This window comes from Alphaproteobacteria bacterium (assembly GCA_020638555.1).
GTDB lineage: Bacteria > Pseudomonadota > Alphaproteobacteria > Bin95 > Bin95 > JACKII01.
Map to the genome: position 1 here is coordinate 1150613 of JACKII010000002.1, position 57052 is coordinate 1207664.

The window sequence follows — 57052 nt, forward strand, 5'->3', positions numbered from 1 at the left end:
GGCGGCGAGGTCTCGGCGCGGGCGCGGGCGGCCAATCTGGGCCGGGCCTTTATGCGCCTGAACACCGACGGCCGCCACCGCTTCCTGACGCTGATGGCCGATGAGTTCAACACCGACCCGGAGCAGGTGAACGCCGCCATGGATGCGGTGCGCGAGGCGACGGACGACCGGGAGCGGCACGCGGCCGAGGTGGCCCTGCGCGACGTGCTGCGGCCGCCGCGGGTGCGCCTGCTGACCCAGTTCACCGGCCTGCCCGAGGGCGTCAAATTCCTGGTCGATCTGCGCGCCGAACTGATGACCTGGGCCCGCAAGGAGCCGATCCTGGAGGAACTCTCGCAGGACATGCGGCGCCTGCTCAGCACCTGGTTCGACGTCGGCTTTCTGGAAATGCGCCGCATGACCTGGGACGCCCCGGCCTCGCTGCTGGAAAAGCTGATCTCTTACGAGGCCGTGCACGAAATCCAGAGCTGGGACGACCTGAAGAACCGGCTCGACTCGGACCGGCGCTGCTATGCGTTCTTCCACCCCAGCATGCCGGACGAACCGTTGATTTTCGTCGAGATCGCGCTGGTCAGCGGCATTGCCGGCAATGTGCAGGAACTGCTGGACGAAGAGCAGGAGCGGCTGGACCCGCAGGTGGCCGACACGGCCATTTTCTATTCCATCTCGAACGCGCAGCGCGGGCTGGATGGCATCAGCTTCGGCGATTTCCTCATCAAGCGGGTGGTCGCGGCGCTGTCGGACGAGTTCAAGAACCTGAAGACCTTTGCCACGCTCTCGCCCATTCCCGGCTTCGGCCGCTGGTACGAGCGCGAACTGGAAACGCTGGGCGACACCATCCTGCTGGACGACGAAGCCAAGGCCCTGGCGGAGGCGCTGCCCGAAGGCACCGAGCCGGAGGCGATGCTGCACCAGGTGCTGGTTCGCAGCGATTGGGCCGAGAACGAGGCGCTGGCGGAGGCGCTGAAGCCGGTGATGTCCCGGCTGGTCGCGACCTATCTCTACACCGCCAAGCGCCGGGGCACCCGCACGGCGGACCCGGTGGCGCATTTCCACCTCTCGAACGGCGCCCGCATGGAGCGGCTGAACTGGCTGGCCGATACCTCGCCGCGCGGCATGCGCCAGTCGGCAGGGATGATGATCAACTATCTCTACAAGCTGGACGAGATCGACTCGAACCACGAAGGGTATAAGGGCGAGGGCACGATTGCCGTCTCCTCCACCATCCGCAATCTGGCGCGCAAGACCGGGAACAGCTAGAGCGCTTTCGGCACTGGTTGACCCACTGTCCCGCCCCATCTCCCGCGCAAGCGGGAGCCCATGCCTGAGAGCGTCTCACAGGACACGGACTCTGTCTTGGTCTCTCAGGCATGGGTCCCCGCATTCGCGAGGACGGGGAAGATTGGGTCGTGAGCCAGCGGGAAAAGAACTTGCTCTAGCCGGAGGTTCCGGCCCTTCCGGTTCGGCCCAGTGCCGGACCGGGTGCGCGATTGCCGCAGGGCGGGCGGCGGTGCTATGCTGGTCCCGACCAACCAGAATGGAGGAATCCCATGCCCGACAGCGTCATGAATGGCCCGATTCCCGGCCAGAAAATCGCCCATTCCAACATGGAAATCGCGCCGAGCGTCGCCGGCCGTCGCTCGTTCTTCACCTATCACGACCTGGGCGTGACGGAGGGCTCGAACGGCGCCCTGCGCGCGCAGATCATGAAGACCAAGCAGGGGCTCTCCGAGCCGACGGGCTGGCACTACCATGCCTGCGAGGGCCAGTTCATCTACATCATCAAGGGCTGGGTCGACCTGGAATTCGAAAACGGCGAGAAAAAGCGCTGCAACGAAGGGGACAGCCTGTTCATCCCCGGCGGCATGCGCCACAACGAAACCGCCACCTCGGCCGAGCTGGAAATCCTGGAATTGTCGCTGCCGGCCGACATGGGCACGGTGCCGACCGATCCGCCGGCCGGCACGAAAGCCTGACGGTTTAATCCCGGCCTGCATTTTATTCAGGCCCGAATTGAAACGCCATCGGGCGCTGCCGTCGGGCGGTGGCAACCGGTGGCGTTGTCGCGTCGTCCTCATGCTCTCCGAAGGTTGCGGGCGGCGCGCTCTCTGCTGGACGCGGCCCGGCGCCCTGCTAAGTTGGGCGCCACGCGATCCATTTCCGACAGGACCAAGCGAACCCATGATCGACAAACGCGTTGCCAGCATCGCGGAAGCGCTGGCAGGCCTCGGCGACGGCATGACCATCATGTTCGGCGGCTTCGGCGGTGCCGGCGTGCCCATCAACCTGATGCGCGCGCTGCCGGGCATTCCGGCCAAGGACCTGACCGTCATCTCCAACAGCGTCCGGTTTCTGGAGGATTATGCCCACGCCCTGTTCGAGGACAAGCGGGTGAAGCATGCGGTGGCGTCGGCGGCGCGCAGCCGCGGCGCGGCTTCCGGCATTTCGGAATTGCAACTGGCCGACGGCACGATGACGCTCGACATCTCGCCCCAGGGGTCGTTTGCGGAGCGCATCCGCGCCGGCGGCGCCGGCATTCCGGCCTTCTACACGCCGACGGGCGTCGGCACCCCGGTGGTCGAGGGCAAGGAACACCGCGAGTTCGACGGCCGCATGTGCGTGCTTGAGCACGCGCTGACGGCGGATTTCACCCTGCTGCGCGCCGACCGCGCCGACCGCTATGGCAATCTCTCGTTCCGCGGCACCCAGGGCAATTTCGGCCGCGACATGGCCGCCGCCGCGAAATGCACGGTGGTCGAGGTGCGAGAGATCGTCGACGGCCTGCTGCCGACCCCGGAAATCCACGTGCCGGGCGTTTATGTCAAACGCGTGATCCAACTGCCCGATGCCCGCGACGCCTGACGGAGAGCCAGACCCCATGACCCACAAAGCGCTTTCCCGCAACCAGATCGCCTGGCGCGCGGCCCAGGACCTGGAAGACGGCATGCTGGTCAATCTCGGCCTCGGCATGCCGGTGCTCTGCGCCAACTACCGGCCCGAGGGCCGCGAGGTGCTGTTGCAGTCCGAGAACGGCATTGTCGGCGTCGGTCCCGTCGCCACGCCGGAGGAGGCGGACCGCGACCTGACCGATGCGGGCAGCCAGCTCATCACCCTGATCCCCGGCGCCTCGGTGTTTTCGTCGTCCGACAGTTTCGCGATGATCCGCGGCGGCCATATCGACGTGACCCTGCTGGGCGGGTTCGAGGTGTCGGAGACCGGCGACCTCGCCAACTGGGACGCGGAAATGCCGGGCAAGGGGCCGCTGATCGGCGGCGCCATGGACCTGGCCGTCGGCGCGAAAGAGGTGCGCATCATGATGCAGCACACGACCCGCAATGGCGAGCCGCGCCTGCTGGAGACCTGCCGCTACAAGCTGACGGCGCCGAATTGCGTCAAGCGCGTCTACACCGACCTGGCGGTGGTGGACGTGACGCCGGAAGGCTTCCTCGTGCGCGAGATCGTCGACGGCCTTGCCCGCGAGGAATTGCAGGCGAAGTCCGGTGCGACGCTGCGCTTTGCCGACGATTGCAAAGTGCTGTCGACGCCGGAGGTTTGAGGGGCCGCGCCACTCCTTCTCCTGTCCCGGGCTTGACCCGGGAGCGGCGGGGAGAGGAAGCGTGTGGGAGTGGATGTTCCCTGGACGGTGCAGCGCGCCGATCCGGGGCCGGTTGCTCTCGCGAACTCAGCCGGTGATGGTGTTCGAATGAAGCGGCCGGTCCCGGCTCGCGCCTCCGGCACGGCCGGGAAACACCTCGCCTTTGGGCGTTGAGCCTTTCGCCTCGATCCGACGCCCCTACCGCAGGCCGCGGGTGTCGACCGGCCAGATGTCGACCAGGGTGTCGCCGCGGACCACGTGGTAGACGCTGTAGAGGTTGACCGTCGGGTCGCAGTGGGGCGAGAGGCACTCGACCACGGCGCCGAGGCCGATGCGCTCGCTGCCGGCAAAGGTGATGCGGCCGTGCTCGTCGCCGGAGAAGCCGTAGCTGGCGCCGGCGGGCGCGCCGCGGCGCAGTTCCGGCAGGCCGCAGTCGGTGGCAAACGCCTTCAGGCCGGCATCGGTGGTGACGCAATCCTCCTGCGCCGCGCTGACGACGCTCGCCTGCACGAACAGGGCCTCGCGGAAGCGGTTCGCGGCGGCGCCGGCGTGCTTCACCGCCTGGTAGTCCGTGTCGAGGAAGACGTAGGAGCCGGCCTGCAACTCGTTCAGCACGCCCTGGGCGCAGTCGATGGCATGGGTGCCCGTGCCGCCGCCGGAGAAGACCGGCGGGGCGAGACCGGCCCCCTCCAACTGGCGCTTCACCTCTGCGAGAAAGTCGGCGACCTCCTGGCCGCGGCGGACGCGCTCGTCCCAGTCGTAGATGTGTTGCAGGAAGCCGGCATAGCCCTGGACGCCGGTCAGGCTCAGATGGCTGGCGGCATCCACCTGCTGCGCCAGCGCCACCGCCTGCTGCGCCGACGGGACGCCGGTGCGGCGCGAGCCGACGTCGATATCCACCATGATCTGCAATGTCTTGCCGGCGGCTGCGGCGGCTCCTGCCAGCGCTGCGACATTGTCCGGATGGTCGACGACGACCGAGAGGTCGGTGGCGACGGCGTTCAGGTCCATCAATCGCTGCACCCGGTGCGGACGCACGACGGGGGAGGTGACATGCACGCCGGGAATGCCGGCCTGTCCCATGACCTCGGCCTCGCCCAGGGTGGCGCAGCAGACGCCGACGGCGCCGGCAGCCACCTGACGGCGGGCGATTTCCACCGACTTGTGGGTCTTGGTATGCGGGCGCAGGCGCTGGCCGACGGCCTTGGTGTGGTCGGCCATGGCCTGGATGTTGGCCTCCAGCGCCTCCAGGTCGATCAGCAGCGCCGGCGTATCCAGCAGGTCGCGCGAGCCGGGCTGGCCGACGAGATAAGCGTTCGGGCCGGGGTTAATGCCGGCAGCGGCGGCGAGAGTCATGGGGCGGGCTCCGGGCGGGGGGATGCGTTGCGGCTGCATCCTAGAGCGATCCGCGACGGGGAGGAAGGGATGGCCCCTTGCTGCATTTCCATTTCTCCCGCGGAGGCGGGAGCCCATGCCTGAGAGTGTCTGACCGTGTGGTCGCGTCTCGGGCATGGACCCCGTGTCGAGCACGGGGCGGCGGGAGGGAGGGTGGGGTGCCTTGCTCTTGCCAATGCCGTCTGTGCGGACCACCGGCTTATGGTCGGTCGGTCAGGAACAGCAGGTTCAAACCGTTGAGCAGCCGGTAGAGGGCGTCGAATGCCTCCGCCGCCTTTTCTTCGGTGAGGTTCGGGTCGGCCGCGCGCAGGTCGGCCAGGATGGCGGCGATGCTACGCTGGCCGTCCAGGCGTTGGGCGATGGCGGCGGCGCGTGGCGGGGCCGGGAATTTGGCGGGAAAGCCCTCCAGGTCGACGCTGAGGCTGCCGGCGCGCAGGGCCTTGGCGATCGCCTCCGGCGCGTGCCGGCGCAGGACGGGAACAAGAGCACGGTCGGTGGGCGAGGCGGTGCGGGTTTCGGCCCCCGCCGCCGGGGCGACATAGACCGTGTGCTTGCGCAGATTGCCGACCAGGGCCTCGGCCGCGGCGGCCTGGTCCACCGACGGCAGCGCGGCCAGGGGGGCGAGCAAGCGCGGGTCGCGAAGATAGGTGGCGGGGGCGTAGCGGGCGGGCTCGATGAAACCGACAATGGCGAGGCCGGCGCTTGCCACGAGGTCCGCCAGTTGCGGCACGGTATAGGCGCGGTCGCGGGCGTGCAGCAGCAGGTCGTAGAGGCCGGCATCGCCGGCGGCCTTGTGGTCCTGCACGAACGGGTTGCGCGTCAGGCCGTTGGTGCGCGGCAGCGCCGCCAGCAGGCGGCGGGTCTGGGCGAGGCGCTCCTTGCCCGGCTGGTTCGGCGGCGCCAGATGGCGCAGCAGCGCCTGGGTCTCGTAGACACCGCGCCGGCCGTATTCGCCATAGACCATGAGGCCCATACCGCCATTGGGCTTAAGCTGTTTAGCGAGTGCTTGCAGCCCGTCCTCGGGTGATTCCAGATGGTGCAGCACGCCGCAACAGTCGATGTAGTCATAGGGGCCGGGGGCGACGGCCGCCACTTCCAACAGCGAGCCGGTGACGAAGCGCAGGTTCGTGAGGCCTCGCGCGGCGGCCCGCGCCTCCACAATGCTCCGGGCGGCCGAGGACATATCGAGATAGACGATTTCCGCGTCCAGCCCGGCCGTCGCGCAGTGCTGGGCCAGCATGATCGCGGCGTCCCCCGTGCCGCCGCCGGCGATCAGGGCGCGGAACGGATTGGGCGCGCGGCCGCGGAACAGATAATGCGCCAGTTCTGGCAGGTCCGAGGGCGACCCTTCGATCAGGCGCTTGGCCTCGTCGGCCGGATTGCGCTCCGGATAGGGGTAGGCCTCGTACTGGCCGGCAACGAGCGGGTCGCGCGGGTCGGCCATTGCCCTACCACGCCGGCGTCAGGTTCTGGGCCGCCAGCACGGGGGTCACACGGGCGGCCTCGTGGCTGCGGATCAGGTTGGCCTTGGAGAGCAGGCAGAGCACGGCATAGGCGGTCTCCGCCACCCGCGCCTCCTCGCGGAACCAGTAGACCGGCGAGGCCAGCGTCAGGCAGATCGGCCAGCCGAGCACGCGGAAGCGGAACGCCTCCAGCGCGTTCTCGATCTGGAAGGCGACGCGGCCCGGCCCGTCCGGCAGGTTGTTGTAGAAGCCCAGGCCCGGATCGACCCAGATCGCCTCGACGCCGGCGGCGGTGGCCCTGGCCAGTTGCTCGCGGAAGAAGTCCATCTGCACGTCGACCAGGGCCTCGCGGCTGGGCAGGGCGGCGTTGTCGCGCACATTGCGGCCGGCCATGTAGCAGAGGATCAGGCCGGCCCGGTGCCTGGCGCAGAGCTTGTAGATCTCGCCGTCTTCGTCGCGACCGGTGAGGTTGATGATGGCCGCCCCGGCCTCCAGGGCCGCGGCGGCGACCTCCGGATAATAGGTCTCGACCGAGACGGGCACGCCCCTGGCCGCCATGCGCCGCACCGTGGGCAGCAGCATATCGGTCTGGCGCTCGGCGCTGACGCGGGAGGCGAAGTCGCCGACGGACTCGGCGCCCAGGTCGAGAATGTCAGCGCCTTCCAGCAGCAGCCGGTCGCAGCGATAGTCCGCCTGCTCCTGGCTGAAGACGACGCTCTCGCGATAGGAGCTGTCGCGGCTGAAATTGACCACGGCCATCTGGTAGGCGCGGTCTTCGAACGTCTTGTCGAATTTCGGCAGGGAAATGCGCCGCACGGGCGCGTGCAGGGCGTCGGCGTGCTGCTGCCAGCGGGCGAAAATCTGGTCGGCGTTGATCATCGGGCCTCAGGTCCAGGTGTCGGCGACGGGGTAGACATCGCCGGGCTCCACGGCCAAGCGCGCCAGCAGATGTTTAACGGATTCGTGCAGAACGGGGTGGATGGCGTTTGGCGCGACATCGGCCAGCGGCACCATCACGAACCGGCGCAGGTGCATGCGCGGGTGCGGCACCTCCAGGTCGGGCGTGGCGATGACGGCGTCGCCGTAGAGCAGGATGTCCAGGTCGAGCGTGCGCGCATCCCAGCGGATTTTGCGCTCGCGCCGGAATTCCGTCTCGACCGCCATGCAGCGGGCGAGCAGGGCGTGCGGCTCCAGGTCGGTCTCCACCGCCAGCACGGTGTTGAGGAAGCGGCCCTGGCCATTCGGCCCGCCCACGGGCGCGGTCTCGAACAGGCGCGAGGCACGCAGCGGGCGGATCGCCGGGTCGGCGGTGAGGGATTTGTAGGCGCCGGCCAGCGTCGCATGGCGGTCGCCGAGATTGCTGCCGAAGGCGATGCAGGCGGTGGTCATGGCGCTCAATCGCCCACGCCCAGGCGCGCGGCCTCTTCATTCACCGCCAGCACGACACGGCCGATGGACTGGCGGGCCAGGACGCGGGCGAGGGCCTCACGGAATTGGGCGAGGGGAAAGACCGTGTCGATGGGCGGCTTCAACTGCCCGGCCTCGAACCAGCGGAACACCTGGCCGATCAGGCCGCGGGTCAGGTCTTCGTACCGGTAGCGGACATCGTCCGGCGACCAGCCGAAATAATAGCCGAGATTGAGGCCGCAGACCGTCAGGTTCTTCACCAGCAGGAGGTTGGCCGGGATTTGCGGGAACGCGCCGCTGGCAAAGCCGATCGGGCAGATCCGCCCTTCCGGCGCCATGCAGCGCAGCGACTGGGCGAACACGTCGCCACCGACCGGGTCGTAGACCTTGTCGACGCCGCGGCCATCGGTGATCTCCAGCACGGCGGCGCGGAAATCGTGCTCGCGATAGTTGATGGCGTGATCGGCGCCGCGCTCGCGGGCGAGCCGCAGCTTTTCCTCGGAGCCCGCGGTGGCGATGACCGTGGCGCCCAAAATCTTGCCGATCTCGACGGCGGCCATGCCGACGCCGCCGGTCGCGCCGTGCACCAGCACCCGGTCGCCGGCCCGCACGTCCAGAAGCTTCGGCCAGGTGAAGGCCGCGGCGGTGGTTGCATAGGAACTGGCGATGGTCGTGCCCTCGGCAAAGGACATGGCGTCGGGCATTCGGTGCAGGCTGACCTCCGGTGCGACGGCTTCCTCCGCCATGGCGCCCCAGTCGATCAGGCCGCAGACCCGGTCGCCGGGCCGGAAGCGGGTCGCGCCTTCGCCGCATTCGGTGACGATGCCGGCCACCTCGCAGCCGGCGACGAAGGGCAGGGGCGGGCGGCGCTGGTACTGGCCGGAGACTAGCAGGCTCTCGGCAAAGCTGATGCCGATGGCCTGGGTGCGGATCTTGACCTGACGCGGCCCGACCTGCGGGGAGGGCCAGTCGTGCAGTTCGAGCTGGTCGAAGGGGTTGAATTCGTCAACGACGACGGCGCGCATGGCGAGCCCTCCTAGGCGAAGCCGTGGCGCCGGGCTTCCTCGCCCATCACCAGGGCGACGCGGCCGAGGGATTTGCGGCCCAGCACGTCGGCCATGGCCTCCTGGAAGCGCTCCAGCGGGTAGACGCCGCCGGAGACCGGCTTGATCCGGCCGGCCTCGTACCAGGCGAACAACCGGTCCATCAGGGCGCGGATGCGGTCCTCGTACTCGTAGCGCACGTCGGTCGGCGACCAGCCGGCGTAATAGCCCATGTTCAGGCCGCAAACCGTGAGATTCTTGACCAGCAACAGATTCGCAGGGATTTGCGGGATGGTGCCGCTGGCAAAACCCACCGGCATGATGCGGCCTTCCGGCGCCATGCAGCGCAGCGATTGCAGGAACACGTCGCCGCCCACCGGGTCGTAGACCACATCCACGCCGCGGCCGCCGGTGATCGCCAGAACGGCCTCGCGGAAATTCTGGTCGCGATAGTTGATGGCGTGGTCGGCGCCATGGGCTTTGACCAGGTCCAGCTTCTCCTGGCTGCTGGCGGTGGCGATGACGGTGGCGCCCAGAATCTTCCCGATCTCGACCGCGGCAATGCCGACGCCGCCGGCGGCACCGTGCACCAGCAGCCAGTCGCCCGCCTGCACGTTCAGCAGGTGCGGCCAGGTGAGCGCGGCGGCGGAGGTGCCGTAGGAGTTGGTGAAGCTGATCGCCTCCGGAAACGGCAGGGAATCGGGGATTTTGTAGGTGTTGACCTCCAGCGAGGCCGCTTCCTCGGCCAGCCCGCCCCAGTCGAGCATGGCGCAGACCCGGTCGCCCGGCCGGAACCGCGTCACGGCGTCACCGACCGCGGTGACGATGCCGGCAACCTCCGTTCCGGGGGCGAAGGGCAGGGGGGGCTTGCGCTGGTACCGGCCCTGCACCACCAGGCTGGTGGCAAAGCTGACGCCGGCCGCCTGCACCGCAATCCGCAGGTTCCGCGGCCCGACGTCCGGGCGCGGTACATCCTGCAATTGCAATTCTTCGAACGGCTTCCAATCTTCCACCCATACGGCGCGCATCCGTGCGGTTCCTCCTGCTGCGTGGTCGCAAGAGAAAGCACAGGCGGGAGAGGCTGGCAATGTGCTGTGCGCCGGCGTCTCATGGCGCGGGCCTTGGCCTGCATTCGCAAGTTCACTATGGTCCCGCAAACCATCTTCCCCTCGACGATGGTGCAATTCGAACGACGGTTTAGCTGAGGGAAATTGATGCGATTGAGAGCGATGATGTTGGCGACGGCCGTTGTGGCCTTGCCTGGGGCGGTCCTGGCTGCCGATCCGGTACAGGTCGGCAAGTTTACCGACTGGACCGCCTACACGTTCGACGATCCGGGTGGCAAAATCTGCTATGTCGTCAGCGAGCCGAAAAAGGCCGAAGGCAATTACAGCCGGCGCGGCGATGTCTATTTCCTCATCACCCATCGCCCGAGCGGCAATGTGTTCGACGAGGTCAGCATCATCACCGGCTATACCTACAAGGACGGTGACGAGCCGGTCGCGACCGTCGACGGGAACAAGAAGTTCAGCTTCTACACCGAAGGCGATGCCGCCTGGGCGTTCCAGGACAAGGAAGCCGCGCTGGTCGACGCCATGAAGGCCGGCAGCCGCCTGGTGGTGCAGGCCCATTCGCAGCGCGGCACGCTGACCACCGACACCTATTCGCTGTCCGGCATCACCGCGGCGCTGGGAGCGATCGACAAGGAGTGCAAGCGCAAGTGACCACGCTCGCGCCGCCATCCGCGCCGGCCGGAAGCCGTGTCAACCTGATCGGGCTGGATCGCCAGGACCTGGCCGAGGCGCTGGCGCCTGTCGGCGTCGAGGGCTTCCGCGTGCGCCAGATCTGGCAGTGGCTCTATCACCGCGGCGCCACCGATTTCGAGCAGATGACCAATCTGTCGAAAGCGGTGCGGGCGGTGCTGGCGGAGCATTGCGCCATCGTGCGGCCGGCGGTCTCGCTGCACCAGCAGTCGAGCGACGGCACGCAGAAATGGCTGCTGCGCTTTCCGGACGGGAAGGAGGTGGAGAGCGTCCATATTCCTGAGAGCGACCGGGGCACGCTCTGCGTTTCCAGCCAGGTGGGCTGCACGCTCAACTGCAAGTTCTGCCACACCGGCACCCAGCGCTGGGTGCGGAATCTGAGCCCGGCGGAAATCGTCGGCCAGGTGATGCTGGCGCGTGACGCCTTCGGCGAATGGCCGGCGCCGGAGCATGACCGTGCGCTCACCAACATCGTGCTGATGGGCATGGGCGAGCCGCTCTACAATTACGACAATGTCGCCAAGGCCATGCGCATCGTCATGGATGGCGAGGGGCTGGCGATCTCCAAGCGGCGCATCACGCTCTCGACCGCGGGCGTCGTGCCCCTGATCGGCCGTGTCGGCGAGGAGTTGGGGCTGAACCTCGCGATCTCGCTGCATGCGGTGCGGGATGAACTGCGCGACGAACTGGTGCCGATCAACCGCAAATACCCGCTGGAGCAGTTGATGCAGGCCTGCCGGGATTATCCGGGCCTGTCCAACGCGCGGCGGATCACGTTCGAATACGTGATGCTGAAGGGCGTGAACGACTCGCTGGCCGACGCCAGGGCAATGGTCGACCTGCTGAAGGGCATTCCCGCCAAGATCAACCTGATCCCGTTCAATCCCTGGCCGGGCAGCGTGTTCGAGTGTTCCTCGAACAACGCCATCCGCCGCTTTGCCGACTATCTGAGCGAGCAGAACCTGTCGGCCCCGGTGCGCCACCCGCGCGGCCAGGATATCCTGGCCGCTTGCGGGCAGCTCAAGAGCGCCAGCGAGAAACTCCGCGCCTCCGAACGGCGCAAGGCCGCGGCGGCGGAGTAGCGTCAGCCGACCGGCTTTCCGTTGGCTTCAGCCACCGTCGGCTCGTTGGGCTTGTCCGTTTCCTCCGCAGCCGGCACCGGCTGGAGGACGATGTTCACCTCGCCGTCATACTTGTTGGAGGCGCCGGAGGCCGCGTCGATGGCCACGCCCACTATGCCGCCCAGAAGCAGATTGCCCGCCGTAGCGCCGGCAAAGTCGCTTTTGTTGCGGAAGGATGCTTGCTCGAAGCCATCCTTTTCGCAGACGACATTGATGTTCTGCTTCGTCTTTTTGACCGTCACGGTGCCCGGGGTCTTGGGGACGACGCCGATCACCACGCCGTCACGCCGCAGTTCGCAGGATGCCCCCGGCGGCTTGGTATTGACCGCGATTTCCTGGCTGGTGCCCTCGACGATGGATGCGCAAGCCCCCAGGCCGCTTGCGCAAACGATGACGCCCAACATTTTTGTGATTTTGCACATGCCTTATTTCCAACCTAGTTCTGCCACAAAGCGGCAGAACTAGAGGAAATTATAAGCCAATGCAAATGGTTAGGCGGGCCTGAGGCTCGGCATCAGCATCCGGAACGGGATCAGCATGGCAAGCGCCATGGCCACCTTCACGAAGAAGTCGCCAATGCCCAGCGTCACCCACGGGACCGGGGTAGCGTAGAAGGCGAGGCTGAAAAACAGGGCGGTGTCGACCGCCGAAGCCAGCACCGACGAGACCAGCGGCGCCTGCCACCAGCTCATGCGTCGCAGGCGGTCGAACACGCTCACATCCAGCATTTGCCCGACCAGGAAGGCCGTGCCGGAGGCCAGCCCGATCCGCGGCGTGGCGAGCAGCATGGACATGACGATGGCCACCGGAAAGGCGATCAGCACCATTTTGCGGGTGGCCGCCGCACCGTGGCTGCGGTTCGTCAGGTCCGTCACCAGGAAGCAGACCGGGAACAGCAGCGCGCCCCAGGTCAGCCAGTCGTTCAGCGGATACTGAACCAGGATGTTGGAGGCGACGATGAGGGCAATCATCGCCGCCGCCGCCGCCAGAACGCCGCGGGTCTGTGTCATCAGTGAATGTCCTTCGGGCCAAGCATGGCGGCGCGCAGCTTCTCGAACGAGAAGTCGGGCCCCTTGGCGATGTCGAGAATGACCTTTTCCTTGGCGGCGATGCGCGCGGCCGCGGCCGGCACCTCGCGGGCCACGTCCAGCGGAATGACCACGGCGCCGTGCTGGTCGGCGTGGATCAGGTCGCCGTGATTGACGATCATGCCGGAAATCATCACCTGGCAGCCGAAATCGACCGCGTGCACATGGGCATGGCTGGGCTTGATCGAGCCGGCCAGCGCCTGGAAGCCCTCGGCCCAGTCCGGAATGTCGCGGATGCAGCCGTCGGTGACGACGCCCAGGCAGCCCAGGGCCTTGTGCACGTTGGACTGCACCTCGCCCCAGAAGGCGCCATGGCCGACATGCGGGCCGTCCAGATCCTGAATCACCGCGATTTTCGGCTCGTCGCCGTCGTTGACATAGGCGTAATAGGCGACGCGGAAATCGGTCCCCGCCTGGCCGCTGCGCGTGCCGGGATGGACGCTGCGGCAGGTGGCCGTGCGCGCATAGCCGACGATCGGCGGCAGGTCGGGGAAGGGGCAGACCAGCGGGCGGGTGGTGAAGCCGGTGTTGCGGAACTTGGCGTCGATCTCCTCCAGCGCGTTGCAGACGGTGGGGGTGTCGAGCGCGCGCAGCGCGGCCAGCTCGGCTTCGGTCAACGGGGCGGTCATGGTTGCGATCCTTTGTGGAAAATTTGCGCCTCTAAGGCCATGGGCGGCCAGCGCTGTCAAGCGATGGCGGCGCGGGTCGGCGCCAGGGCCAGCATGGGCCGTCACCATGATATGGATCAACGTGCGGATTGCCTTGGTGTAGTATTTTTCACCCTGCACAAAGACTCCGGCCGGAATGCGGACCGGATTGGGCGGGGCCAACTTGTGACGCAGGACAAAGGACCGAAGATCATGCTCGATACCGTGATTGACGCATTGGCCACTCGTCTGGGCATCGACCACGCGCTGGCCCGGCAATGTCTGGCAATGGCGCTGGAAGCCCTGCACGAGAACGACGAGGGCGAATTGGCCGGCGAACTGGAACAGCGGATCGGCGATCTCGGCAATGTCGAGGCCACGGGCAGCGGCGGCGGCGGGTTCGGCCTGATCGGCGAGGCGGCCGGATTGGTCAGCGGCACGCCCGATTCGGGGGCACACGGGCTCAAGGCGCTGCTGGGCGGCGCGGCGGGGCCGTTTGCCGATGCCCTGGCCGGCGTGATCGGCAGCGAGACCGACGCGGCGCTCGGCCAGCGGCTCGGCGACGTTCTGAAGCGGGTGCTGTAATCCGCACCCGTGATCCCCATGATCCACAGGCGGCGCGATTGACGGCGACGCTACAGTTCGGCGGAGGGGTGGAGTAAACTGCTGGGCATGACGACAGCCACCGCACTCTCCTTCGCCGACACGCCGTCTTTCGGCGCGCCCAGCCGTGAGCCGCCCGCCAATCTGGATGCGGAAATGGCGCTGCTCGGCACGCTGCTGGCCAACAATGCCGGCTTCGACAAGGTCGGCGACTTTCTGCTGCCGGAGCATTTTGCCGATCCGGCGCATCAGAAGATTTTCGGCGCCCTGAAACGGGTGGTGGAAGGCGGCGGCACCGCCGACGCCCGCACGCTGAAGCACGTGCTGAGCCAGGAGGAAAGCCTGGCCGAGCTGGGGGGCGTGCAATATCTGGCCGAGCTGGCGGCGAACGCGCTGACCATCATCGACCCGAAGCATTACGGCCAGTTGATCTACGATCTCTATCTGCGCCGCGCCCTGATCGGCATCGGCGAGGAGGTGGTGAACGACGCCTTCCGGCCCGACAACGAGTATTCGGCCGCCGAGCAGATCGAGGCGGCGGAACACCAGTTGTTCCATCTGGCATCGTCCGGCGACGCGCGCGGCGACCTGAAATCCTTCGGCAGCACGCTGAAGGAAACCCTGAAAATGGTCGAGGCCGCCTATCAGCGCGAAGGGCGGCTGACCGGCATCACCAGCGGCTTCCGCGACATGGACCGGTTGCTGGGCGGTTTGCAGAAGTCGGACCTGTTGATCCTCGCCGCGCGGCCGGCCATGGGCAAGACGGCGCTGGCCACCAACATCGCCTTCAACGCCGCCGCCTCGCACAGCGCCGAGCGGGACGAGGCCGGCAATCTGGTGGAGCGGCACGGCCACAACGTGGCGATTTTCTCGCTCGAAATGTCGGCGGAACAGCTGGCGCTGCGTATTCTGGGCGAGCAGTCGGAGGTGCCCTCGGACGCCATCCGCCGCGGCGCCATCGACCAGCACCAGTTCGAGGCGGTGTTCGCGGCCAGCCAGCAGTTGAACGCGCTGTCGCTGTTCATCGACGACACGCCGGCGATCACGGTGGCGAACCTGCGCACCCGCGCCCGCCGCCTGCTGCGCACCCATGGCTCGCTGGACCTGATCGTGGTCGACTATCTGCAACTCATGCAGGGCTCGCCCGGCTCGCGCAACGAGGGGCGCGTGCAGGAAATCTCGGAAATCACCCGCGGCCTGAAATCGGTGGCGAAGGAGTTGAACGTCCCGATCATCGCCCTCTCCCAGCTCTCGCGCCAGGTGGAGCAGCGCGAGGACAAGCGCCCGCAACTGGCGGACCTGCGCGAATCCGGCTCGATCGAGCAGGACGCCGACGTGGTCATGTTCATCTACCGCGAGGAATACTATCTGGGCCGCAAGGAGCCGGACCCCGGCACCGACCTGCACGAGAAATGGCAGCAGGACATGGACCGGGTGCACAACATCGCCGAGGTCATCATCGCCAAGCAGCGTCACGGCCCCACCGACCGGGTGAAGCTGTTCTTCGACGGCGCCTATACCCGCTTCCGCGACTTCGTCTCGGACGGCAACGAGGATGACGGGTTCTACTGAGCCATGCCGCTGGGCCGTCTGACCATCGACCTTGAGGCCGTCGCGGCCAACTGGCGGCTGCTGCGCGACCGGGTGCAGCCGGCCGAATGCGCCGCCGTGGTCAAGGCGGATGCCTATGGCCTGGGCATGGCGCCGGTCGTGCGCGCGCTGGCGGATGCCGGCTGCCGGACATTCTTCGTGGCGACGCTGGAGGAGGCGGTGGCGCTGCGCCTGCAATTGCCGGACGTCACCGTCGGCATGTTGAGCGACCGGGTCGAGCCGCAGGTGCGGGATCTGACGGCGCACCGGATCACGCCGGTCCTGAACCATCCGGGCGATGTCACCGCCTGGCGCCGTCGCGGTGCGCCGGCCAGGGCCTGGCTGCACGTGGATACCGGCATGCACCGGCTCGGTCTCTCGCCGGAGGAATGGCGGGCGCTGCTGGCCGAACGGCCGGACTGGCGCGAATACGGCATTGGTGGCGTCATGAGCCATTTCGCCTGCGCCGACGAGCGCGACCACCCGCTGAACGCCTACCAGCGCGATGCGGCCCGGGCGGCGGCGCGGGCCGCGGGGCTGCCGCTCAGCCTGGGGAATTCGCCGGGGATTTTTCTGGGCGAAGCGTATCGGGGCGACCTGGTGCGGCCCGGCATGGCGCTCTATGGCCTGAACCCCAAACCCTATGCCGCCAACCCGATGCGGCCGGTGGTGCGGCTGGAGGCGCAGGTGTTGCAGGTGCGCGAGGTCACGGCCGCCGGCACCGCCGGCTATGGCGCCACGGCGGCGGTGCGGCCCGGCCAGACGCTGGCCACGGTGGGGCTCGGCTATGCCGACGGACTGTTGCGGTCGCTGTCGGGTCGGGGATTTCTGTATTTCGCCGGTGTCGCGGCGCCGATTGTCGGGCGCGTGTCGATGGATTCGATCATCGTCGACGTCTCGCGCCTTTCGCCGAAGCCGGCGCCGGGCGACTGGGCTGAGGTGATCGGCCCCAACCACCCGCCCGATGACCTGGCAGACAAGGCCGGCACCATAGGGTATGAGATACTCACCAGTCTGGGTGCGCGTTACGCCCGAACCTATCTGCCCGCGGGGTCGGTGAGTTGATCAATCCGTTGGCCGCCATCGGCCGTCTGACGCTGAATTTGTTCGAGACCATCGGCCAGGTCGCGGTGTTCGCGTTCGTCGGGCTGGCCCATGCCGTGCGTCCGCCCTTCTTCTGGCGCAACTATGCCCGGCACATGGTCGAGATCGGCTATCTCTCGCTGCCGGTGGTGGCGCTGACGACCCTGTTCAGCGGCATGGTGCTGGCGCTGCAAAGCTATTCCGGCTTCAGCCGCTTTTCGGCGGAGGGGGCGGTGGCCATGGTGGTGGTGCTCTCCATCACCCGCGAACTGGCGCCGGTGCTGGCCGGGCTGATGGTGGCGGGCCGGATCGGCGCCGCCATGGCGGCCGAAATCGGCACCATGCGCGTGACCGAGCAGATCGACGCGCTGGAGGCGCTCTCCACCAACCCGTACAGCTATCTGGTGGCGCCGCGCCTCGTAGCCGGCCTGTTGATGATGCCGTTCCTGGTGCTGATCGGCGACATTATCGGCGTGCTGGGCGGCTATATCGTCGGCGTCTACAAGCTGGGCTTCAATGCCAGCAACTACCTGACCCAGACCTGGGACGTGCTGGAGACCGAAGACGTGGTCAGCGGCCTGACCAAGGCGGCGGTCTATGGCTTCATCGTCACACTGATGGGCTGCTATCACGGCTATCATTCCACCGGCGGCGCCCAGGGGGTGGGCCGGGCGACGACGCAGGCCGTGGTGTCGTCGGCCATCCTGATTCTGATCGCGAACTATTTCGTGACAGAACTGTTCTTCGCGCGATAGCCCGCCCATGCTGGCGATCCAGGGCCTCGTCAAAAGCTTCGGCGGCAATCACGTGCTGCGCGGCGTCGACCTGACGGTCGAGACCGGCCGGTCGCTGGTGATTATCGGCGGCTCCGGCACCGGCAAGTCCGTGACGCTCAAATGCATTATGGGCTTTCTGAGGCCGGATGCGGGCTCGATCAGCCTGGATGGGCAGGATCTGGTGGGGCTGGAAGGACGGGCGCGCGACGCCATGAACCGGCGCTTCGGCTTGCTGTTTCAGCACGCGGCCCTGCTGGACAGCCTGCCGGTCTGGGAAAATGTGATGTTCGCGCCGTTGCGCTTCGGCAAGGTCTCGCGGCGCGAGGCGCGCAAGGCGGCGGTGGCGTGGCTGGAACGGGTCGGCCTGGACGAGCAGATCGCGCTGGAATTGCCGGGGGGATTGTCCACCGGCGCGCAGAAACGCATCGGCCTCGCCCGGGCGATTGCGGCGGAGCCGGACGTGCTGCTGTTCGACGAGCCGACGACGGGGTTGGATGCCCTGGTGGGCCGGCAGATCGACGCCCTGATCCGCTCCACCATCGACGACCTGGGCGCCAGCGCCATCACCATCACCCACGACATCGCGTCGGCCCGGCGGATCGGCGATACGGTCGCCATGCTGTTCGAGGGCCGCATTGCCTGGGCCGGACCGGCGGCCGACCTGATGGAGAGCGGCCATCCGGTGGTCGACCAGTTCGTCCACGGCCGGTTGGAAGGCCCGATCCCCGTGCCGGCGCTGCCGGAGGAGTAGGGGGCGAGTTCAGACCGGGCAGCCGCGCCGGGAATCGGCTACAGTCTCGCTTCATCGCATGTGAGTTGCTGCCGATCCATGGCCAAAGCCAAAACCCGCACCGTTTTCGTTTGCCAGTCCTGCGGCGCCACCCATGGCCGCTGGTCGGGGCAGTGCTCGGCCTGTGGCGAGTGGAATTCCATTGCCGAAGAGCCGGTGTTGCAGGCCGCTTCCGCCAGCGGGCCGCGGCGGATCGGCGGCCGGCTGGATGTGGTCTCGCTGGCGGGCAAGGACAAGCCGTTGCCGCGGCTGAAAACCGGCATCAAGGAATTCGACCATGTCTGCGGCGGCGGGCTCGTGCCCGGCGGCTGCCTGCTGATCGGCGGCGACCCGGGCATCGGCAAGTCGACCCTGCTGTTGCAGGTGGCGGCCCGGGCGGCGGCGGCCAGCGGCCGGCGGGTGCTCTATGTCTCCGGCGAGGAGGGGATCGGGCAGGTGCGGCTGCGCGCGGCGCGCCTCGGCCTGGCGGAGGCGGGGGTGGACCTGGCGTCTTCGACCGAAGTGGCCTCGATCTGCGGCGCGATCGGCCCGGACCACGCCCTGGTGGTGGTCGACTCGATCCAGACCATGGCGGTGGAAACGGTCGAGTCGGCGCCGGGCACGGTCAGCCAGGTGCGCGCTGCCGGCCACGAGTTGAACCAGGCGGCCAAGAAGCAGAACGTGCCGGTGGTCCTGGTCGGCCATGTCACCAAGGACGGCTCCATCGCCGGGCCGCGCGTGCTGGAGCACATGGTCGACACTGTGCTCTATTTCGAGGGCGACCGCAGCCACCAGTACCGCATTCTGCGCGCGGTCAAGAATCGCTTCGGCCCCACGGACGAAATCGGCGTGTTCGAGATGACCGGGCTGGGCCTGGCGGAGGTGCCCAACCCCTCCGCCCTGTTCCTGGGCGCACGCGATGCGGACGGGCCGCCGCTCAGCGGCTCGGCCGTGTTCGCCGGCATCGAGGGCACGCGGCCGATCCTGGTGGAAATCCAGGCGCTGGTCGGGCACCCGGGCTATGCGACGCCCAGGCGGACGGCGGTCGGCTGGGATTCGGCCCGGCTCTCCATGGTGCTGGCGGTGCTGGAGACGCGCTGCCTCTATGACTTTCAGGGCCGCGACGTGTTCCTGAACGTGGCCGGCGGCCTGCGCCTGGCCGAGCCGGCGGCGGATCTGGCGGCGGCGGCGGCGCTGGTCTCGGCGCTGATGGACAAGCCGGTGCCGCGCGACGTGGTGCTGTTCGGCGAGGTCGGCCTCTCCGGCGAGTTGCGCCCGGTCGGCCAGGAAACGGCGCGGCTGCGCGAGGCGGAGCGGCTGGGCTTCGGCCGGGCGCTGGCGGCACTGGCGCCGAATGGCAAAGGGGTAGGCGGCAAGGGATCGGGCAAAACCGGGCGGGACGATGCGGCCCATGGCCCGCTTGTGCCGGTGCGCATCGCTCGGCTATCCGATCTGACGGAGTGGCTGCGCGAAGGTGCCTGAAAACGAATGCCCGACCTGAACCAGTTTTACCTGCTCGACGGGGTGGCCGCCGTCGTGGTGTTGCTGTCGGCCTGGATGGCATACATGCGCGGCTTCGTGCGGGAGGTGTTCTCGCTCGGCACCTGGATCGGCGCGGTGGTGGCCACGGCCTATTTCTACCCGCAGGCGAGCCAGTTCGTCCGCCAGCATATCGAGACGCAGTTCGCGGCCGACCTGGCGGCGGGCATCGGCGTGTTCTTCGTCTCTTTCATCGTGCTGCGGCTCGTCACCGGCGCGATTGCCGAGGCGGTGGCCAGTTCCGAACACAACGCGGTCGACCGGGCCGCAGGCTTTCTGTTCGGCATTCTGCGGGGTGTTTTGTTGCTGGTGATCGCCTATATGGCGTTTGCGTGGTTCGTGCCGGAGACGGAGCAACCGCCGTGGCTGACCGAAGCCAAGGTCACGCCGATGCTGCGGGAAGGCTCGCACGAACTGGAGAAATTGTTGCCGGAAGGCTGGAAGACCAACGAGCAGAAGGCGGAAAGCCTGCGCGAGTTGGATCGGCAGGCCGCAGAGATCGAGCGGCTGCACCGGGGCTTCAATGCACCGGCGCCGACCGTCCGGGAAAACCGTGCAGCCAATGATTAAACTGGCTATAAGGATGACGCGCCGCGACCCTGAGACTTGGCTTCGCGCGGCGCAGGAGATCGGCCATGTCGGGACCGTGCGTTAAAATGTCGGGGCAGATAGCGCTTGAAGACGAGGGCCCGCACGAGGAATGCGCGGTCTTCGGCATCTTTGGGGCGGACGAAGCGTCGGCCCATACCACCCTGGGTCTGCACGCCATGCAGCACCGCGGGCAGGAGGCCGCCGGCGTCGTCTGTTTCGACGGCAAGCACTTCCACGCCCAGCGCGGACTGGGCGAGGTCGGCGTGGTGCTGAACAAGGAAGAGGTGATGGCGCGGCTGGTCGGCAGTTCGGCCATCGGCCACAACCGCTATGCCACCACGGGCGACGGCGCGGTGCACAACATCCAGCCGTTGTTCGCCGAATTCGCCTTCGGCGGCTTTGCCATTGCCCACAACGGCAACCTGACCAACGCGCGCAGCCTGCGGCGCCGGCTGGTGGAGGGGGGCTCGCTGTTCCAGTCCACCACCGATACCGAGGTCATCGTCCACCTGATCGCGCGCAGCGTGCGGCAGTCGCTGGTCGACCGGCTGGTGGATGCGCTGCACCAGGTGGAGGGGGCCTACAGCCTGGTGGCGCTCAGCCGGAAAAAGCTGATCGGCGTTCGCGATCCGCTGGGCATCCGCCCGCTGGTGCTGGGGCAGTTGGGCGACGCCTATATCCTGGCGTCGGAGACCTGCGCCCTGGACATCATCGGCGCGGACTTCGTGCGCGACGTGGCACCGGGCGAGCTGATCGTCATCGACGAGGACGGGGTGCAGTCGCTGTTTCCGTTCCCGAAGCAGCCCAGCCGCTTCTGCGTGTTCGAATACATTTACTTCGCGCGCCCGGACAGCCTGATGGAAGGCAAGAGCGTCTATGAGGCGCGCAAGCGCATCGGCGCGGAACTGGCCCGCGAGTCCAGCCCGGAGGGCGGGGTGGATGTGGTCGTGCCCGTGCCGGATTCCGGCGTGCCGGCGGCAATCGGTTTTGCCTCGGCTGCGGGCGTGCCGTTCGAATACGGCATTATCCGCAACCATTATGTCGGCCGCACCTTCATCGAACCGACGGCGCAAATCCGCCATCTGGGCGTGAAGCTGAAACACAATGCGAACCGGTCGATGGTGGAAGGCAAGCGCATCGTGCTGGTGGACGACAGCATTGTGCGCGGCACCACCAGCCGCAAGATCGTCGAGATGATGCGCCATGCGGGCGCGGCGGAAATTCATATGCGGATTTCGTCGCCGCCCACCGCCTATCCCTGTTATTACGGCATCGACACGCCGGAACGCAGCGAATTGATGGCCGCGCGCCTGGACGTGGCCGGCATGGCCAAGGAAATCGGCGTCGACAGTCTGGCCTTCATCTCCATCGACGGATTGTACCGCGCCATGGGGCAGGAGAGGCGCGACGGCGGCTGTCCCGCCTATTGCGATGCCTGCTTTACCGGCGACTATCCCGTCCGCCTGGTCGACCGCGACCGGGGGGCGGCCGGTAAGCGAAGCGAAGAATCGATGCTGCGGCTGGGGTAATGGCAAACACATCCGAAGGCCGGCTTGCCGGCCGCATTGCGCTGATCACCGGCGCCTCCCGCGGGCTTGGCGCCGCAGTGGCCGAGCGGTTTGCGGCGGAAGGCGCGCACCTCATCCTGGTGGCCCGCACCCAGGGTGGGCTTGAAGAGACCGACGACCGGGTGCGCGCGGCCGGCGGTTCGGCAACCCTGGTGCCGCTCGACCTGACCCAGTTCGACGAGATCGACCGCATGGCCGCTGCCGTGGCGCAGCGCTTTGGCCGGCTCGATATCCTGGTCGGCAATGCCGGCGTGCTGCCGCCGCTCTCGCCGGTCGATCATCTGAGCCCGTTCGACTGGCAGACCGGCCTGGACGTCAATCTGACCGCCAACTGGCGCCTGATCCGCGCTTTCCACGAAGGCTTGCGCCGGTCCGAGGCGGGGCGGGTGATCATGGTCACCAGCGCCGCCGCCATGGAAGCGTTCGCCTATTGGAGCGCCTATGCCGCCACCAAGGCCGGGCTGGAGGCACTGATTTCCAGCTATGCCAAGGAGGTGGAGCGCACCACGATCCGCGCCAACCTGCTGGACCCGGGCACGGTGCGCACCGACATGCGCGCCCAGGCCTTTCCCGGCGAGGAGCCGGAGAGCGTGCGGCCGCCGGAGGCCGTGACCCCCGTGTTCGTCTCGCTGGCCGAGGCTGCCTGCACCCTGAACGGGCAGGTGGCTCGGGCGTATGGGTGAGCAAGGGGCTCTGAGGGCGTAATGGCCGGCGGCATCGACGCCAACACCCCGTTCAAGCGGGCGCTGGTGCTTGCCATGGTGACGATGGCGACCACATTGTACGGTACCACCGTGCTGGTCGTCTCGGTGATCCTGCCGCAAATGCAGGGGTCGCTCTCGGCCACCCAGGACCAGATTGCCTGGGTGATGACCTTCAACATTCTGGCCACCGCCATCGCAACGCCGATGACCGGCTGGCTCACCGCGCGGTTCGGCCGGCGCAAGGTGATGATCTATTGCCAGGCCGGGTTCACGCTCGCGACGTTGTTCTGCGGCCTGGCGGACAGCCTGGAGGTGTTGGTGCTGTTCCGCGTCGCCCAGGGCGCGCTGGGGGCGCCGCTGATCCCGCTGGCGCAGGCGACCATTCTCGACACCTATCCGAAATCGCAGCACGGCAAGGCGACCTCGATCTTCGGCATGGGCGTGGTGATCGGGCCGGTGCTGGGGCCGATCGTCGGCGGGTATCTGGCCGACGTCTACACCTGGCGCTATGCCTTCTACATGATCGTGCCGGTGGGAACGGCGGCCGTGGTCGGCCTGTATTTCCTGCTCTCGGACAAGGGGCGCCAGTCCAACGTCAAGCTGGACTGGACCGGGTTCCTCGCCCTGGCCATCGGCATTGGCTGCGTGCAGTTGATGATGGACCGGGGGCAGCGGCAGGACTGGTTTCAGAGCATCGAAATCGTGCTGGAGGCAGCCGTCGGCGTTCTGGCCTTCTATGTGTTCGTGGCCCATTCCGTGACGACCAGACGGCCATTTCTGACGCCGAGCCTGTTGCTGGACCGCAACTATGCCCTGGGCCTGATGATCGTGTTCATCTACGGCATGTTGAACTTCACGCCGATGGTGTTGTTTCCGCCGATGCTCCAGGGGCTGATGGGCTATCCCAATTCGGTGATCGGCGAACTGCTGGGCGCGCGTGGGATCGGGGCGCTGGGCGGGTTTTTCTCCGCCATGTTCGTCTCGCGGATCGACCCGCGCATCGGCATGCTGATCGGCATGGGCATCCAGGCGACCAGCGGCCTCATCATGATGTCGTTCGACCAGAATGTGAGTTTCAACATGGTGGCGTTTGTCGGCGCGCTGCAGGGCCTTTCCGTCGGGCTGTTCTGGGTGCCGTTGACGGTCGCGGCATTTTCGACCCTGAATCCGGCCTATCTGGCGGAGTCATCGGCAATTTTTCACCTGTTGCGCAATCTGGGCTCCAGCATCTTCATTTCGCTGTCGGTGGCGACGGTTATCAGCAGCCGGGGCGCCAACTATGCCCGCATGACCGAGTTCGCCTCGCCGTTCAATGAAAACCTGGAAGCGGCCGGCATGTCGCTGGACACGGTCCAGGGCATCGCCGGAATTTCCGGGGAGATCTTGCGCCAAGCGTCGATGCTGGGCTATTTAAACGCATTCGCACTCTACACGGCCGCATGTCTGGCAAGCGTGCCATTAATTCTTATGTTCAGGGTTGCGAAACGAACACCATCGGCCTAAGGCCGGGCGCTCTGGGCGCTTGGGTGGCGACAGCATCGATAGGCTCGCGTTGCGAGTGATCCAGCCCACCGTAAGGATCGTAGCGTGTGGGGCGCGACAGCGTCGCAGTCTCACAGCGCGGAGGTAACAGATGGATAGAGTTGATACGTCGGTTGTGTCCGGCGCTTATGGAGAGGAGCCGCACATGGCCGAGGATAACGCTTCCAAAGCCGCTACCCGCCGTCCGAGCGAGGAGGAGGCCAAGGCCGCCGTCCGCACCCTGATCGCCTTTGTCGGCGAGGACCCGGACCGGGAAGGCCTGATCGACACCCCCAAACGCGTCGTCGGCGCCTGGCAGGATTTCTTTTCCGGCTATGCCGACGACCCGGCCGAAATTCTGGGACGGACCTTCGAGGAGGTCGACGGCTATGACGAGATCGTCATCGTCCGCGATATCCGCGTCGAGTCCCATTGCGAACACCACATCGTCCCGATCATCGGCAAGGCGCATGTGGCCTATCTGCCGGACCGGCGGGTGGTCGGCATCTCGAAGCTGGCTCGTGTTGTCGACGCGTTCGCCAAGCGTATGCAGGTGCAGGAAACCCTGACGGCGCAGATCGCCGACACGATCAACAACGTGTTGCAGCCGAAGGGCGTCGCGGTGCTGGTCGAGGCGGCGCACATGTGCATGACCACCCGCGGCGTGCACAAGCCGGGTGCCGACACGGTCACCACCTGCACCCGCGGCGTGTTCAAGTCCGACCCGGCCATGCGCCGCGAGTTCCTGGACCTGGTCAGCCGCTGAAGGCCCCTCCCTTGTCCCTGCGAGCCGCGCCGATGTCCCTGACGACGGCGCGGCTTTTGCTGCGCCCGTTGCAGGCCAGCGACCATGACCCGCTGGCGGCGATGCAGGCCGACGTGCGGGTGACATCCTGGCTTGGCTCCGGCCCCCGTTCGCCCGCCCGGGCTGCCGCCGAGGCGCAGTGCTGGATCGCGGGTTTTGCGGCCGGCTTTGCCGATGTGGCGCTCTGTGCGGTGGCCGCGCGCGATGCGGAGGGCTGGCCGGCGGATGCGTTTCTGGGGCTGGCCTTTCTCGGGTCCGTCGGCGGCGGCGAGGTCCAACTCGGCTATCGCTTCCGGCATGCGGCCTGGGGACAGGGCTTTGCGAGCGAGGCGGCCGGGGCGCTGCTCCAGCACGGGTTGCACCGGTTGGCCTTGCCGCGCATCGTGGCGTTCACGCGGCGCGACAATCATGCCTCGGCCGCGGTGTTGCGCAAGATCGGCATGCGCGAGCGGGGCATCCGCATGATCGATGGCTATCACGCCCGCGATTTTCTCGCGGAAGCGGCCGGCGTGCCGCCTGGGCTCAGAACGGTGTGTCGGTGACGATGAAGGGGTGGACGAGGACCAGCAGCGTTCCGTCCGCCGCATCCCGGAAAACGCGGCCGATCAATTGGCCGGGCGGCCCGTTCGGCAGCGGATGGACATTGGTCGGGGTGGGCTCGGATTTCAGCCGATAGGCGTAATCCTGGTTGAGAAACGCGACCTGCGGATAGCGCCGGTCGCGCGGCTCATCCGAGAGGTCGAGCCAGACGGTGCCGTCGGCGAAATAGGCGTCGCCGATGGAACGGTCCGGCTTGAAGTCGGCCTCGTTATAGCGGTCCTCCGCCAGTTTCCCGATCAGCGGCACGCGGCTCCAATCGAGGCGGTTCTGGTTCTGGCGCACGACGCCGACGCCCGGATCGACGGACTGCACCCGACCGCCGACATTCAGGAACACCCGGCGCACGGTGGCAGCCCCGCCGCCTTCGAGCCGCAGCGGGACGAATGTGCCGTAATTGTCGATATAGTCGGCGCGCGGGTCGTCGCCTTCGCGGGCCGCGCCCGAGGCGGCGAGCCCCAGAACCATCAAAGCGGCCGCCATGACCGTGGCAAATGTGCTGCGCATTCGCAGCCTCCTGTGCGTGTAAGGCCGTTCTCGTGAATAAATGGGGACGCCCGCCCGGCAATTCAGCCTTTGGCCCGGCGATTATTGCGTCCTTGAAATTGTACAGAGAACCAAGCGTGTCGGGCAACCGGCACGGGCCTTTTGCCGGTGGGCAGCAGCGGGGGGCGGCATGGGTCGACCTTGGCGGTTCGGTGTGCTATGGGAACAGGCCTTGCAGACAATTGTCATGGCGAAGGCCTCAGAATCCCGAGGGGCATGCGGTCGTGGATTGTCGTTCCAAGTCCTAAAACGAGTGGAAGGACCAAGAGGTGAAGGTCATCACCGAAGCAGAAGAGATTTCCAATATCGCATTTGGTTTTATGGCTTCCAAAGCCTTGTTTGTTGCCCTGCATTTGGACGTTTTCACTAAACTTTCCGGAGACTCGAAAAACGCCAAGGCCATTGCGCAGGAGGCCGGCGTACCGGAGAACCGCGTTCTGACCATCATGACCGTGCTCACCACCATGGGGCTGGTGACGCGCGAGGGCGATGCCTACACCAATTCGCCGGGGGCGGAGGCGTTCCTGGTCCAGGGTGCGCGCTATGATTTCAGCGATTACTTGCGCCTGCAAATCGACCGGCAGATGTATCCGTTCATGCAGCAGCTCGAAGGCGTCGTGACCGACAATCTGTCGCCCGACGACGTCGATTCCTATGCCAAATGGATGGAAAACGAGGAAGAGGCGCGGCTCTACAGCGAGTCCCAGCATGCGGGCTCGCTCGGGCCGGGGCGGACGCTGGCGCGGATGGTGGACTTTTCCGGCGTCGACCACCTGCTGGACGTGGCCGGCGGCACCGGCGGCTTCGCCATCCGGCTCTGCCAGGCCAACCCCAATCTGCGCGTGACCATTCTGGACTTTCCGAACGTGGTCGCGCTCGGCCGGGAGAAAGTGGCGGAGGCCGGGCTGTCCGACCGGATCGAGTTCATCGGCGGCAACGCGCTGGAATCGGAATGGCCGAGCGATGTCGGCGCCGTGCTGATGAGCTATCTCTTCAGCGGCGTGCCCGGCGATGCGATCCCGGAACTGGCCCGCCACGCCTACGACGTGACCCGCCCCGGCGGCCTTTATCTGGTGCACGACTTCATGGTGGAGGATGACCGCTCCGGCCCGACGCTGGCGGCGTTGTGGCAGTTGCAGCACCTGGCCTTCACGCCGGATGCACGCTCGTCGACGCCGTCCTGGGTCGCCGGCATCATGGAAGGCGCCGGCTTCGGCCATATCGAGACCGAAACCCTGATTCCGGGCATGACCAAGCTGGTCTGGGGGCGGAAGCCGGAATAAGCTGCCGTTCCATCCGTTTTCGCCCGCAAAAGGCCGCCGCCATGCCCACCCGCGACCCCGCCCTGCAACGGCTGCTCGACGCCCTGTTGACCGGATTGCAGGCGGGTGCGGCGGACTGGCCGGGCGGGGAGGCGGCCCTGGCGCGGGTGCGGTCCCGTCTGGCGCAGGCGGAGCCGGCGACCGGCGCCGCGCCTCCGGCCGAGGCACCTCCCGCGGTGGCCGAGGCATTGCAGCCGGCGCTGGCGTCGGCCCGTGCGGCCGGTGGCTCCGTGGCCGCCGCGGCCGCGGCGCTGGCGGACTTGCTCCCCGCGATCACTTGGTATGCGCGCCAGGGCGAGGAGACAGTGTGCGAGAATTTCGCCGACCGCCATGCGCTCGCCACCCTGATCGGCTCCGCCGACCGGCCGGGCGTGCTGGAGGCGCGCGACGACGTGCGCGTCGGCATCTCGCTCGTGGTGCCGGAAACGCCCTATCCCGACCATCGCCACCCGCCGGAAGAACTGTATCTGGCGCTGACGCCCGGCGCGTGGCGCCAGGACCTGGGACCCTGGTTCGAGCCAGGGCCGGGCGGCGTGGTGTTCAACACCTCCAACATCCTGCACGGCATGCGCGCCGGCGCCTCGCCGCAACTGGCGCTCTGGTGCCTGCCGTCCTGATCCTTCCCTATTGCTGAGAGACCCCCATGGCCCGCAGTGACTTTCGCTTTTCCTGGCCGACGCGCGTGCGCTATTCCGAAGTGGACAATCAGGCCATCGTCTTCAATGCGCACTATCTGACGTACTTCGATACGGCGATTACCGAATACATCGTCGCCATCGGCCTGGACTATGAGGGCGAGGTGGACCGCAGCGGCCACGACTACCATGCGGTTCGCGGCGTGGTGGAATGGAAGCAGCCCATCGGCAAGCGCGAGGATATCGAGGTGTTCGTGCGCCCGGGCCGCATCGGCCGGACCAGCCTGACCTTCGTCTTCGAGATTCACCCGGCCGGCGAGGAAGATTTGCGCACGACGGGGGAGGTGGTCTGGGTCTATACCAACCAGGAAACCCACCAAAGCGCGCCGCTGCCGCAAATGCTGCTGGACATGTTAGACGCCTACGAGAACGGCAAACCCGCATGAGGATCGACCTCTCCCCCTATATCAAGCCCGGCGACCTGGTGTTCTGCGCCCAGTTGGGCGGCGCGCCGCAAAGTCTGGTCAAGGCCCTGATCGGGCAGGCCGAGCGATTGGGGGGCGTGCGGTTCCTGAACAGCTTCCCCCTCGACCCCGGCGCGGATCGGCTGACGAGCGAGGGCGTGCGCTACCTCTCCATGGACGGCTTCGGCGTGAACGCGAAGCTGTTCCAGGCCGGCAAGCTGGAGATCGTGCCGGCCCATTTCAGCGACTATGCCCGCCTGTTCCATGACGGGCTGCTGGTGCCGGACGTGGTGTTCTGCACCGTGACGCCGGCGGACGAGGCCGGCCGCCGCTCGCTGGGCCTGTCGCTGGACCATGTGCGCGACGCCATGGAATGCGCGCGGGTGGTGCTGGCGGAGGAAAACTCGGCCATGCCCTGGACCCATGGCGACAGCGAGATTTCCGGGGATTTCCTCACCAAGGTCTTTCCCGCGACGCAGCCGCCGGACCTCTGGCAGGCCCGCGCGCCCGGCCCCGTGGACCATGCCATCGCCGAGCAGGTGGCCCGCCTGGTGCCGAACGGCGCGACCTTCCAGTACGGCGTCGGCGCGACGCCGGACGCCATCGCCCGCGCCCTGGTCGGGCACAAGGAGCTGGGCTGCCATTCCGGCAGCCTCGCCGACAGCTATGTGGAACTGGCGGAAGCCGGTGCGATCTCGAACCGGCACAAGGAGATCGACCAGGGCTTTACCGTGGTGACGTCGCTCTATGGCTCGCAGCGGCTGCTGGATTTCGCCCATCGCAACCCGCAATTGCTGATGCGCCGCGGCCGCTACACCCATTCGGCGGAGGTGCTGCGCAATTTCCGCAAATTCTACGCGATCAACTCCGCGCTGGAAGTGGACCTGACCGGCCAGGTGGGCTCGGAGGCCGTGGACGGGCGCTATATCGGCGCGGTCGGCGGCCAGGTGAATTTTCACCGCGCGGCGTTCGAAGCGCCGCAGGGGCGGGCGATCATCACCCTCGGCGCCACCGCCGGCAAGGCCAAGCGGCCCCGGATCGTGCCGCGGCTCTCCGGCCCCGTCACCACGGTTCGGGCCGACGCGGACGTGGTGATCACGGAGTTCGGCATGGCGGAATTGCGCGGCAAGACCCTGGTCGAGCGGGCCGAAGCGATGATCGCCATCGCCCACCCGGACCATCGCGCCGACTTGCGCCAGGCCATCGACACGCTGGCCTAGGCGTTCCGTACCCCGGAGGTGGCGGAGCCGCCGTCCGGGGCCGGTTGCGGCGTGCGAACACGGCTGGCGGTGGTGTTCGCGAGGGCGACCGGTCCCGGCCCGCCGCTCCGCGACGGCCGGGAAACACAATCGGGGTTTTGAATCAGACCGGCAATTCCCAGTCGGGCTTGGCCGGCAGGCTGGAGGCGGCGCGGACGATGGCGAATGTGGCGCTGTCTTCCGCCGGAGCCTCGTCCCAGCGGGCGCGGACGGCGCGCGGGTCCCAGGCCAGCACGTCGCCCGGCTGCCAGGCATGGCAATGGCCGAATTGCGGTTCCTCCGCGGTGCGGACCAGCGCCTGGCCGACCGGATCCTGAGACGCCGCGCGGCGGGGAGGCGGGTAAAGCACGGTCGCGCCGGTCAGCGGGTGTTCCAGCAGCACCGGACGCATCGGGCCGTCGAGCGAGTGGGCGAAATGCAGGCCCTCTGCGTCTTTCAGAGTCTCCGGTGCGGTCATGCGCAGGGAATCGGCGGCGGCCTCCATGCCGGCGAGCCAGAGCGGCGGCAGGGCCGCATCGCCGGTCCCGACGACGCAGGCGAGGGGTAGAGAGGCGGTTCCGTCCGCGCCGACCATGCTCCATTCGGCACTGCCGGGAATGCTGGCGGAGACGGCAATCAGCGTCTTGCCGGCGATGGCGCGGCCGAGCGCGGCGGCGCAACGGGCGGGGTCGGCACAGCCGCGGAACAGCAGCGCGCCGCCCACCTGCCAGAGGTCGCGCACCATCGCTGCCAGTTCGTCCGACAGCGTGTCGAGATCGACGCCGCGCACTTCCAGCCCGACGGCGGGAGAGAGCGGCTCGACCAGGATCGCGTCGTCGGCCGCTGTCGTGGGAGAGACGGCGGCTTGCATCGGCCTAGGTGTCGAGGAAGGAGCGGAGCTTGCGGCTGCGGCTCGGATGTTTCAGCTTGCGCAGCGCCTTCGCCTCGATCTGGCGGATGCGTTCGCGCGTCACCGAGAACTGCTGGCCGACTTCCTCCAGCGTGTGGTCGGTGTTCATGCCGATGCCGAAGCGCATGCGCAGCACGCGTTCCTCGCGCGGGGTCAGCGAGGCGAGCACGCGGGTCGTGCTTTCGCGCAGATTGCCCTGGATGGCGGCATCCAGCGGCTGCACCGCGTTCTTGTCCTCGATGAAATCGCCCAGATGCGAGTCTTCCTCGTCGCCGATCGGTGTTTCGAGGGAGATCGGCTCCTTGGCGATCTTCAGCACCTTGCGCACCTTCTCCAGCGGCATGTGCAGCTTGAGCGCCAGTTCTTCCGGCGTCGGCTCGCGGCCGATTTCGTGCAGCATCTGGCGCGACGTGCGCACCAGCTTGTTGATCGTCTCGATCATGTGCACCGGAATACGGATGGTGCGCGCCTGATCGGCGATGGAACGGGTGATCGCCTGGCGAATCCACCAGGTGGCATAGGTCGAGAACTTGTAGCCGCGGCGGTATTCGAACTTATCGACCGCCTTCATCAGGCCGATATTGCCTTCCTGGATCAGGTCGAGGAATTGCAGGCCGCGATTGGTGTATTTCTTGGCGATGGAAATCACGAGGCGCAGGTTCGCCTCGACCATTTCCTTCTTGGCGCGGCTGGCCTCACGCTCGCCCTGTTGGACGGCGGTGACCATTTCGCGGAATTCGTCGAAGGGCAGGCCGACATTGTGGCAGATGTCGACGATGTCGCTGCGCAACTCCTTCGCCTCTTCGGCATGGGTCTTGCAGAACGCCTTCCACTCTTTCTTCTGGCTGATGGAGCGCAGCCATTTCGGATCGGTCTCACGGCCGCGCCAGTCTTTCAGGAAGACCTCGCGCGGCACGCCCGAGTCGAGTGCCATGCGCAGAATCCGGCCTTCGATGGCCACGATCTGCTTGTTGCGGGCGTAGAGATCTTCCATCAACTGGTCGATCTTGGTGTTGTTCAGGCGGACCAGCGCCATGCGCTCCGCCATGGCCACCTGGAGTTCGAGATAGCGGCGCGCGGCCTCCTCGCTCAACTCCTCGCCGCCTTCCATCTCGGCAAGGCGCGCCTGCTGCATGGCGATCAGGCCCGGCTGCAGGTCCGCGACCGCGCCCAGCGCAGAGGCCACGCCCGGCAGGACGGCCTGTTCCATGGCCGCGAGCGACAGGTTGTTCTCGGTGTCGTCGTCGTCCTCGGACTCGGATTCGTCTTCCGTTTCTTCGCTCTCGTCATCGTCGGCCATGCGCGCCCGGCCATTGCTGCCGTTGGCACCATTCGCGGCGGCGCCATTGCGATGGCCGTTGACCGACTTGGAATCGGAGTCGTCGTCGCCGGCTTTGGCCTCGGTGCCGTTGCCGTTCGCGGCGGCGCCGTTGCCGTTGGCCGTCTGGTTCTTCTGCGTCGAGGCCGACTGGTCCGCGCCGAGGGTGGCTTCCAGGTCGATGAACTCGCGCAGCATGATCTCGCTGTCGCGCAGGCGCCGCCCCCATTCCACCACCGACATGATGGTGAGCGGGCTGCGATAGAGCGCGGTGATCATCTTGATGCGGCCGGCCTCGATCCGCTTGGCGATGGCGATTTCGCCTTCGCGGCTCAGCAGTTCGACCGACCCCATCTCGCGCAGATACATGCGCACGGGATCGTCGGTGCGGCCGGTGTCGTCGTCGACATTGCCGCTGGCGGCGCGCGGTTCTTCCTCGCGCTCGGCCGCCGCCGGCGTGCTTTCTTCGCTTTCCTCGGACTCGACGACGTTGATGCCCAGTTCGGACAGCATCGCCATCGTGTCTTCGATCTGCTCGGACGACACCTGTTCGGACGGCAGGGCCTGGTTCAACTCGTCATAGGTGACGAAGCCACGCTCCTTGCCGCGCTTGACGAGAGCCTTGATCTGCGCGCTGTCATCGCTGACCAGCGTATCCTGACCCTCTTCGCGCGTTTCGGTGGCTGCGTCCTGGTTCGCTGTTTTGGCGGCCATATTGTTTCTCGTCCCGCTTACCCGAATACTCTAACTTATACCTAACCCTGACCATCCGCCAGTCGCTGCCGTTCGGCCGCAACCAAGCGGGTGAGCCGGTCATAGGCTCCAAATTCGTCATCCAAGATTGCGGCCTGCTGCCGCAAATCCGCAGAGACACCGTCACTTTCGATGGATTTGAGCAAATCCGCCACCGCAGTGCGGGCCTCTTCCAATGCTACTGCGTCGCTGTTACGAACCGCCGGTATTGCCGTCTGGGCTGACACGATCATCGAGGAGATCAGGGCTGTCATGTCCGGCGCCGAAGCGACTCCTTCCATTAGCTGTGTCATGAAGCGACCAGCGTCAAGGTCATTATGGGTGACAAGTACGCTTAAAATTCGGTTGCGCAAACTGTCAAGCGCGTTGTCGCGCAATGGAATCGCGGCGAATCGCTCGGCCACTTCCTCTGCCAGAACAGGGTGCAAGACCAGCAATCCCAGCAACACGCGCTCGCGCTGATGCGCCAGGTCCCCGGGATTCGGCCGGCGATTCGGCCGTAGCCGACGGGTGGGCTCACCGGTCCAGGGGCGCCGGCGGTTGCGATGACCGGCGGTCGCGTCCGCCGGCGGGGCCGCGGGCGTAAAGGCCGCACGCAGCCGCTGGCGCATATCCTGCTCGTAATAGGCGCGCACGGTCTCGTCGGCGATCCGCTGCACCTGCGCCAACAGCGCGCGGTGAAAGGCGGCGCGGCGTTCGGGCGACGTCGGCGGGTTGCGCTCGGCTTCCGCCTGCCACAGCACATCCGCCAGCGGCGTCGCCGCGGCCACGATGGCCTCCACCGCTTCGGTGCCCCGGCGTCGGACCAGCGTGTCCGGGTCCTCGCCTTCCGGCAGCAGGGCAAAGCGCAGCGACTTGCCCGGTTTCAGGCCGGGCAGGGCGCGTTCGGCGGCGCGGATGGCGGCGGCGCGGCCGGCGCGGTCGCCGTCGAGGCAGAGCACCGGCTCCGCCGCCAGGGTCCAGAGCAGGCGGATCTGGTCCTCGCCGATGGCGGTGCCGAGCGGGGCCACGGCCTCGGCAATGCCCGCCTGGGCGAGGGCGATCACGTCCATATAGCCTTCGACCACCAGCACCCGATCGGATTGATGCGCCGCCTGCCGGGCGGAGGCGAGGCCGTAGAGCACGCTGCCCTTGTGGAACACCGCGTTTTCCGGCGAGTTCAGATATTTGGGCTGGGCATCGCCCAGGGTCCGGCCGCCGAACGCGATCACATGGCCCTGCCGGTCGGTGATCGGGAACATGATCCGGTCGCGGAAATAGTCGGTGACGCGGCCGTCGTCGCGGCGCTTCATCAGGCCGGCTTCGACCAGTTGGTCTTGCGAGATTCCGTCCGGCGTCAGACTGGCGGCCAAGCTGCCATAGGCGGACGGTGCATAGCCCAGCCGGAAGCGGCGGATGGTGGCGTCGTCCAGGCCGCGATCCTTGAGATAGGCCAGGGCTCCGCGGCCGGCGGGCATGCGAAGTTGCGACTCGTAGAATTCCGTGGCGATGGCCAGCGTGTCCATGGCGGTCTTCGCGACCCGGCGGCGCTGTTCCATCTCCGGGCCTTCGCTGGGCACGTCCATGCCGGCCAGGGCGGCGACGGTTTCCACCGCCTCGCGGAAGGTCAGGCCTTCCACCTCCATCAGGAACGAGAATACGTCGCCATGCTTGCCGGACGAGAAGCAGTGATAAAACCGCTTGTCGTCGTTCACGAAGAAGGATGGCGTTTTCTCTTTGTTGAACGGGCTGAGGCCCGCCCATTCCCGCCCCTGCTTGCGCAACTGCACCCGCCGGCGGACCACGTCCGACACCGGAACCCGGGTTCGCAAGTCGTCGAGAAAGTCCGGCGGGATACTCATGTCATGCGAAGACTCGTGTCATGTGAAAACGTGTCACTGTTACAACGTTAACGCATCAACCGCGCCTTGGCGACCGCGCTGGCCTTGGCGAAATCCATGGTGCCGGCATAGCGCTCGCGCAGCGCCGCCATCAGCGGCCCCATATCCTTGATGCCGCCGGCGCCGATATCGGCGATGACGGAGTCGACGGCGGCGGCGACCTCGTCCGCGCTCAGCTGTTTGGGCAGGAAGCGCTCGATGATGTCGACCTCCTCCCGCTCCTGCTGCGCCAGTTCGAGGCGACCGCCTTCCTCATACAATCTAATCGATTCCTGCCGCTGCTTAATCATCTTCTGGAGCAGTTGCAGAATTTCGTCGTCGCCGATGCCATCGGTGACGCCGTCGCTGCGCGCGGCAATGTCCCGATCCTTGATCGCGGCCGAGATGAGACGCAATGTCGATACCGCGCGGACGTCCTTGGCGCGCATGGCGTCTTTGAGTTGTTGGGAAACCAGAGACCGCAGCATGGCGTTTCTCTCCTTGGCTGATGGGGCGGCTGCGGACCGGCCGAAACCGGAGCAACCGACTAAAGATTGAGTGTCGGACAATTCGTCCTTTTCGCTAACTCATTGATTTAACGAATATTATAGCCAATGGCGCAACTTGACCTTTTGCGGGTGATCGCCTATCTAAACCGCCTAGCTGTCGGCCGCAGACGCGCCTCTCATAGGTGGCAACGTGTCGGGCCGTCAAGCAAGGCGAAACTCTCGTAGGTTTTGTCGGCTCGTGGCAACCGATCGCCTCGCTCTGGCCAGACGAAAGTCCGATGTCAAATACGAATGAATCCGCTGCGCCGCTCGCCGGCGCCATACAGCCGCGCGGCGCGACCGCTGCCCTGGTGCTGGCCGATGGTTCGGTCTTCTGGGGCAAGGGGATCGGTGCGACCGGCCAGACCGTGGGCGAGGTGTGTTTCAACACGTCGATGACGGGGTATCAGGAAATCCTGACCGATCCCTCGTTCGCCGGCCAGATCATCACCTTTACCTTCCCCCATATCGGCAATGTGGGGGCGAATGCCGAGGATATCGAGACCGGCACGTCGGCGGCGCGCGGCTGCATTCTCCGCATGGACATCACCGACCCGTCGAACTTCCGCGCGGCCGAGCATCTGAACGCCTGGCTGACCCGACAGGGCCTGATCGGCATTGCCGGCATCGACACGCGGCGTCTGACCCGCCGCATTCGCGACGGCGGTGCGCCGAACGGCGTTGTCGTGCACGCGGCCGACGGCGTGCTGGACCTGGAGGGCGCGCTGGCGGCGGCGCGGGCCTGGCCGGGGCTGGAAGGCATGGACCTGGCGAAAGAGGTGTCCTGCACCCAGACCTACGACTGGTCGCAGACCCGATGGCGGCTGGGCCAGGGCTTCGGCGCGCTGGAGCGGCCGGACCGGCATGTGGTGGCGGTGGACTACGGCGCCAAGCGCAACATCCTGCGCTGCCTCGCCAGCGCCGGCTGCCGCGTGACCGTGGTTCCGGCGACGGCGACGGCGGAGGACATTCTGGCCCACAAGCCGGACGGCCTGTTCCTGGCCAACGGCCCCGGCGACCCGGCGGCAACGGCGGAATATGCGGTGCCCACCCTCCGGACGCTGCTGGAGAGCGGCCTGCCGATGTTCGGCATCTGCCTCGGCCACCAGTTGCTGGCGCTGGCACTGGGCGCCAAGAGCTACAAAATGGCCATCGGCCACCGCGGCGCCAACCATCCGGTCAAGGATCTGGCCACCGGCAAGGTGGAGATCACCAGCCAGAATCACGGCTTTGCCATCGATGCGGAGACACTGCCGGAGGGCGTCACGGCCACCCATGTCTCGCTGTTCGACGGCACGCTCGAAGGGCTGCGGGTCGAGGGTCGGCCGGTGTTCTCGGTCCAGTATCATCCCGAGGCCTCGCCGGGGCCGCACGACAGCCATTATCTGTTCCACCGTTTCGTCGAAGCCATCGATCAGGCGCGCTAGGTCCCGACATGCCCAAACGCACAGACATCAAGTCCATCCTGATCATCGGCGCCGGCCCGATCGTCATCGGCCAAGCGTGCGAGTTCGATTATTCCGGGGCGCAGGCGTGCAAGGCGCTACGCGAGGAAGGCTATCGCATCGTCCTGGTGAACTCGAACCCGGCGACGATCATGACCGATCCGAACCTGGCCGACGCCACCTATGTGGAGCCGATCACGCCGGAGATGGTCGCCAAGATCATCGAGAAAGAGCGGCCGGACGCGCTGCTGCCGACCATGGGCGGGCAGACGGCGCTGAACACGGCGCTGGCGCTGGCCGACAACGGCACGCTCGCCAGGTTCAACGTGGAGCTGATCGGTGCCAAGCGCGACGCCATCGCCAAGGCGGAGGATCGCGAGCTGTTCCGCGATGCCATGACCCGCATCGGCCTGGAATCGCCGAAAAGCCAGATCGCCAACACCTGGGACGAGGCGCGGGCCGCGCTGGAGGGCATCGGCCTTCCCGCCATCATCCGTCCGTCCTTCACCCTGGGCGGGCAGGGCGGCGGCATCGCCTACAACCGCGACGAGTTCGAGCAGATCGTGCGCAACGGCCTGGAGGTCTCGCCGGTCGGCCAGGTGCTGGTCGAGGAAAGCGTGCTGGGCTGGAAAGAGTATGAGATGGAGGTGGTTCGCGACCACGCGGACAACTGCATCATCATCTGCTCGATCGAGAATATCGACCCGATGGGCGTGCACACGGGCGATTCGGTGACGGTGGCGCCGGCGCTGACGCTGACCGACAAAGAATACCAGATCATGCGCGACGCCTCGATTGCGTGCCTGCGCGAGATCGGCGTGGACACCGGCGGCTCGAACGTGCAGTTCGCGGTCAATCCCGAGACCGGCCGCCTGATCGTGATCGAGATGAACCCCCGCGTTTCGCGCTCGTCGGCGCTGGCGTCGAAGGCCACGGGCTTCCCGATTGCCAAGATCGCGGCCAAGCTGGCGGTCGGCTACACGCTGGACGAGCTGGACAACGACATCACCCGCGTGACGCCGGCCTCGTTCGAGCCGACCATCGACTATGTCGTCACCAAAATGCCCCGCTTCACCTTCGAGAAGTTCCCGGGCTCGGACCCGTTGCTGACCACGTCGATGAAGTCGGTAGGCGAGGCGATGTCCGTCGGGCGCTGTTTTGCCGAATCGCTGCAAAAGGCCTTCCGGTCGATGGAAACCGGCCTGACCGGGCTGAACGAAGTGTCCATCCCCGGCAGCGACGATCCGGAGGTGATCCTCGCCGCCCTGGCCCAGCCGCGGCCGGACCGTCTGCTGACCATCGCGCAGGCCTATCGCGCCGGCCTCTCGACCGAGACCATTCGCCAGGCCTGCAAATACGACCCCTGGTTCCTGGAGCAGGTGCGCGCCATTGTCGAGGCCGAGAACGGCGTGCGCGCCAACGGCCTGCCGGAGGATGCGCAGGCGTTGTGGCGCTTGAAGCGCATGGGCTTCAGCGACGCGCGCCTCGCCGAACTGGCGAGTTCGAAGGAAGCGCATGTCGCGGCGCTGCGCCACCGGCTGGACGTGCGCCCGGTCTACAAGCGCATCGATACCTGCGCTGCGGAATTCGCCAGCGAAACCCCGTATCTCTATTCCTGTTACGAGGGCGACGGCTCCATCCCGCCCGAATGCGAGGCGGAGCCGACCGACCGCACCAAGGTGATGATCCTGGGCGGCGGGCCGAACCGGATCGGGCAGGGGATCGAGTTCGACTATTGCTGCGTCCATGCGGTGTTCGCGCTGCAGGAAGCCGGGTACGAGACCATCATGGTCAACTGCAACCCGGAAACCGTCTCCACCGACTACGACACCGCCGACCGCCTGTATTTCGAGCCGCTGACCGCCGAGGACGTGATCGAGATCGCGCGCAAGGAGCAGTCGAAGGGCACGCTCAAGGGCGTGATCGTGCAGTTCGGCGGCCAGACGCCGCTGAAACTGGCGGAGGCGCTGGAGACCGCCGGCATCCCGATCCTGGGCACCTCGCCCGATGCCATCGACCTGGCGGAGGATCGCGAGCGCTTCCAGGACCTGATCACGAGGCTGGACCTGCGCCAGCCGCCGAACGGCATCGCCCACTCGCTGGAGGAAGCCGAAGCGGTGGCCGCGAAGATCGGCTATCCGGTGCTGCTGCGGCCGTCCTATGTGCTGGGCGGCCGGGCCATGCAGATCGTGCACGACCGGGAAGGCCTGGTGAACTACATCGCGACGGCGGTGCAGGTCTCCGGCGACAGCCCGGTGCTGGTCGACTCCTACCTGAACGACGCCATCGAGGTGGACGTGGACGCGCTGGCCGACGGCACGGACGTGCGCGTCGCCGGCATCATGGAGCATATCGAGGAAGCCGGCGTGCATTCCGGCGACAGCGCCTGCTCGCTGCCGCCCTATTCGCTGTCCGCCGATACGGTGGCGGCGATCGCGCGCCAGGCCGAGGCGCTGGCCAAGGCGCTGAACGTCGTCGGGTTGATGAACACCCAGTTCGCGGTGCGCAAGGAAGACGGCCAGGATGCGATCTACATTCTGGAGGTGAACCCGCGCGCCAGCCGCACGGTGCCGTTCGTCGCCAAGGCCATCGGCGCGCCGATCGCCAAGATCGCCGCGCGCCTGATGGCGGGCGAGAAGCTGGCGGATTTCCCGCCGATCAACCTCACCCCGGACCATATCGCGGTCAAGGAGGCGGTGTTCCCGTTCGCCCGCTTCCCCGGTGTCGACACGCTGCTGGGGCCGGAGATGAAGTCGACCGGCGAGGTCATGGGCCTCGACCGGGATTTCGGCCGCGCCTTCGCCAAGTCGCAGCTCGGCGCCAGCGCCATGCTGCCCTGCCACGGCACGGTGTTCCTGTCGGTGCGCGACGGCGACAAGCCGGGCATCGTGCCGGTGGCGCGCCGGCTGGCCGAGCTGGGCTTCAAGCTGGTGGCGACCGGCGGCACGCTCAGGGCGCTGGAAGCCGAGGGCCTTTCGGTCGGCCGCGCCAACAAGGTGATGGAAGGCCGGCCGCACATCGTCGACTCGATCCGCAACGGCGAAATCGATCTGGTGATCAACACCACCGAGGGCAAGCAGGCGGTGACCGACAGCTTCAGCCTGCGCCGTGCCGCGCTGACCGAGCGGGTGCCGTACTACACGACCATGGCCGGCGCGCGGGCCGCGGTGGAGGGGATTGCGGCCCTGCGTGCGGGTGATCTTGAAGTTTCCCCGCTTCAGGACTATTTTAACGGATCGTTCTAGCCTGATGGCAGGCGATAAAACCCTACCAGTCGATCAACCCGGCGTTTGACAAGGGGCAACGGCGGGTCTTTACCGGCTTGTCGGGCCTCCGCACCTGTGGCGCGGAATGGCGCGCGCCGTCGAATGGCGTCGATCTGGCAGGATTTTACTGGGAGACATATCATCGCGGGCTCGGCCAGTTGAGGTCCGGGCGCGACGATTACGCTTTGGAGGTTTTCGTATGGACAAGGTCCCAATGACGCCCGCGGGCTATCAGCGGCTGGAGGAAGAACTGCGCCGCTTGAAATCCGAGGCGCGCCCGTCGGTGATCCGGGCCATTGCGGAAGCGCGCGCGCACGGCGACCTGTCGGAAAACGCGGAATACCATGCGGCGAAGGAAAAGCAGGCCTTCATCGAAGGCCGGATCGCCGAACTGGAAGACAAGACCAGCCGTGCCGAGATCATCAACCCGGTCAACATGGCCGGCAGCGCGAACGTGAAGTTCGGCGCGACCGTGACCATTGTCGACGAGGACACGGAGGAGGAGTCGGTGTTCCAGATCGTCGGCGCTGACGAGTCCGACATCGACCATGGCCGCATCTCCATCACCTCGCCCATGGCCCGTGCCCTGATCGGCAAGGAGGCCGGCGACCAGGTGGAGGTCAACGCGCCGTCCGGGTCGCGCTTCTACGAGGTGATGAAGGTCGAGTACGTCTAGGCCCGGACAGGCGGGCCGACCGGGAGGGCAGGATGCCGGACTATCACGGTGGTTGCCATTGCGGTGCGGTCCGCATCACTGTCCGCCGGGATGCGCCGGTCGACAGCCTGACCGACTGCAATTGCTCGGTCTGTCGCAAGAAAGGCATCCTGCATCTGGCGGTGCCGGAGGCCGACCTGACCATCGACCGGGGCGAGCAGGCGCTCACGCTCTACCAGTGGCGTTCCCACACGGCGAAGCACTGGTTTTGCCGGCATTGCGGCATCCATGTCTTCAACCGCCCGCGCATGCATCCGGAGCGCTACAGCGTCAACGCGCGCTGCCTGGACGAGTTCGACGCGATCATGCCTAATGTGACCCTCGTCCCTTTCGACGGCCAAAACCATCCGAAGGACCGGCAGGGCTGACGCCGTCTTCCGCCGCCGGTCCGGCTGACCCCAAGGACCGCGGCCCATGCCCTACAAGACCTTTGGCTTCTCGCAAGAGCAGGTGATGATGCGCGACTCGGTGCTGGGCACGCTGAACCGCGTGCTGCCCGAGGCGAAAATCCTGGAACTGGAGGCCGACAGCGCCTATCCGGCCGAGGCGTTTCAGGCGCTGGCCGAAGCTGGCTGGCTCGCGCTGCCGTTCGAGGAACGCTATGGCGGTGCCGCGGCCTCGAACAAGGACTTGGCCGTCTTTATTGAGGCGCTGGGTTATCACCATGCGGGCATCACCTCGGCCTTCATGACCACGGTGATCTATGGCGGCCTGCACCTGCAATTCCATGGCGCCGACTGGATGAAGCGGGAGTTGTTGCCCAAGGTGATCGGCGGCAAGCTGCGCATGGCGGTCGGCTATTCCGAGCCCTCCGGCGGCTCGGACGCCGCGGCGATCCTGACCCGGGCAAAGCGGGATGGCGATGACTATGTCATCAGCGGCCAGAAGGTGTTCATCACCAACGCCCATGTCGCCGACTATCTGGTCATCACCGCCAAGACCGACCCCGGCGCCGGCCACAAGGGCCTGTCGCTGTTTCTGCTCGACACCAAGCTGCCCGGCGTCACCATCCGCAACCTGAACCCGATGGGCCGCCGCACCTCGCTGCCGAACGAGGTGTTTCTGGACGAGGTGCGCGTGCCGGCCTCGCATCTGGTGGGTGAGGAAAACCGCGGCTGGCCCCTGCTGATGCGCGGCCTCAACATGGAGCGCATGCTGCTGGCTGCGGCCAGCGCCGGGCAGATGATGAAGATCATCGAGATCGCCAAGGACTGGGCGACCCAGCGCAAGGCGTTCGGCCAGACCATCACCGAATTCCAGGCGATCAGCCACAAATTCGCCGACATGGCGATGATGACCGAGACCGCGCGCCTGCACACCTACAGCGTCGCCGATAGGCTGGACGCGGGCGAGGACCCGGTGTTGGAAACCGCCATCGCCAAGACGGTGGCAACCGAATACAACATGATCGTGGCCGACCTGGGCGTGCAGATCATGGGCGGCGCCGGCTATATGGACGGCCGCATGAGCCAGCTCTATCGCGACGCCCGCGTCGGCCCGATCGGCGGCGGCTCGTCCGAGATCATGCGCACCGTGATTGCCAAGCGCATGGGCGTGATTTAACGGCCAGGCGCGTCGGGGGCGGTTCCTGCCGTGAGTTTTCACTTCCTCCCGCTCCGTTTCCCGCTCCTTGTCATTCCCATTTCCCCGGGCTTGACCCGGGGGCCATGCCTGAGACTTTCCCCAAAAATCCGGCGCTTGTGAGATACGCTCAGGCATGGCCTCCCGCCTCCGCGGGAGCAATGGGAGATAGACCGAGAGGTGAGCCGATACCACCGCTTTTGGTGCAAAAGGCCGCTCTGGCATGGACCCCGGGTCAGGCCCGGGGAAGCGGGGGGAGGGGGAAGGCGGGTTGTTAATGCCCTCACCCCCACATCGGTGCGGACCAGCCGAGTTCGCGGGCCGGAAGATTCCAGCGCGCGGGTGCCCCCTCGACCGCAACCGGGAATAGCGGCCGCCGCGCCGGCCCCCAGTCGGTGGCCTCGATCCGAGCGTCCCAGTCCGCTTCGGTTTCCGCTGCCATGCCGTCGCCGGGCGTGCCGCGTTTCGAGCCGATCAAGAGGTGCGCCACCCTTGCCAGCGACAGGCGGGCGGACCAGACGGTGCCCGTTTCCATCCGCTCGTTCAGGGCGTGCAAGACCGCGGCGGCCAGCAGATAGCCGGTCGCCATGTCCAAAGCCTGCACCGGCAGCGGCGTCGGCTTCGCCGCCCCGCTGAGGCGCATGCCGTAGTCGGCAATGCCGCTCGACATCTGCACCAGGCTGTCGAAGCCGCGGCGGGTGGCCCAGGGGCCGGTCCAGCCATAGGCGTTCAGGGAGACGTCGATCAGGCCCGGCCGGATCGCCCACAGACGCTCGCCGCCATAGCCGAGCCGTTCCAATGCGTCGGCGCGATAGCCGTGCAGCAGCACATCGGCCTCGGCCAGCAGAGTCTCGAACACGCGCCGACCCTCCGGCGTTTTCAGGTCGAGCCGCGCACAACGCTTGCCGAGCGTCACCTCCGGCACCACGCCGGGCTCGTCCCAGTCCGGCGGGTCGATGCGCAGCAGGCCGGCGCCGTAGCCCGCCAGAAACCGCCCGGCGACCGGCCCGGCCAGGACGCGGGTCAGATCCAGGACTTTCAGCCCGGCCAGCGGCCGGTCGGCCGGCGCCTCGCGGCGACGCGGTGCGTGCTCGCCCCAGGCGCGCCAGTGCACCAGGGGCTCCGCGGCGACGGCCTGCCCCTGCGGATGCAAGGACCATTCGTGCAGGTCGTGCATCACCGCCGCACAGCCGCCCGCCGCGACCACGGCCCGTTCCAGATCTCGCGCCTCCCAGGTGGCCACCGCCGGTTCCAGGCTCGCCCGGTCGGCGTGGTCCCCCAGCACCGAGAGCGCCGCGGCGCGATGGTGCGGCGCGTTGGTGTGCAGGCGGATCCAGCGGTCCTTGGCGCGGTAGTCGCCGGCAATCGGGTCCCAGGCGGGCGGCATCTGCCAGCCCTGCGGCCGCACCGTCATGCCGAACCAGAACGAGGCCAGCCGCCGGTCCGCGGTCACCGCGGTCGGTTCGCCGGTCCGCAGGGTGCGGTGACGCGCCAGCATTTGCCCGGCCGCGCCCATGCTCGCCGCCGCCAGACCGCTGACATCGAACCAGGCGGGCAGGTCGCCGCTGCCGGTTTCGCCGAAGCGGACCCGAAGGCCGTCGCGTCCCGCCCGTGGGTAGGCCGCGAGGATGGAATCGAGAAGGCCGTGGGACATGACCGAGGGCTCCTTCATGCGTCGGCCGACAGGGAATTCGCTTCTGGACAAACGGTCAATCTTGATCAAGATAATCAATATGAAAAATGAATCCGACCCCGCCCATTGCATTGCCACCGCGGCCGAGGTCTGCAAGACGCTCGGCATCAGCCGCGACACGCTTTACGCCTATGTGAGCCGCGGCCTGCTGCGCGCCGCCCCGCATCCGAGCGACCGACGGCGGAGCCTCTACGACCATCGCGATGTCGAGATGTTGCGGGCGCGCAAGCACCGTGGCCGCTCGCGCCGGGCGGTGGCGGAATCGACCATCAACTGGGGCGAGCCGATCCTCACCTCGAAGATCACGCGCATTGCCGACGGCCATTACCATTATCGCGGCCGGGATGCGGTCGAATTCGCCAGTCGTGCGTCCCTGGAGGACGCTCTGGCCTTGCTGGCGGAGGTGCAGCCGAGGGCGCCGGTGCGCCTGCCCGCGGACTGGCGGATTCCCGATTACCGCCTGCCGTTCGACCGTGTCCTCGGCATGCTGACGGCGGAGGCGGTGGCTGGCCGCGTTGGCGACGGCCGACCACGGGCGGCGCAGTTGCTGCGGCTGGCGGCGTTGAGCGCAGCGGGGCAGGGCGGTGGCGATCATCCCGACCGGCCGATGCACGAGCTTCTGGCCCGCGCCTGGTCGAACCGACCCGAGGCCGCGGACGCGATCCGCTCTGCCCTGGTGCTCTCGGCCGATCATGAGTTGAACGCGTCCGCCTATGCCGCACGGGTCGCGGCGTCCGCCGGGGCCTCCCTGCCGGCCTCCCTGTTGGTGGGGGTTGCGACGCTCTCGGGCAATCGCCATGGCGGCATCACCGCGCGCTGCCGCGACTGGGTGATGGCCATGGCCGGGCCGAACCCGCCGGACTGGCGGCAAAGCGTGACGGACGATCCGGCGCCGCCGCCGGGCTTCGGCCATCCGCTCTATCCGGATGGCGACCCGCGGGCGAAGGCCCTGTTGCGGCTGTTTCCGGAGGCGGACACCTGGCACGCCATCGCCGCCGACGTGCAGGCCCTGACCGGGCACCACCCGACCATCGATTTCGGCCTGGCCCTGGTCGAGTGCGAGCTGGGCCTGCCGGAAGGCGCGGGCATGGCGATTTTCGCGGTGGGCCGCATGGCCGGCTGGACCGCCCACATTTTCGAGCAGCGTCGCACCGGCCAGATCATCCGCCCCCGCGCCGCCAGCGAGGAGTAACCCGCTCTATTTGCGCGCGTACTGCACCGAGGCCCGGCCGACGGTTTCGCGGGCGATGATCATTTTCGAGACCTGGGCGGTGCCGTCGCCGATTTGCAGGCCCAGCACGTCGCGCATGCGCTGCTGGTGCGGCAGGTCCTTGGAATAGCCCAGATGGCCGTGCGTCAGCAGGCATTGCTGGATGGTGTCGGTCGCCAGCTTCGGCGCCCACCATTTGCACATGGCGGCTTCCTTGGTGTGCTCCATGCCCTGGTCGCGCAGCCACAGCGTCTTGTGGCAGAGCAGGCGCGCCGCCTGCAACTGGGTGTCGAACTCCGCCAGCGGGAAGGTGACGCCCTGGAATTCGGCGATGGGGCGACCGAAGGCCTGGCGTTCCAGCGTGTAGGGCCAGGTCTCGTCCAGGCTCGCCTGGGCCGAGCCGATGCACATCAGGCCGATCAACGCGCGCGAGTAGTCGAAGCCCTGCATCACCTGGGTGAAGCCGCCGCCCTCGTTGCCCACCATGCTGTGCGCCGGCACGCGCACGTCCTCGAACCAGATCGAGCCGCGGCCGACGGCGCAGGTGCCGAGGTCGTTGTAGGCCGAGCGGGTCACGCCCGGGCTGTGCAGGTCGACCAGAAACGCCGTGACGCCGCGGGCGCCGTCCTCGACCGCGCCGGTGCGGGCGGCGACCAGACAATGGTCCGCCTGCGCCGCCGACGAGATCGAGGCCTTCTCGCCGTTCAGGATGAAATGGTCGCCGTCGCGCCGGGCGCGCAGGATCAGATTGGCGGCGTCGGTGCCGCCGCGCGGCTCGGTCAGGCCGAGGGCGATCATCAGGCTGCCGTCGATGTATTGCGGCAGCACCTCCGCGGCGACATCGGGCTTGGCATGGCGGGCGACGACGCCGGCGCACAGCATGGTCAGCAACTGCACGTAGGAGACCGAAAGATCGCCATAGCCGATTTCCTCGATCAGCACGCCGGCGGTGAGGCCATCGACGCCCAGGCCGCCGAACTGCTCCGGCAGGTCCGGCGCGATCAGGCCCAGCGCTCCCATCTCGGCCACCATCGCCCGGTCGAACCGGCCTTCGGCCTCGCGGGTCTGGTAGTGCGGCAGCAGCTTCTCGCGGGCATAGCGGCGGGCGGTTTCCTGAAGGGCGCGCTGGTCTTCGGTGAGGCCGAAATACATGGGACTGGCTCGTTTTTGATTGGAGGCAGGGTCTGTTCTCGCAACCCGCACGTCGGCGATCAATCACAAAAAAGAGCGGCTCCATGGAGCCGCTTCTCCGGAACAACGGCCGGCAGATCAGTATCAAGCGTTCCGACGACGCCTCTGCAGCACGGCGCCGCAGGCCAACACGCCCAGGCCCATGGCCCCCAGCGTGGCGGGTTCGTTCACGGCTTGATCGTCCGGACCAGGGTGAACCGCGCCGCTGCCGAAAAGAGAGACATGCGAGATTGACCCCTGGCCGGCAAAGAAGTTCCTGGCCTCGATGGTTTCCTTGCCGTCCCAAAGGAACTCGTGCGTCAGATCGAACAGATACCAATTGGGGGATGCGTTGCCGTCCTTGATCAGGAGCCAAGCCGTCGGGCCGACGATCAAACCGCTGCCATAGGTGATGGTGGCGTAGGTCGGATGGCTATCCGTGTGGGAAAACACGGTTTCGTAGCTTCCGGCCAAGGTCTTTTCTTCTCCGCTGGAGACGTTGTCCTTGTAGAACTCTGTCCCGACGTCGATGCCCATCTGATCGATGGCTGCGAGGATCTGAGAAGTGCCGTTCTCGTCGCCCGAAGCCGCGATGTCGGTGGGAGAGAGTGTGGCTGCGTCGATGACCAGGGCCTGCGCCCCTTGCGACAGGACTGCCCCGAACAGGATTACGCCCACCCCGACCGTTCGGAGAGCGCGAATTCCGAAACTATACATTTCAATCTCCTGATCGCCCCCAAGACCCTATGGAGGACCTTGGTCCGAGAAGCACGCTTCCCCAACGGAAGCGTATCGGCGTAAGTATCGTTAGTATGGTACGTGAATCAAATTCAAAATGTTCAATTGCAAGTGGTAAACAAGTGGTGTTGCGCCAAAATGGGAGAAATTAAGGCAAAAATATGAAACAAGATCTCTGTAAATCTGCTATGGTAAGCGGTAGAATTTTCTGACTTTTGGGGGAAATATCCTGCGGTTTGCGAGGTATTTCGTCCTGTATATTTGTGTTAAATGGGGCGGCAATGGGGTGTTGCGTATGAGCCGTGCCTTTGTTCGATCCCGACAACAGCGGCAGTCGTCCCTTCGGGAGAGGGACCGCGCGTGCGGTTTCGGAACCGGGGCGGCGCGGGATCGGGGCGCGGGCCGTTCGCTCTGGTCCGCAACGAAATCAACCCCGCCGAATGCCGGCGGGGTTGGTCAGCGGACTCGGGACAGCCGCCAGGGGCTGCCATTGCGCTGGAAGTCAGAATGGGCCCGACGTTACGCAGCCTTGCGGCGGCGGATCAGGCCCAGACCCACAACACCCAGGCTGAGGGCGGCCAGAGTGCCCGGTTCGGACACTTGCGAGTTGGCGCCGGCGCAATTCTGGTTGCAGACGCCGCCAAAGCGGGGCTGGATCAGGTCGACGAGTTCGGAGGCCTGGGGATCGAGCGATTCAATCGAGCCGCCCACGATCACCAGGCTGTCGAGCGGGTCGCTGAAGGCCAGGGCACGGTTCTGACCGTTGCCTTTCAGGGCCACCTCCCAGATATACGTGTCGTTGGTGGACGTATTGAGGGTGATCCTGTAGTTGCCGTCATTGTTGACGTCCGGGTTCAACTCCAGACGCCGCACCCCTTCGGACAGCAGGAACGAAAGGCCGGACGTGAGGCCGTCATCGGCCGCGATCCCCGCCTGGCCACCGCCCGTCACCCGGAGAAGCTCGTCATTGATGGCTTTAAAGGTGATGGTGTTGGTGCCGGAGGAATTCAGGGTGAACGAGATCTCGAACCCCGTGTCCCCCGTTGCGGGCGTGGTCAGCGCGGGAGTGACGCCTGCCGGGTTCAGCGTCCCGGTGGCTCCCGATATCACCGTTCGGTCGGTATCCAGCAGGAGCGTGGCCTGGCTCGGCGCGGACGCTCCGATCGCCGCGACGGCCACAAGGGCCAACAGCGCCCCTCGTGCCCGACCTGGCCATTTGGTTTTTGCTTACATGGTTCAAACTCCTTCCTTGAACAGTCAGTCCGTTCCCGAAGGCGGAGCGCGCCATTGGTTGTTTGTGCTTGCGCATGCCCTCGGCGCCTCGCGTGACAACCGGTGGCTGCCACTTGAGGCGAAATGCACCCAACCATGGTGCATATTTGTGTATAGGCATAAACGCGCAGGCGTGGCAAGGGAAATTGTATATACAATGCGATTTGCAACCATTGACTTCAAATTAATTGCGTTAACATTGTAAGTTTGTAAAAGTCGTAATTCGATAGAATTAATTGGAGTGAATCTAAAGAGGTGAATGCGCGATCCGATGAATCGGCTTGGTCGCATATGGCGCTCGGGCAATGCCGCATGGCGCTGGATACGCGGTCGAGGATCGACTTGCATGGCACTTGCGCGACCAAAAAAAAGCGGCTCCGAAGAGCCGCTTTCCCAATCCGGGATGGGATCGGTGTGGGTCAGCCGCGACGCCGACGGGCGACGAAGCCCAGGGCCACCATGGTCGAACCGAGAAGGCCGAGCGTTGCCGGCTCACTGACCGGCGGGTTGTCCGGCGGAGGATCGATCGGGCCGCTGCCGAACAGAGAGACATGCGAGATCGCTCCCTGGTTCGGCCAGAAGTTTTCGGCATAGATCGTATCAACACCGTCCCAGCCGAGAGCGGTCAGATTGTACAGATACCAAGCGGGATCGTGGTTGCCGTCCTTGACCAGTAGCCATGCGGTTGGGCCAACGATCTGGCCACCGACGTAAGTGATGGTGGCGTCCATCGGATCCGACGCGGTGTTGGCGAACGTCGTTTCATAGCTGCCGGCCAACGAGCCGACCTCCGGGCCGCCGACATTCTGTTTGTACAGTTCCGTCGCTGATCCAATGGTACCGGCGATGTCCAACAGGATTTGCGCATTGCCCGTGTTCGTACCCGTAAGATCTGGGGCATCGACCGCAGGATCGATCACCAGAGCCTGCGCGCCTTGCGACATTACCGCGGAGATCAGCACGGCGCCAAAGACGGCCATGAGTCGTCTCGGTGCAAGAGCCCGCGGCATCACCCCGGGCAATCTACTCTTCAGATACATACTACCGACTCCTTCCTTCAAAGGTCAGCTTTCACGGCCCGCACCCGACAGGCCATTTCGGACATTTGTTGAAGCCGACGTCCCCTTACCCCCGTGGGCGGTGATCTTTGCGAGGCGTGCCGCACTCGGGCGAATGTGCGATTTGTATGTATGCACAAGTAAGCAATATATACAATAAAATTTGGATAAAAATACATAAATAGATAATGTATTACCGTAAATTGGAGTGATTGCGAACTGGTAATACAGTAGGTATTACTAAAAATGAGACCTTGTTTCTTAAATTCTACTGTATGTTGTGTAGCCATACGCTAATATGGTTATCGGGCCGGATGAACCGGGAGCCAGACAGAAGCCCGAGCGTTCGGCTTGTCCGTCTAAGGTGTTCTGTCATGCGCGCGGCCCGGCCTGTGTGTGCTTCCCCATGCCGTTCCGCCCCGAGGCGCGAGCGGGCGAAGCCAGGGGCGGATTTTGGGGCGATGGGTCCGGTACGGCGGCGAAGCCGACGACGTCCGCGCTCGGGGTGCATAAGCGGCGGGGGCGGGCCCCAGGGTGCGTGCCGCCCGGAACGACGCAGGTCAGGCCGGCAGCACCAGCATGGCGGTCAGGCCGCCGCCGTTGCGGTTGCGCAGGATCACGTCGCCGCCATGGCTGCGGGCGATGGATCGGGCGATGGCGAGACCGAGGCCGGTGCCGCCGGTCTCGGCATTGCGGGATTCCTCCAGCCGCGCAAACGGCTCGAACACGTGCGAGAGGCGATCTTCGGGAATGCCCGGGCCATCGTCCTCAATCACGAACCCGTGCGGCTCCAGGCGCAGCCGGGCGCCGCCACCATAGCGCACCGCATTGTCGATCAGATTGCCCAGGGCCCGCCGCAGCGCCACGGGGCGGCAGGCGGAGTTGCGGGCCGCGCCGCCCTCCCACCGGACCGGCTGGCCGATTTCGGCCCGTTCCTCGGCCAGATCGCGGCCGAGCGATGCCAGGTCCACCCGTTGCGTCGGCTCGTTCTCGGCATCCTGGCGGGCGAAGGCGAGAGTGGCCTCGACCATCTGTTGCATGTCGTCCAGCGAGGCGATCATGCGTTCGCGCACATCGTCCTGGTCCACCATTTCCGCCCGCAGGCGCAAGGCGGTGATGGGCGAGCGCAGATCGTGGCTGATGGCCGCCAGCATGCGCGTGCGGTCGCTGACAAAGCGTTGCAGGCGGTCCTGCATCTGGTTGAACGCTGCCGTGGTCAGGCGGATGTCGATCGGCCCCCGCTCGGCGAGCGGCGGCACGGTCTCGCCGCGGCCCAACCGCTCTGCCGCTTGCGAGAGCGCATGCAGCGGCCGCATCGCGCGGCGCACCAGCAGGAAAATCACGATGGCACTGCCCCCGCCCGCCAGCAGGAACGAGACCATCGCATAGCGCGGCCAGTTCGGCGCGTGCCAGCGCTTGGCCTCCAGGGTCAGCCAGGCCTCGTGCCCCTGCATCTTCAACGGCACGGCAATGAGGCCGCCATCGCTGAGGTCGCCGGCATCGTCGGGATCCGAACGGTCATCGTCCTTCTTCTTGGCCAGCCGCAGGACCAGCGTGCCTTGCAGGCCCTGGGCGCGCAGATGCGGCTCCAGCCAGGTCTCGAAAAACGGCGCCGGCGGCAATCCCGGCAGGTTCTGGCGCATGCCGAACCGGAAGCCCGACGTGCTGGCCACGCGCAACAATTCGTGGTGCATGGCCGGGGGCGTGGCCTCGATCACCCGCGCCATCATGGCCAGGCGCTGGACGATGAAGCGGCCGCCCTCGCGCTCGATCCGCTCCTCCCGCTCGCGCACGGCGACCGCGACCACTATGCCCTGGGCGATCAGGAGGACGGCCATCATGGCGACCACCAACTGGCCCGCCAGGCCGATCGGCCATGGCCGCAGGTGTTTCGGCCAGGTCATGCGGGCTCCACCGGCACGGCCAGGGCATAGCCGCCGCCCCAATGGGTCTTGATGAGCTGGGGCTTTTTCGGATCGACCTCGATCTTGCGGCGCAGGCGGCTGACCATGTTGTCGATAGACCGGTCGAACGGCACGGCGGTCCGCCCTTGGGTCAGGTCCAGCAACTGATCGCGCGAGAGCACCCGCTGCGGATGGGTCAGGAACGCATACAGCAGGCGGAACTCCGCCGTGCTGAGGTCGAGCGGCGCGCCCTCGGCGTCCGCCACCGACTGAGCGGCCGGATCGGCGACCCACCGGTCGAAGCGCAGCAGGCCCTGGGGGGCGTCCGTCGGCTGCGGCGGCAGCGCCTGGGTCCGGCGCAGCACGGCTTTGATCCGCGCCAGCAACTCGCGCGGGTTGAACGGCTTCGTCAGATAATCGTCGGCGCCCATTTCCAGACCGACGATGCGGTCGGTTTCCTCCGCCACCGCGGTCAGCAGGATGATCGGCAACTGCCCCTGGGCGCGCAGGTCGCGGGTGAGGGACAGTCCGTCCTCGCCGGGCATCATGATGTCCAGCACCACCAGATCGATGGCGGCGTCGCGCATCACCCGCCGGGCCGCGGCGGCGCTGTCGGCCTGGCTGACCCGATAGCCGTTGCGGTCCAGATATTTGGCGAGCGCGTCGCGAATGTCTCGATGGTCGTCCACGACCAGGATATGGGGTTCGTCCATCATCATGCCGCCGTTTCTGCCACGTCCTGCGGGTCGGTTCGCGGGAATTTTGTATCCAAATGTAACCCTTGCCGGCCGCGGCGACATCCGGTGACCATTTCGCCGATTTCCGGGGATCGTTGTGCGACAAGCCCCCGCCATATTGCCCTCATCGGACGGCAATCAAGACCGGCCGCGACGAAGGGAACCGCTCCTGGTTTCCTCTATCCCAAGGAGATGCAACCGTTATGCAGACCCGCACGAAAATCCTCGTTGCTTCCATTGGCGGAGCCATCGTGCTTGGCCTGACCAGCGGCGCGATTGCCAGCAAGTATCACGGCCAACGTGGCGGCCATATGAGCGCGATGTTCGCGATGGTCGACAGCAATGGCGACGGCAAGATCACCCGTGCCGAAGCCGATGCCTTCCGCGATGGGCAACTCGCGAAGTTCGACGCGAACAAGGACGGCCGTCTGGAGGCCGACGAATACGTCGCGATGATGGAAGATTTCCGCCACCAGATGATGCTCGCGCGCTTCAAGCGCATGGATACCAACGGCGACGGCAGCCTTTCCAAGGAAGAAATGTCGGTGCCGATGGAGCACATGTTCAAGCGGATGGACCGCAATGACGACGGCATGATCGAGCAGGACGAGATGGGCCGGCGTCACCACCGCGGCGACGACGATCGCATGGACAAGAAGGACGACGATCACATGGGCAAGAAGAAGGATCGCGACTGATTTCCGAGTTCGGCTCCGTACCCGGGCGGCGGGCGGCATTCCCAGAACGCACCACCGCTGTCTTCCACCGGGTACGGGCCGGAATTTAGGCCACGGGGCGCCGAACTTCGGCCGGCGCCAGTGGCAAGCCCGCGGCGGGGGCCCGCATGACGAACACCGTCCCGCAGTTCTCATGCGGCCCGCCGCGGCTCCCCGTCACGACATAGAGATCCCGCAGGTCGTCACCGCCGAAACAGACGCTGGTGACCATGGGCAACGGCACGGCGATGCGCTCGCGCAGCGTGCCGTCGGGCTCGTAGACGGCGACGGCGCCGCCATGGGCCAGCGCCACCCAGACCGACCCATCCGCCGCGACGGCCAGCCCGTCCGGCGTTTCGCCGTTTTGGATGTGCGCAAACGGCCGCCAGGGGCCGACCGAGCCATCGGCCAGCACGTCATAGACGCGCACCACATCCGCCCGCGCATCCGAATGATAGAGCCGCTTGCCGTCCGGCGAGAAGCCCAGGCCGTTGGTCAGCATGATGCCGTCGGCGATCACGCGGTCGCTGCCGTCCAGGTCGATCATGTGCAGATAGCCGGGCTTCGGCTCGCCGCCGCCGAACACCTTGAACCCCAGATCGCCCACATAGATGCGGCCGGCGGCGTCGGTCGTCAGGTCGTTGAAACCGACGCCCGCCTTCGTGTCGGCCCCGGCCAGCAGGGTTTGCATGTTGGTGCCGTCGATGTCGGAGACGACGATATCGCGACCGCCCATGATCAGGCCGCCGTCGGCATGCAACGCCATGCCGCCAATGCCGCGGCGCTTCGGCACCTGCTGGCTGACCCGGCCGTCCTTGGCGAGCCGATAGACGCCGCCATTCGGCACGTCGCTGAACAACAGGCCGAGGGTTTCGTGCCAGACGGGACCCTCGATCAGGCCATAGCCGGTGGCGCATTCTTGCATGGGGCGGTCTCCTTGTTGCGATGGTCGTTACGTCTGGTCACCGTCGGGGAACCGGGCGCCTTTTCCTCCAATCGTCATTGCGAGTCCGCGAAGCGGGCGAAGCGATCCGGGATGGCCCGGACTCGCCGCACCGTTGGCCCGGATTGCCCTGGCGGCTCGGCCGCCTCGCAATGACGCCAGGAAGAGGGGCGCGCAGTTTACCCCACGCCGCTTACCCCACGCCGCGCGTCTGCACCAACTCCCAGCCGATTTCGGCCAGGCGCCGGGCGTTCTTGCCCCGCTCGATGGCGTCGGGGCTGGAGGCGTTGCCGTCCAGGCCACGCTTGTAGACGCCCTGGCTGATCGCGGCCAGGCGATAGAGCGACAGCACCAGGTAGAAATTCCACTTCGGAATGCCGCTGCGGCCGGTGCGCTCGCAATACTTGGCGACGTATTCCTCTTCGGTCGGGATGCCGTTCGCGGCCAGGTCCATCCGGGTGATGTCGGCGCGGGCCGGGTCGCCCCAGTGATAGGGCAGGCAGTTATAGGCCAGGTCCGAAAGCGGGTTGCCGAGCGTGCCCAGCTCCCAGTCGATCACCGCCAGCACCCGCGGCTCGGTCGGGTGGTAGATCAGGTTTTCCATGCGGAAATCGCCGTGGACGATGGTGGTTTCGTCGTCTTCCGGCATGTTGTCGTTCAGCCAGACGACCAGATGGTCCATTTCCTTCAGGTCGTCGGTTTTCGATGCCTCGTACTGGCCGGACCAGCGCTTGACCTGCCGGGCCATATAGCCGCCGACGCGGCCATAGCTCTCCAGCCCGACGGCGCGGAAATCGACATTGTGCAGCCGCGCCATGGTGTCGTTCATGGCGTCGTAGTGTGCGCCGCGCACCGCCGGCGAGAGGCCCGGCAGCGAGAAATCGCGGATCACCCGGCCTTCCACATGCTCCATGATGTAGAACATCTGGCCGATGACGCCCTCGTCCTCGCACATGGCATAGGTCTTGGCGGCGGGCACGTCGGTCTGGGCCAGCGCGGTGATGACCTTGTATTCGCGGTCGACGGCGTGCGCGGACGGCAGCAGCTTGCCCGGCGGCTTCTTGCGCATGACATAGCGTTTGCCGCCGCCGTCCTTCAGCATGAAGGTCGGGTTGGACATGCCGCCCAGGAACTGGCCGACGCTCAGCGGCCGGGTGAAGCCCTCGACATGCCGGGCCATATAGTCTTCCAGCCGGTCCTCGGGGAATTTGTGCTGGTCGAGCACGGCTTCGGTTTGCAGGGTCGACGAGATTTCACCGGTACCGGCCATAACGGGGCGCGTCCTCAGGCTTCAGGATGTGACAGGTTCCTGACAGTCTTCCCCGATCGCGCCGCCGCACGCAAGTGCCCACTCGCGGCGGACCGCCGGGTCCGCCTCGTCGGCGCGATGTTGGGCCGCCAGCACCGCCAGGTCCGTGGGGCGAAGCAATTGGCTTAGCGCCCAAACCGCCATCGCCCGCACCAAGGCAGAGGCGTCGGCAAGGCAGGATTCGATTTGCGGCCGGAACGCCGGATCGCCGCTGTTGCCCATGGCGATCAGGACATTGCGCACCATCCGGTCCCGCCCCAGCCGCTTGATCGGCGAGCCGGCGAACAGCGCGCGGAACGCCGCGTCGTCCAGGGCGGCCAGGTCGGACAGGGCAGGGGAGGCCAACTCCTCCCGCGCCTGCATCTGCGCCTCGCGCGCGGTCCGGGCGAATTTGTTCCAGGGGCAAACCGCCAGACAGTCGTCGCAGCCGAAGACGCGATTGCCGATGGCGGCGCGGAATTCGCGCGGGATATGGCCCTGGTGCTCGATGGTCAGATAGGCGATGCAGCGGCGGGCATCGAGCCGGTAGGGCGCCGGGAAGGCGTCGGTCGGGCAGGCGTCCAGGCAGCGCCGGCAGGAGCCGCAACGGTCGGGCTCCGGCGCATCCGGCGGCAGGTCGAGCGAGGTCAGCACCTCGCCCAGGAACAGCCAGGAGCCGTGCCGGCGGCTCACCAGATTGGAGTGCTTGCCCTGCCAGCCGACGCCGGCCTGTTGCGCCAGCGGCTTTTCCATCAGCGGCGCGGTGTCGACGAACAGCTTGACCTCGCAGGCCCAGGTCTCGGCCATCCAGCGGGCGAGCTGGCGCAGCTTCTTCTTGACCACGTCGTGATAGTCGCGCCGGGTCTGGGCATAGGCGCTGACGGCGCCCTTGTCCGGCTGGCCCAGCACCGCCAGCGGGTCCCGCTCCGGCCCGTAGTTCAGGCCGACCACCACGGCCGAGCGCGCGCCCGGCCACAGCGTCCTTGGGTCGGCGCGGCGGTGGGCGGTAGTGGCCATCCAGCCCATGTCGCCATGACGGCCCTCGGCCAGGTAGAGCGAAAGCCCGGCCCGAACGGTGCCGCTGGCGCGGGCCGGCGCGAAGCCGACGGCGTCGAAATCCAGCTCCAGCGCCCGGGCGCGGATGGCGTCTTTCGGTGCGGGAGGCGCCGTCGCCACGGGATCACCGTTTCAAGAAGCCGTACCGCGTCAGCCCGATCACGCCGCGCTCGAACCCGACCATGAAGCCGGAAAAGCCATCGCGGTAGCGCTTCACCGTCTCGGCGTCGGTCATGGCGGTCAAGGCGTCCCGGTGCTCGCCGATGCCGCGCACCCATTCCCGCAGCGTGCGGCTGTAGTCGCGCGGGCGGTTGTGGAAGGCCATAGGGTGAAAATAAGGGGCCGCCGCCTCGAACACCTCGGCCACGTGCGGCAGGTTGCTTTCGGGGAAGATGTGCAGCGGCAGATTCCCGACCTCGTCCGCGGGCGCCACATTCATCCAGACGATGGTCTGCAACGCCAGGCGGCCGCCGGGCTTCAGGCTGTCGGCGCAGAAGCGGAAGAACTCCCCATAGTGAGCGACCTTGGCGGCGCGGTCCATTTCCGGCCGGGCGAAGTGCTCGAACGCGCCGATGGAGACGATGCCGTCGAACGGCTCCGGGTCGCGGTAGGCCTGCCAGGGCTGCACATGCGCCGCGATCGGCCGGTCCGCGTGATGGTGCCGGATCCAATCCGCCTGCGCGTCGGAGAGGGTCAGGCCCACCGCCTCGCCGATGCCGGCGCTGTCGACGGCCCGGCGCATGGTGCCGCCCCAGCCGCAGCCGATATCCAGCAGCCGGCCGTCGCGGCCAAGCCCCGCGTGTTCGATATGCCAGTCGAGCTTGGTGTGCTGGGCCTCTTCCAGCGAGCAGGGCGTGCGCCGGTCGTCCGGCCAGATCGCCGCCGAATAGATCATCGTCGGCCCCAGCCATGGGGCGTAGAAGTCGTTGCCGACGTCGTAATGATACTGGATGGCCTCTTGGGACGCGCCTTGGTTCTGGGACATTCGGCTCGGCTTGT

At 66.8% G+C, this 57052-nt stretch carries 54 protein-coding genes (1 of these 54 only partly in view); 29 read left to right on the top strand and 25 right to left on the bottom strand.

The window, feature by feature from the left end; translation table 11 throughout:
- The 4 genes from H6844_11185 to H6844_11200 all read left to right on the top strand — a co-directional run.
- On the top strand, positions 1–1260 hold the 3' portion of the coding sequence (locus tag H6844_11185) for a malonyl-CoA decarboxylase (protein ID MCB9929960.1). Its footprint begins 177 nt before the window's first position; the window shows 1260 of its 1437 coding nt (coding positions 178–1437); the start codon falls outside the window, past its left edge; its stop codon occupies positions 1258–1260.
- Positions 1261–1550: 290 nt separating this feature from the next.
- Complete coding sequence (locus H6844_11190; protein ID MCB9929961.1) at positions 1551–1976, top strand: cupin domain-containing protein; 426 nt, start codon at positions 1551–1553, stop codon at positions 1974–1976.
- Between the two features lie 208 nt (positions 1977–2184).
- Complete coding sequence (locus H6844_11195) at positions 2185–2862, top strand: CoA transferase subunit A (protein MCB9929962.1); 678 nt, start codon at positions 2185–2187, stop codon at positions 2860–2862.
- A 16-nt stretch (positions 2863–2878) separates the two neighbouring features.
- Complete coding sequence (locus H6844_11200) at positions 2879–3556, top strand: 3-oxoacid CoA-transferase subunit B (GenBank protein MCB9929963.1); 678 nt, start codon at positions 2879–2881, stop codon at positions 3554–3556.
- A 237-nt stretch (positions 3557–3793) separates the two neighbouring features.
- Here H6844_11200 and H6844_11205 read toward each other — a convergent pair whose 3' ends face one another.
- The 6 genes from H6844_11205 to H6844_11230 form a co-directional block, all read right to left on the bottom strand.
- The gene (locus H6844_11205) at positions 3794–4951 is read right to left on the bottom strand and encodes a DSD1 family PLP-dependent enzyme (GenBank protein MCB9929964.1); all 1158 of its coding nucleotides are present in this window, start codon (positions 4949–4951) and stop codon (positions 3794–3796) included.
- Between the two features lie 238 nt (positions 4952–5189).
- Positions 5190–6434 carry a class I SAM-dependent methyltransferase gene (locus tag H6844_11210; GenBank protein ID MCB9929965.1) on the bottom strand — a complete coding sequence of 415 codons (1245 nt, stop codon included), beginning with the start codon at positions 6432–6434 and terminating at the stop codon, positions 5190–5192.
- Between the two features lie 4 nt (positions 6435–6438).
- Complete coding sequence (locus tag H6844_11215) at positions 6439–7332, bottom strand: dihydropteroate synthase (GenBank protein MCB9929966.1); 894 nt, start codon at positions 7330–7332, stop codon at positions 6439–6441.
- Positions 7333–7338: 6 nt separating this feature from the next.
- Positions 7339–7842, bottom strand: coding sequence for a 2-amino-4-hydroxy-6-hydroxymethyldihydropteridine diphosphokinase (folK, locus tag H6844_11220; protein ID MCB9929967.1), 504 nt, complete (start codon positions 7840–7842; stop codon positions 7339–7341).
- Between the two features lie 5 nt (positions 7843–7847).
- Complete coding sequence (locus H6844_11225) at positions 7848–8885, bottom strand: NADPH:quinone oxidoreductase family protein (GenBank protein MCB9929968.1); 1038 nt, start codon at positions 8883–8885, stop codon at positions 7848–7850.
- An 11-nt stretch (positions 8886–8896) separates the two neighbouring features.
- Positions 8897–9931, bottom strand: coding sequence for an NADPH:quinone oxidoreductase family protein (locus H6844_11230; protein MCB9929969.1), 1035 nt, complete (start codon positions 9929–9931; stop codon positions 8897–8899).
- A 228-nt stretch (positions 9932–10159) separates the two neighbouring features.
- Here H6844_11230 and H6844_11235 point away from each other — a divergent pair, with 228 nt between their 5' ends.
- Positions 10160–10627 carry a hypothetical protein gene (locus tag H6844_11235; GenBank protein ID MCB9929970.1) on the top strand — a complete coding sequence of 156 codons (468 nt, stop codon included), beginning with the start codon at positions 10160–10162 and terminating at the stop codon, positions 10625–10627.
- Positions 10612–11748 (top strand): 23S rRNA (adenine(2503)-C(2))-methyltransferase RlmN, encoded by a 1137-nt coding sequence (gene rlmN, locus H6844_11240; GenBank protein MCB9929971.1) that lies wholly within the window; start codon positions 10612–10614, stop codon positions 11746–11748. The genes H6844_11235 and rlmN overlap by 16 nt, the downstream gene beginning before the upstream one ends.
- 2 nt (positions 11749–11750) lie before the next feature.
- Here rlmN and H6844_11245 read toward each other — a convergent pair whose 3' ends face one another.
- The 3 genes from H6844_11245 to H6844_11255 form a co-directional block, all read right to left on the bottom strand.
- Positions 11751–12209: a hypothetical protein gene (locus H6844_11245; protein MCB9929972.1), complete on the bottom strand. Its 459-nt coding sequence runs from the start codon at positions 12207–12209 to the stop codon at positions 11751–11753.
- A 69-nt stretch (positions 12210–12278) separates the two neighbouring features.
- Complete coding sequence (locus H6844_11250; GenBank protein MCB9929973.1) at positions 12279–12797, bottom strand: queuosine precursor transporter; 519 nt, start codon at positions 12795–12797, stop codon at positions 12279–12281.
- Positions 12797–13504 carry an RraA family protein gene (locus H6844_11255; protein ID MCB9929974.1) on the bottom strand — a complete coding sequence of 236 codons (708 nt, stop codon included), beginning with the start codon at positions 13502–13504 and terminating at the stop codon, positions 12797–12799. The genes H6844_11250 and H6844_11255 overlap by 1 nt, the downstream gene beginning before the upstream one ends.
- 231 nt (positions 13505–13735) lie before the next feature.
- On the opposite strand from H6844_11255, the gene H6844_11260 reads away from it, so the two are divergent.
- The 12 genes from H6844_11260 (at position 13736) to H6844_11315 (ending at position 25613) form a co-directional block, all read left to right on the top strand.
- Positions 13736–14107, top strand: a complete 372-nt coding sequence (locus H6844_11260; GenBank protein MCB9929975.1) for a hypothetical protein — start codon at positions 13736–13738, stop codon at positions 14105–14107.
- Positions 14108–14194: 87 nt separating this feature from the next.
- Positions 14195–15697: a replicative DNA helicase gene (locus H6844_11265; GenBank protein ID MCB9929976.1), complete on the top strand. Its 1503-nt coding sequence runs from the start codon at positions 14195–14197 to the stop codon at positions 15695–15697.
- 3 nt (positions 15698–15700) lie between these two features.
- A complete protein-coding gene (alr, locus tag H6844_11270) occupies positions 15701–16780 on the top strand; it encodes an alanine racemase (protein ID MCB9929977.1) in 1080 nt (359 codons plus the stop codon).
- Positions 16780–17553, top strand: coding sequence for an ABC transporter permease (locus H6844_11275; GenBank protein MCB9929978.1), 774 nt, complete (start codon positions 16780–16782; stop codon positions 17551–17553). The genes alr and H6844_11275 overlap by 1 nt, the downstream gene beginning before the upstream one ends.
- 7 nt (positions 17554–17560) lie before the next feature.
- Positions 17561–18325: an ATP-binding cassette domain-containing protein gene (locus H6844_11280; GenBank protein MCB9929979.1), complete on the top strand. Its 765-nt coding sequence runs from the start codon at positions 17561–17563 to the stop codon at positions 18323–18325.
- A 78-nt stretch (positions 18326–18403) separates the two neighbouring features.
- Entirely contained in the window at positions 18404–19825 is a 1422-nt protein-coding gene (gene radA, locus H6844_11285; protein ID MCB9929980.1) for a DNA repair protein RadA, read from the top strand.
- A gap of 6 nt (positions 19826–19831) precedes the next feature.
- Complete coding sequence (locus H6844_11290; protein MCB9929981.1) at positions 19832–20452, top strand: CvpA family protein; 621 nt, start codon at positions 19832–19834, stop codon at positions 20450–20452.
- A gap of 65 nt (positions 20453–20517) precedes the next feature.
- Positions 20518–22002 (top strand): amidophosphoribosyltransferase, encoded by a 1485-nt coding sequence (locus tag H6844_11295; GenBank protein MCB9929982.1) that lies wholly within the window; start codon positions 20518–20520, stop codon positions 22000–22002.
- Positions 22002–22724 carry an SDR family oxidoreductase gene (locus H6844_11300; GenBank protein ID MCB9929983.1) on the top strand — a complete coding sequence of 241 codons (723 nt, stop codon included), beginning with the start codon at positions 22002–22004 and terminating at the stop codon, positions 22722–22724. The genes H6844_11295 and H6844_11300 overlap by 1 nt, the downstream gene beginning before the upstream one ends.
- A gap of 21 nt (positions 22725–22745) precedes the next feature.
- Complete coding sequence (locus tag H6844_11305) at positions 22746–24248, top strand: DHA2 family efflux MFS transporter permease subunit (protein ID MCB9929984.1); 1503 nt, start codon at positions 22746–22748, stop codon at positions 24246–24248.
- A 184-nt stretch (positions 24249–24432) separates the two neighbouring features.
- A complete protein-coding gene (folE, locus tag H6844_11310) occupies positions 24433–25032 on the top strand; it encodes a GTP cyclohydrolase I FolE (GenBank protein ID MCB9929985.1) in 600 nt (199 codons plus the stop codon).
- Between the two features lie 32 nt (positions 25033–25064).
- Complete coding sequence (locus H6844_11315) at positions 25065–25613, top strand: GNAT family N-acetyltransferase (GenBank protein MCB9929986.1); 549 nt, start codon at positions 25065–25067, stop codon at positions 25611–25613.
- On the opposite strand, the gene H6844_11320 is transcribed toward H6844_11315, so the two are convergent.
- Positions 25594–26175, bottom strand: coding sequence for a hypothetical protein (locus H6844_11320; GenBank protein ID MCB9929987.1), 582 nt, complete (start codon positions 26173–26175; stop codon positions 25594–25596). The two genes, H6844_11315 and H6844_11320, sit on opposite strands and share 20 nt — an antisense overlap.
- Before the next feature lie 308 nt (positions 26176–26483).
- On the opposite strand from H6844_11320, the gene H6844_11325 reads away from it, so the two are divergent.
- The 4 genes from H6844_11325 to H6844_11340 are packed head-to-tail and all read left to right on the top strand — an operon-like array spanning position 26484 to position 29855.
- Positions 26484–27497 carry a methyltransferase domain-containing protein gene (locus tag H6844_11325; protein ID MCB9929988.1) on the top strand — a complete coding sequence of 338 codons (1014 nt, stop codon included), beginning with the start codon at positions 26484–26486 and terminating at the stop codon, positions 27495–27497.
- Positions 27498–27538: 41 nt separating this feature from the next.
- A complete protein-coding gene (locus H6844_11330; protein MCB9929989.1) occupies positions 27539–28153 on the top strand; it encodes a transcriptional regulator in 615 nt (204 codons plus the stop codon).
- A 26-nt stretch (positions 28154–28179) separates the two neighbouring features.
- Positions 28180–28617, top strand: coding sequence for an acyl-CoA thioesterase (locus H6844_11335; GenBank protein ID MCB9929990.1), 438 nt, complete (start codon positions 28180–28182; stop codon positions 28615–28617).
- On the top strand, positions 28614–29855 hold the full coding sequence (locus tag H6844_11340) for an acetyl-CoA hydrolase (protein ID MCB9929991.1): 1242 nt from the start codon (positions 28614–28616) through the stop codon (positions 29853–29855). Before H6844_11335 ends, H6844_11340 begins: the two co-directional genes overlap by 4 nt.
- A gap of 142 nt (positions 29856–29997) precedes the next feature.
- Here the strand turns inward: H6844_11340 and H6844_11345 are convergent, their stop codons facing one another.
- From H6844_11345 to H6844_11360, 4 genes are read right to left on the bottom strand one after another with little or no spacing between them, the layout of a single operon-like run.
- Positions 29998–30744, bottom strand: a complete 747-nt coding sequence (locus H6844_11345; GenBank protein MCB9929992.1) for a hypothetical protein — start codon at positions 30742–30744, stop codon at positions 29998–30000.
- A gap of 4 nt (positions 30745–30748) precedes the next feature.
- On the bottom strand, positions 30749–32815 hold the full coding sequence (gene rpoD / locus H6844_11350; protein MCB9929993.1) for an RNA polymerase sigma factor RpoD: 2067 nt from the start codon (positions 32813–32815) through the stop codon (positions 30749–30751).
- A 41-nt stretch (positions 32816–32856) separates the two neighbouring features.
- Positions 32857–34695, bottom strand: a complete 1839-nt coding sequence (locus H6844_11355) for a DNA primase (GenBank protein ID MCB9929994.1) — start codon at positions 34693–34695, stop codon at positions 32857–32859.
- Positions 34696–34742: 47 nt separating this feature from the next.
- Positions 34743–35201 carry a GatB/YqeY domain-containing protein gene (locus tag H6844_11360; protein ID MCB9929995.1) on the bottom strand — a complete coding sequence of 153 codons (459 nt, stop codon included), beginning with the start codon at positions 35199–35201 and terminating at the stop codon, positions 34743–34745.
- A 299-nt stretch (positions 35202–35500) separates the two neighbouring features.
- Between H6844_11360 and carA the strand changes: the two genes are divergently transcribed.
- The 5 genes from carA (at position 35501) to H6844_11385 (ending at position 42250) form a co-directional block, all read left to right on the top strand.
- Positions 35501–36688 carry a glutamine-hydrolyzing carbamoyl-phosphate synthase small subunit gene (gene carA / locus H6844_11365; GenBank protein ID MCB9929996.1) on the top strand — a complete coding sequence of 396 codons (1188 nt, stop codon included), beginning with the start codon at positions 35501–35503 and terminating at the stop codon, positions 36686–36688.
- An 8-nt stretch (positions 36689–36696) separates the two neighbouring features.
- Positions 36697–39951 carry a carbamoyl-phosphate synthase large subunit gene (gene carB / locus H6844_11370; protein ID MCB9929997.1) on the top strand — a complete coding sequence of 1085 codons (3255 nt, stop codon included), beginning with the start codon at positions 36697–36699 and terminating at the stop codon, positions 39949–39951.
- Between the two features lie 220 nt (positions 39952–40171).
- Complete coding sequence (gene greA / locus H6844_11375; GenBank protein ID MCB9929998.1) at positions 40172–40648, top strand: transcription elongation factor GreA; 477 nt, start codon at positions 40172–40174, stop codon at positions 40646–40648.
- Positions 40649–40680: 32 nt separating this feature from the next.
- Positions 40681–41055, top strand: a complete 375-nt coding sequence (locus H6844_11380; protein MCB9929999.1) for a GFA family protein — start codon at positions 40681–40683, stop codon at positions 41053–41055.
- 46 nt (positions 41056–41101) lie between these two features.
- Entirely contained in the window at positions 41102–42250 is a 1149-nt protein-coding gene (locus H6844_11385) for an acyl-CoA/acyl-ACP dehydrogenase (protein MCB9930000.1), read from the top strand.
- 301 nt (positions 42251–42551) lie between these two features.
- Here H6844_11385 and H6844_11390 read toward each other — a convergent pair whose 3' ends face one another.
- Positions 42552–43922 carry a CoA transferase gene (locus H6844_11390; protein MCB9930001.1) on the bottom strand — a complete coding sequence of 457 codons (1371 nt, stop codon included), beginning with the start codon at positions 43920–43922 and terminating at the stop codon, positions 42552–42554.
- A 79-nt stretch (positions 43923–44001) separates the two neighbouring features.
- On the opposite strand from H6844_11390, the gene H6844_11395 reads away from it, so the two are divergent.
- Positions 44002–45153 carry a helix-turn-helix domain-containing protein gene (locus tag H6844_11395; GenBank protein ID MCB9930002.1) on the top strand — a complete coding sequence of 384 codons (1152 nt, stop codon included), beginning with the start codon at positions 44002–44004 and terminating at the stop codon, positions 45151–45153.
- A gap of 6 nt (positions 45154–45159) precedes the next feature.
- Here H6844_11395 and H6844_11400 read toward each other — a convergent pair whose 3' ends face one another.
- The 6 genes from H6844_11400 to H6844_11425 all read right to left on the bottom strand — a co-directional run bounded on the left by H6844_11400 (position 45160) and on the right by H6844_11425 (position 52029).
- A complete protein-coding gene (locus tag H6844_11400; protein ID MCB9930003.1) occupies positions 45160–46323 on the bottom strand; it encodes an acyl-CoA dehydrogenase family protein in 1164 nt (387 codons plus the stop codon).
- Between the two features lie 123 nt (positions 46324–46446).
- On the bottom strand, positions 46447–47058 hold the full coding sequence (locus H6844_11405; protein MCB9930004.1) for a hypothetical protein: 612 nt from the start codon (positions 47056–47058) through the stop codon (positions 46447–46449).
- Between the two features lie 540 nt (positions 47059–47598).
- The gene (locus H6844_11410; protein MCB9930005.1) at positions 47599–48267 is read right to left on the bottom strand and encodes a PEP-CTERM sorting domain-containing protein; all 669 of its coding nucleotides are present in this window, start codon (positions 48265–48267) and stop codon (positions 47599–47601) included.
- Between the two features lie 503 nt (positions 48268–48770).
- The gene (locus tag H6844_11415; GenBank protein ID MCB9930006.1) at positions 48771–49391 is read right to left on the bottom strand and encodes a PEP-CTERM sorting domain-containing protein; all 621 of its coding nucleotides are present in this window, start codon (positions 49389–49391) and stop codon (positions 48771–48773) included.
- A 578-nt stretch (positions 49392–49969) separates the two neighbouring features.
- Entirely contained in the window at positions 49970–51139 is a 1170-nt protein-coding gene (locus H6844_11420; protein ID MCB9930007.1) for a HAMP domain-containing protein, read from the bottom strand.
- Positions 51140–51309: 170 nt separating this feature from the next.
- A complete protein-coding gene (locus H6844_11425) occupies positions 51310–52029 on the bottom strand; it encodes a response regulator (protein MCB9930008.1) in 720 nt (239 codons plus the stop codon).
- Positions 52030–52253: 224 nt separating this feature from the next.
- Between H6844_11425 and H6844_11430 the strand changes: the two genes are divergently transcribed.
- On the top strand, positions 52254–52748 hold the full coding sequence (locus tag H6844_11430) for an EF-hand domain-containing protein (protein ID MCB9930009.1): 495 nt from the start codon (positions 52254–52256) through the stop codon (positions 52746–52748).
- An 85-nt stretch (positions 52749–52833) separates the two neighbouring features.
- Here H6844_11430 and H6844_11435 read toward each other — a convergent pair whose 3' ends face one another.
- The 4 genes from H6844_11435 to H6844_11450 all read right to left on the bottom strand — a co-directional run bounded on the left by H6844_11435 (position 52834) and on the right by H6844_11450 (position 57038).
- Entirely contained in the window at positions 52834–53691 is an 858-nt protein-coding gene (locus tag H6844_11435) for an SMP-30/gluconolactonase/LRE family protein (GenBank protein ID MCB9930010.1), read from the bottom strand.
- A 211-nt stretch (positions 53692–53902) separates the two neighbouring features.
- Positions 53903–54979 carry a phosphotransferase gene (locus tag H6844_11440; protein ID MCB9930011.1) on the bottom strand — a complete coding sequence of 359 codons (1077 nt, stop codon included), beginning with the start codon at positions 54977–54979 and terminating at the stop codon, positions 53903–53905.
- 21 nt (positions 54980–55000) lie between these two features.
- On the bottom strand, positions 55001–56173 hold the full coding sequence (queG, locus tag H6844_11445; protein ID MCB9930012.1) for a tRNA epoxyqueuosine(34) reductase QueG: 1173 nt from the start codon (positions 56171–56173) through the stop codon (positions 55001–55003).
- 4 nt (positions 56174–56177) lie between these two features.
- On the bottom strand, positions 56178–57038 hold the full coding sequence (locus tag H6844_11450) for a class I SAM-dependent methyltransferase (GenBank protein MCB9930013.1): 861 nt from the start codon (positions 57036–57038) through the stop codon (positions 56178–56180).
- Positions 57039–57052 lie beyond the last annotated feature (14 nt).

Coding starts and splice junctions, on each gene's coding strand:
- H6844_11385 (MCB9930000.1), top strand. CDS start 41,102: ATGCCCTACAAGACCTTTGGCTTCTCGCAAGAGCAGGTGATGATGCGC.
- H6844_11430 (MCB9930009.1), top strand. CDS start 52,254: ATGCAGACCCGCACGAAAATCCTCGTTGCTTCCATTGGCGGAGCCATC.
- H6844_11315 (MCB9929986.1), top strand. CDS start 25,065: ATGTCCCTGACGACGGCGCGGCTTTTGCTGCGCCCGTTGCAGGCCAGC.
- H6844_11345 (MCB9929992.1), bottom strand. CDS start 30,744: ATGCAAGCCGCCGTCTCTCCCACGACAGCGGCCGACGACGCGATCCTG.
- H6844_11395 (MCB9930002.1), top strand. CDS start 44,002: ATGAAAAATGAATCCGACCCCGCCCATTGCATTGCCACCGCGGCCGAG.
- H6844_11300 (MCB9929983.1), top strand. CDS start 22,002: ATGGCAAACACATCCGAAGGCCGGCTTGCCGGCCGCATTGCGCTGATC.
- folE (MCB9929985.1), top strand. CDS start 24,433: ATGGCCGAGGATAACGCTTCCAAAGCCGCTACCCGCCGTCCGAGCGAG.
- H6844_11415 (MCB9930006.1), bottom strand. CDS start 49,391: ATGTATCTGAAGAGTAGATTGCCCGGGGTGATGCCGCGGGCTCTTGCA.
- alr (MCB9929977.1), top strand. CDS start 15,701: ATGCCGCTGGGCCGTCTGACCATCGACCTTGAGGCCGTCGCGGCCAAC.
- H6844_11250 (MCB9929973.1), bottom strand. CDS start 12,797: ATGACACAGACCCGCGGCGTTCTGGCGGCGGCGGCGGCGATGATTGCC.
- H6844_11330 (MCB9929989.1), top strand. CDS start 27,539: ATGCCCACCCGCGACCCCGCCCTGCAACGGCTGCTCGACGCCCTGTTG.
- H6844_11360 (MCB9929995.1), bottom strand. CDS start 35,201: ATGCTGCGGTCTCTGGTTTCCCAACAACTCAAAGACGCCATGCGCGCC.
- H6844_11355 (MCB9929994.1), bottom strand. CDS start 34,695: ATGAGTATCCCGCCGGACTTTCTCGACGACTTGCGAACCCGGGTTCCG.
- H6844_11420 (MCB9930007.1), bottom strand. CDS start 51,139: ATGATGGCGCGGGTGATCGAGGCCACGCCCCCGGCCATGCACCACGAA.
- H6844_11320 (MCB9929987.1), bottom strand. CDS start 26,175: ATGCGCAGCACATTTGCCACGGTCATGGCGGCCGCTTTGATGGTTCTG.
- H6844_11450 (MCB9930013.1), bottom strand. CDS start 57,038: ATGTCCCAGAACCAAGGCGCGTCCCAAGAGGCCATCCAGTATCATTAC.
- H6844_11405 (MCB9930004.1), bottom strand. CDS start 47,058: ATGTATAGTTTCGGAATTCGCGCTCTCCGAACGGTCGGGGTGGGCGTA.
- carA (MCB9929996.1), top strand. CDS start 35,501: ATGTCAAATACGAATGAATCCGCTGCGCCGCTCGCCGGCGCCATACAG.
- H6844_11425 (MCB9930008.1), bottom strand. CDS start 52,029: ATGATGGACGAACCCCATATCCTGGTCGTGGACGACCATCGAGACATT.
- H6844_11305 (MCB9929984.1), top strand. CDS start 22,746: ATGGCCGGCGGCATCGACGCCAACACCCCGTTCAAGCGGGCGCTGGTG.
- carB (MCB9929997.1), top strand. CDS start 36,697: ATGCCCAAACGCACAGACATCAAGTCCATCCTGATCATCGGCGCCGGC.
- H6844_11230 (MCB9929969.1), bottom strand. CDS start 9,931: ATGCGCGCCGTATGGGTGGAAGATTGGAAGCCGTTCGAAGAATTGCAA.
- folK (MCB9929967.1), bottom strand. CDS start 7,842: ATGACCACCGCCTGCATCGCCTTCGGCAGCAATCTCGGCGACCGCCAT.
- H6844_11295 (MCB9929982.1), top strand. CDS start 20,518: ATGTCGGGACCGTGCGTTAAAATGTCGGGGCAGATAGCGCTTGAAGAC.
- H6844_11255 (MCB9929974.1), bottom strand. CDS start 13,504: ATGACCGCCCCGTTGACCGAAGCCGAGCTGGCCGCGCTGCGCGCGCTC.
- H6844_11190 (MCB9929961.1), top strand. CDS start 1,551: ATGCCCGACAGCGTCATGAATGGCCCGATTCCCGGCCAGAAAATCGCC.
- radA (MCB9929980.1), top strand. CDS start 18,404: ATGGCCAAAGCCAAAACCCGCACCGTTTTCGTTTGCCAGTCCTGCGGC.
- H6844_11380 (MCB9929999.1), top strand. CDS start 40,681: ATGCCGGACTATCACGGTGGTTGCCATTGCGGTGCGGTCCGCATCACT.
- H6844_11435 (MCB9930010.1), bottom strand. CDS start 53,691: ATGCAAGAATGCGCCACCGGCTATGGCCTGATCGAGGGTCCCGTCTGG.
- H6844_11205 (MCB9929964.1), bottom strand. CDS start 4,951: ATGACTCTCGCCGCCGCTGCCGGCATTAACCCCGGCCCGAACGCTTAT.
- greA (MCB9929998.1), top strand. CDS start 40,172: ATGGACAAGGTCCCAATGACGCCCGCGGGCTATCAGCGGCTGGAGGAA.
- H6844_11280 (MCB9929979.1), top strand. CDS start 17,561: ATGCTGGCGATCCAGGGCCTCGTCAAAAGCTTCGGCGGCAATCACGTG.
- H6844_11210 (MCB9929965.1), bottom strand. CDS start 6,434: ATGGCCGACCCGCGCGACCCGCTCGTTGCCGGCCAGTACGAGGCCTAC.
- H6844_11245 (MCB9929972.1), bottom strand. CDS start 12,209: ATGTGCAAAATCACAAAAATGTTGGGCGTCATCGTTTGCGCAAGCGGC.
- H6844_11335 (MCB9929990.1), top strand. CDS start 28,180: ATGGCCCGCAGTGACTTTCGCTTTTCCTGGCCGACGCGCGTGCGCTAT.
- H6844_11260 (MCB9929975.1), top strand. CDS start 13,736: ATGCTCGATACCGTGATTGACGCATTGGCCACTCGTCTGGGCATCGAC.
- H6844_11290 (MCB9929981.1), top strand. CDS start 19,832: ATGCCCGACCTGAACCAGTTTTACCTGCTCGACGGGGTGGCCGCCGTC.
- H6844_11265 (MCB9929976.1), top strand. CDS start 14,195: ATGACGACAGCCACCGCACTCTCCTTCGCCGACACGCCGTCTTTCGGC.
- H6844_11390 (MCB9930001.1), bottom strand. CDS start 43,922: ATGTCCCACGGCCTTCTCGATTCCATCCTCGCGGCCTACCCACGGGCG.
- H6844_11400 (MCB9930003.1), bottom strand. CDS start 46,323: ATGTATTTCGGCCTCACCGAAGACCAGCGCGCCCTTCAGGAAACCGCC.
- H6844_11200 (MCB9929963.1), top strand. CDS start 2,879: ATGACCCACAAAGCGCTTTCCCGCAACCAGATCGCCTGGCGCGCGGCC.
- H6844_11225 (MCB9929968.1), bottom strand. CDS start 8,885: ATGCGCGCCGTCGTCGTTGACGAATTCAACCCCTTCGACCAGCTCGAA.
- H6844_11440 (MCB9930011.1), bottom strand. CDS start 54,979: ATGGCCGGTACCGGTGAAATCTCGTCGACCCTGCAAACCGAAGCCGTG.
- rpoD (MCB9929993.1), bottom strand. CDS start 32,815: ATGGCCGCCAAAACAGCGAACCAGGACGCAGCCACCGAAACGCGCGAA.
- H6844_11340 (MCB9929991.1), top strand. CDS start 28,614: ATGAGGATCGACCTCTCCCCCTATATCAAGCCCGGCGACCTGGTGTTC.
- H6844_11215 (MCB9929966.1), bottom strand. CDS start 7,332: ATGATCAACGCCGACCAGATTTTCGCCCGCTGGCAGCAGCACGCCGAC.